This is a genomic window from Halomonas sp. A3H3 (genome assembly GCF_000982975.1).
GTDB lineage: Bacteria > Pseudomonadota > Gammaproteobacteria > Pseudomonadales > Halomonadaceae > Vreelandella > Vreelandella titanicae.
Window position 1 is genome coordinate 4,668,760 of record NZ_HG423343.1, and the last position, 56,558, is coordinate 4,725,317.

The 56,558-nt window shown below is 54.6% G+C and carries 57 protein-coding genes and 1 pseudogene (2 of these 58 only partly in view); 33 read left to right on the forward strand and 25 right to left on the reverse strand.

All coding sequences use genetic code 11. The annotated features are described in order from the left end of the window. Positions 1–1,398, reverse strand: the 5' portion of a protein-coding gene (locus tag HALA3H3_RS21210) for a nitrate reductase subunit alpha (RefSeq protein ID WP_022523532.1). It extends 2,385 nt beyond the left edge of the window; only the first 1,398 of its 3,783 coding nucleotides appear in the window; it begins with the start codon at positions 1,396–1,398; its stop codon lies beyond the left edge, outside the window. A 174-nt stretch (positions 1,399–1,572) separates the two neighbouring features. Further along, the gene (gene hemN, locus HALA3H3_RS21215; RefSeq protein WP_022523533.1) at positions 1,573–2,958 is read right to left on the reverse strand and encodes an oxygen-independent coproporphyrinogen III oxidase; all 1,386 of its coding nucleotides are present in this window, start codon (positions 2,956–2,958) and stop codon (positions 1,573–1,575) included. Positions 2,959–3,199: 241 nt separating this feature from the next. Here hemN and ubiU point away from each other — a divergent pair, with 241 nt between their 5' ends. From ubiU to HALA3H3_RS21250, 7 genes are all read left to right on the forward strand, one after another. Next, a complete protein-coding gene (gene ubiU, locus HALA3H3_RS21220; RefSeq protein ID WP_022523534.1) occupies positions 3,200–4,195 on the forward strand; it encodes a ubiquinone anaerobic biosynthesis protein UbiU in 996 nt (331 codons plus the stop codon). 9 nt (positions 4,196–4,204) lie between these two features. Beyond that, the gene (locus tag HALA3H3_RS21225; RefSeq protein WP_022523535.1) at positions 4,205–5,152 is read left to right on the forward strand and encodes a U32 family peptidase; all 948 of its coding nucleotides are present in this window, start codon (positions 4,205–4,207) and stop codon (positions 5,150–5,152) included. A 137-nt stretch (positions 5,153–5,289) separates the two neighbouring features. Next, a complete protein-coding gene (locus HALA3H3_RS21230; protein ID WP_053857057.1) occupies positions 5,290–7,041 on the forward strand; it encodes a ribonucleoside triphosphate reductase in 1,752 nt (583 codons plus the stop codon). A gap of 44 nt (positions 7,042–7,085) precedes the next feature. Continuing rightward, the gene (gene nrdD / locus HALA3H3_RS27710; RefSeq protein ID WP_027959384.1) at positions 7,086–7,250 is read left to right on the forward strand and encodes an anaerobic ribonucleoside-triphosphate reductase; all 165 of its coding nucleotides are present in this window, start codon (positions 7,086–7,088) and stop codon (positions 7,248–7,250) included. Between the two features lie 70 nt (positions 7,251–7,320). After that, positions 7,321–8,070 carry an anaerobic ribonucleoside-triphosphate reductase activating protein gene (locus tag HALA3H3_RS21240; protein ID WP_022523537.1) on the forward strand — a complete coding sequence of 250 codons (750 nt, stop codon included), beginning with the start codon at positions 7,321–7,323 and terminating at the stop codon, positions 8,068–8,070. 119 nt (positions 8,071–8,189) lie between these two features. After that, entirely contained in the window at positions 8,190–8,636 is a 447-nt protein-coding gene (locus HALA3H3_RS21245) for an Rrf2 family transcriptional regulator (protein ID WP_022523538.1), read from the forward strand. A 127-nt stretch (positions 8,637–8,763) separates the two neighbouring features. Further along, positions 8,764–9,240 carry a DUF4870 family protein gene (locus HALA3H3_RS21250; RefSeq protein WP_022523539.1) on the forward strand — a complete coding sequence of 159 codons (477 nt, stop codon included), beginning with the start codon at positions 8,764–8,766 and terminating at the stop codon, positions 9,238–9,240. A 72-nt stretch (positions 9,241–9,312) separates the two neighbouring features. Here HALA3H3_RS21250 and HALA3H3_RS21255 read toward each other — a convergent pair whose 3' ends face one another. Next, positions 9,313–10,524, reverse strand: coding sequence for an NnrS family protein (locus tag HALA3H3_RS21255; RefSeq protein WP_053857246.1), 1,212 nt, complete (start codon positions 10,522–10,524; stop codon positions 9,313–9,315). 264 nt (positions 10,525–10,788) lie between these two features. Here HALA3H3_RS21255 and hmpA point away from each other — a divergent pair, with 264 nt between their 5' ends. Further along, positions 10,789–11,961 carry an NO-inducible flavohemoprotein gene (gene hmpA, locus HALA3H3_RS21260; RefSeq protein WP_009286645.1) on the forward strand — a complete coding sequence of 391 codons (1,173 nt, stop codon included), beginning with the start codon at positions 10,789–10,791 and terminating at the stop codon, positions 11,959–11,961. Positions 11,962–12,017: 56 nt separating this feature from the next. Here the strand turns inward: hmpA and ubiT are convergent, their stop codons facing one another. Beyond that, positions 12,018–12,515, reverse strand: coding sequence for a ubiquinone anaerobic biosynthesis accessory factor UbiT (ubiT, locus tag HALA3H3_RS21265; RefSeq protein WP_022523541.1), 498 nt, complete (start codon positions 12,513–12,515; stop codon positions 12,018–12,020). Between the two features lie 156 nt (positions 12,516–12,671). On the opposite strand from ubiT, the gene HALA3H3_RS21270 reads away from it, so the two are divergent. Then, positions 12,672–13,283, forward strand: a complete 612-nt coding sequence (locus HALA3H3_RS21270) for a cytochrome c oxidase subunit 3 family protein (RefSeq protein WP_238326099.1) — start codon at positions 12,672–12,674, stop codon at positions 13,281–13,283. Between the two features lie 15 nt (positions 13,284–13,298). Further along, positions 13,299–13,601, forward strand: a complete 303-nt coding sequence (locus HALA3H3_RS21275) for a cytochrome C oxidase subunit IV family protein (RefSeq protein ID WP_022523543.1) — start codon at positions 13,299–13,301, stop codon at positions 13,599–13,601. 40 nt (positions 13,602–13,641) lie between these two features. Here HALA3H3_RS21275 and HALA3H3_RS21280 read toward each other — a convergent pair whose 3' ends face one another. The 5 genes from HALA3H3_RS21280 to HALA3H3_RS21300 form a co-directional block, all read right to left on the reverse strand. After that, on the reverse strand, positions 13,642–13,839 hold the full coding sequence (locus tag HALA3H3_RS21280) for a hypothetical protein (protein ID WP_022523544.1): 198 nt from the start codon (positions 13,837–13,839) through the stop codon (positions 13,642–13,644). An 11-nt stretch (positions 13,840–13,850) separates the two neighbouring features. After that, positions 13,851–15,794 carry a nitric oxide reductase activation protein NorD gene (locus HALA3H3_RS21285; RefSeq protein WP_053857058.1) on the reverse strand — a complete coding sequence of 648 codons (1,944 nt, stop codon included), beginning with the start codon at positions 15,792–15,794 and terminating at the stop codon, positions 13,851–13,853. 8 nt (positions 15,795–15,802) lie between these two features. Beyond that, on the reverse strand, positions 15,803–16,615 hold the full coding sequence (locus HALA3H3_RS21290) for a CbbQ/NirQ/NorQ/GpvN family protein (RefSeq protein ID WP_022523546.1): 813 nt from the start codon (positions 16,613–16,615) through the stop codon (positions 15,803–15,805). 64 nt (positions 16,616–16,679) lie between these two features. Then, a complete protein-coding gene (locus tag HALA3H3_RS21295) occupies positions 16,680–18,035 on the reverse strand; it encodes a cbb3-type cytochrome c oxidase subunit I (RefSeq protein ID WP_022523547.1) in 1,356 nt (451 codons plus the stop codon). A gap of 38 nt (positions 18,036–18,073) precedes the next feature. Continuing rightward, on the reverse strand, positions 18,074–18,526 hold the full coding sequence (locus HALA3H3_RS21300; protein WP_022523548.1) for a c-type cytochrome: 453 nt from the start codon (positions 18,524–18,526) through the stop codon (positions 18,074–18,076). 455 nt (positions 18,527–18,981) lie between these two features. On the opposite strand from HALA3H3_RS21300, the gene HALA3H3_RS21305 reads away from it, so the two are divergent. From HALA3H3_RS21305 to HALA3H3_RS21345, 9 genes are all read left to right on the forward strand, one after another. Then, entirely contained in the window at positions 18,982–19,548 is a 567-nt protein-coding gene (locus HALA3H3_RS21305; RefSeq protein WP_022523549.1) for a YIP1 family protein, read from the forward strand. A 69-nt stretch (positions 19,549–19,617) separates the two neighbouring features. Beyond that, the gene (locus HALA3H3_RS21310) at positions 19,618–19,968 is read left to right on the forward strand and encodes a DUF488 domain-containing protein (RefSeq protein WP_022523550.1); all 351 of its coding nucleotides are present in this window, start codon (positions 19,618–19,620) and stop codon (positions 19,966–19,968) included. A 325-nt stretch (positions 19,969–20,293) separates the two neighbouring features. After that, the gene (locus HALA3H3_RS21315) at positions 20,294–20,596 is read left to right on the forward strand and encodes a c-type cytochrome (RefSeq protein WP_022523551.1); all 303 of its coding nucleotides are present in this window, start codon (positions 20,294–20,296) and stop codon (positions 20,594–20,596) included. Between the two features lie 26 nt (positions 20,597–20,622). Beyond that, positions 20,623–22,770, forward strand: coding sequence for a transcriptional regulator NosR (nosR, locus tag HALA3H3_RS21320; protein ID WP_022523552.1), 2,148 nt, complete (start codon positions 20,623–20,625; stop codon positions 22,768–22,770). Between the two features lie 17 nt (positions 22,771–22,787). Beyond that, on the forward strand, positions 22,788–24,665 hold the full coding sequence (gene nosZ / locus HALA3H3_RS21325) for a TAT-dependent nitrous-oxide reductase (protein ID WP_022523553.1): 1,878 nt from the start codon (positions 22,788–22,790) through the stop codon (positions 24,663–24,665). A 46-nt stretch (positions 24,666–24,711) separates the two neighbouring features. Further along, entirely contained in the window at positions 24,712–26,010 is a 1,299-nt protein-coding gene (locus HALA3H3_RS21330) for a nitrous oxide reductase family maturation protein NosD (protein ID WP_022523554.1), read from the forward strand. Then, positions 26,007–26,939 (forward strand): ABC transporter ATP-binding protein, encoded by a 933-nt coding sequence (locus HALA3H3_RS21335; protein WP_022523555.1) that lies wholly within the window; start codon positions 26,007–26,009, stop codon positions 26,937–26,939. Before HALA3H3_RS21330 ends, HALA3H3_RS21335 begins: the two co-directional genes overlap by 4 nt. Then, positions 26,936–27,760, forward strand: a complete 825-nt coding sequence (locus HALA3H3_RS21340) for an ABC transporter permease (protein ID WP_022523556.1) — start codon at positions 26,936–26,938, stop codon at positions 27,758–27,760. Before HALA3H3_RS21335 ends, HALA3H3_RS21340 begins: the two co-directional genes overlap by 4 nt. A gap of 39 nt (positions 27,761–27,799) precedes the next feature. After that, the gene (locus tag HALA3H3_RS21345; RefSeq protein WP_022523557.1) at positions 27,800–28,336 is read left to right on the forward strand and encodes a nitrous oxide reductase accessory protein NosL; all 537 of its coding nucleotides are present in this window, start codon (positions 27,800–27,802) and stop codon (positions 28,334–28,336) included. A gap of 67 nt (positions 28,337–28,403) precedes the next feature. Here the strand turns inward: HALA3H3_RS21345 and HALA3H3_RS21350 are convergent, their stop codons facing one another. From HALA3H3_RS21350 to HALA3H3_RS21360, 3 genes are all read right to left on the reverse strand, one after another. Next, positions 28,404–28,790 carry a SirB2 family protein gene (locus HALA3H3_RS21350; protein WP_022523558.1) on the reverse strand — a complete coding sequence of 129 codons (387 nt, stop codon included), beginning with the start codon at positions 28,788–28,790 and terminating at the stop codon, positions 28,404–28,406. 11 nt (positions 28,791–28,801) lie between these two features. Further along, a complete protein-coding gene (locus tag HALA3H3_RS21355; protein WP_022523559.1) occupies positions 28,802–29,209 on the reverse strand; it encodes a hypothetical protein in 408 nt (135 codons plus the stop codon). An 82-nt stretch (positions 29,210–29,291) separates the two neighbouring features. Then, on the reverse strand, positions 29,292–29,861 hold the full coding sequence (locus HALA3H3_RS21360; RefSeq protein WP_223827952.1) for a hypothetical protein: 570 nt from the start codon (positions 29,859–29,861) through the stop codon (positions 29,292–29,294). A 176-nt stretch (positions 29,862–30,037) separates the two neighbouring features. Here HALA3H3_RS21360 and HALA3H3_RS21365 point away from each other — a divergent pair, with 176 nt between their 5' ends. From HALA3H3_RS21365 to HALA3H3_RS21385, 5 genes are all read left to right on the forward strand, one after another. Beyond that, entirely contained in the window at positions 30,038–31,936 is a 1,899-nt protein-coding gene (locus HALA3H3_RS21365) for a type IV pili methyl-accepting chemotaxis transducer N-terminal domain-containing protein (protein ID WP_022523561.1), read from the forward strand. Then, on the forward strand, positions 31,936–32,604 hold the full coding sequence (gene narL, locus HALA3H3_RS21370) for a two-component system response regulator NarL (protein WP_022523562.1): 669 nt from the start codon (positions 31,936–31,938) through the stop codon (positions 32,602–32,604). Before HALA3H3_RS21365 ends, narL begins: the two co-directional genes overlap by 1 nt. A 238-nt stretch (positions 32,605–32,842) precedes the next feature. Further along, complete coding sequence (locus HALA3H3_RS21375; protein WP_022523563.1) at positions 32,843–34,435, forward strand: MFS transporter; 1,593 nt, start codon at positions 32,843–32,845, stop codon at positions 34,433–34,435. A gap of 72 nt (positions 34,436–34,507) precedes the next feature. Then, on the forward strand, positions 34,508–34,966 hold the full coding sequence (locus tag HALA3H3_RS21380) for a universal stress protein (protein WP_022523564.1): 459 nt from the start codon (positions 34,508–34,510) through the stop codon (positions 34,964–34,966). A 57-nt stretch (positions 34,967–35,023) separates the two neighbouring features. After that, a complete protein-coding gene (locus HALA3H3_RS21385; RefSeq protein WP_022523565.1) occupies positions 35,024–36,517 on the forward strand; it encodes an MFS transporter in 1,494 nt (497 codons plus the stop codon). A gap of 138 nt (positions 36,518–36,655) precedes the next feature. On the opposite strand, the gene HALA3H3_RS21390 is transcribed toward HALA3H3_RS21385, so the two are convergent. Further along, positions 36,656–37,072 carry a MarR family winged helix-turn-helix transcriptional regulator gene (locus tag HALA3H3_RS21390; RefSeq protein WP_022523566.1) on the reverse strand — a complete coding sequence of 139 codons (417 nt, stop codon included), beginning with the start codon at positions 37,070–37,072 and terminating at the stop codon, positions 36,656–36,658. A gap of 126 nt (positions 37,073–37,198) precedes the next feature. Here HALA3H3_RS21390 and HALA3H3_RS21395 point away from each other — a divergent pair, with 126 nt between their 5' ends. Continuing rightward, positions 37,199–37,765 carry a Yip1 family protein gene (locus HALA3H3_RS21395; RefSeq protein WP_022523567.1) on the forward strand — a complete coding sequence of 189 codons (567 nt, stop codon included), beginning with the start codon at positions 37,199–37,201 and terminating at the stop codon, positions 37,763–37,765. Positions 37,766–37,847: 82 nt separating this feature from the next. Here the strand turns inward: HALA3H3_RS21395 and HALA3H3_RS26365 are convergent, their stop codons facing one another. After that, the gene (locus HALA3H3_RS26365) at positions 37,848–38,309 is read right to left on the reverse strand and encodes a DUF488 domain-containing protein (RefSeq protein WP_022523568.1); all 462 of its coding nucleotides are present in this window, start codon (positions 38,307–38,309) and stop codon (positions 37,848–37,850) included. Positions 38,310–38,822: 513 nt separating this feature from the next. Here HALA3H3_RS26365 and HALA3H3_RS21400 point away from each other — a divergent pair. Then, positions 38,823–39,065, forward strand: coding sequence for an Atu4866 domain-containing protein (locus tag HALA3H3_RS21400; protein ID WP_022523569.1), 243 nt, complete (start codon positions 38,823–38,825; stop codon positions 39,063–39,065). 48 nt (positions 39,066–39,113) lie between these two features. On the opposite strand, the gene HALA3H3_RS21405 is transcribed toward HALA3H3_RS21400, so the two are convergent. From HALA3H3_RS21405 to HALA3H3_RS21445, 9 genes are all read right to left on the reverse strand, one after another. Further along, the gene (locus HALA3H3_RS21405) at positions 39,114–39,401 is read right to left on the reverse strand and encodes an AraC family transcriptional regulator (protein ID WP_337589066.1); all 288 of its coding nucleotides are present in this window, start codon (positions 39,399–39,401) and stop codon (positions 39,114–39,116) included. Between the two features lie 66 nt (positions 39,402–39,467). Further along, positions 39,468–40,778, reverse strand: coding sequence for a TRAP transporter large permease (locus tag HALA3H3_RS21410; RefSeq protein WP_022523570.1), 1,311 nt, complete (start codon positions 40,776–40,778; stop codon positions 39,468–39,470). After that, a complete protein-coding gene (locus HALA3H3_RS21415; RefSeq protein WP_022523571.1) occupies positions 40,771–41,319 on the reverse strand; it encodes a TRAP transporter small permease subunit in 549 nt (182 codons plus the stop codon). Before HALA3H3_RS21415 ends, HALA3H3_RS21410 begins: the two co-directional genes overlap by 8 nt. 89 nt (positions 41,320–41,408) lie before the next feature. After that, positions 41,409–42,506 carry a C4-dicarboxylate TRAP transporter substrate-binding protein gene (locus tag HALA3H3_RS21420; RefSeq protein WP_022523572.1) on the reverse strand — a complete coding sequence of 366 codons (1,098 nt, stop codon included), beginning with the start codon at positions 42,504–42,506 and terminating at the stop codon, positions 41,409–41,411. Between the two features lie 224 nt (positions 42,507–42,730). Next, positions 42,731–43,297: a LuxR C-terminal-related transcriptional regulator gene (locus tag HALA3H3_RS21425; protein WP_022523573.1), complete on the reverse strand. Its 567-nt coding sequence runs from the start codon at positions 43,295–43,297 to the stop codon at positions 42,731–42,733. A gap of 51 nt (positions 43,298–43,348) precedes the next feature. Then, positions 43,349–44,188, reverse strand: a complete 840-nt coding sequence (locus HALA3H3_RS21430) for a 3-hydroxybutyrate dehydrogenase (RefSeq protein ID WP_022523574.1) — start codon at positions 44,186–44,188, stop codon at positions 43,349–43,351. Between the two features lie 15 nt (positions 44,189–44,203). Next, positions 44,204–45,370 carry an acetyl-CoA acetyltransferase gene (locus HALA3H3_RS21435; RefSeq protein ID WP_022523575.1) on the reverse strand — a complete coding sequence of 389 codons (1,167 nt, stop codon included), beginning with the start codon at positions 45,368–45,370 and terminating at the stop codon, positions 44,204–44,206. 12 nt (positions 45,371–45,382) lie between these two features. Then, entirely contained in the window at positions 45,383–46,900 is a 1,518-nt protein-coding gene (locus HALA3H3_RS21440) for a class I adenylate-forming enzyme family protein (RefSeq protein WP_223828143.1), read from the reverse strand. Between the two features lie 653 nt (positions 46,901–47,553). Continuing rightward, positions 47,554–48,012 carry a hypothetical protein gene (locus HALA3H3_RS21445; RefSeq protein WP_051430439.1) on the reverse strand — a complete coding sequence of 153 codons (459 nt, stop codon included), beginning with the start codon at positions 48,010–48,012 and terminating at the stop codon, positions 47,554–47,556. A gap of 32 nt (positions 48,013–48,044) precedes the next feature. Here HALA3H3_RS21445 and HALA3H3_RS28010 point away from each other — a divergent pair. Beyond that, positions 48,045–48,149, forward strand: a pseudogene (locus tag HALA3H3_RS28010) (IS30 family transposase); the annotation flags it as partial. 73 nt (positions 48,150–48,222) lie between these two features. Here HALA3H3_RS28010 and HALA3H3_RS21450 read toward each other — a convergent pair. Then, a complete protein-coding gene (locus tag HALA3H3_RS21450; RefSeq protein WP_022523580.1) occupies positions 48,223–48,924 on the reverse strand; it encodes a GntR family transcriptional regulator in 702 nt (233 codons plus the stop codon). A 59-nt stretch (positions 48,925–48,983) separates the two neighbouring features. Beyond that, positions 48,984–50,771, reverse strand: a complete 1,788-nt coding sequence (locus HALA3H3_RS21455; protein WP_022523581.1) for an IlvD/Edd family dehydratase — start codon at positions 50,769–50,771, stop codon at positions 48,984–48,986. Between the two features lie 208 nt (positions 50,772–50,979). Between HALA3H3_RS21455 and HALA3H3_RS21460 the strand changes: the two genes are divergently transcribed. The 6 genes from HALA3H3_RS21460 to HALA3H3_RS21485 form a co-directional block, all read left to right on the forward strand. Continuing rightward, complete coding sequence (locus HALA3H3_RS21460; protein WP_022523582.1) at positions 50,980–51,951, forward strand: tripartite tricarboxylate transporter substrate binding protein; 972 nt, start codon at positions 50,980–50,982, stop codon at positions 51,949–51,951. A 48-nt stretch (positions 51,952–51,999) separates the two neighbouring features. Next, positions 52,000–52,494 carry a tripartite tricarboxylate transporter TctB family protein gene (locus HALA3H3_RS21465; RefSeq protein ID WP_022523583.1) on the forward strand — a complete coding sequence of 165 codons (495 nt, stop codon included), beginning with the start codon at positions 52,000–52,002 and terminating at the stop codon, positions 52,492–52,494. A gap of 101 nt (positions 52,495–52,595) precedes the next feature. Next, positions 52,596–54,101, forward strand: a complete 1,506-nt coding sequence (locus tag HALA3H3_RS21470) for a tripartite tricarboxylate transporter permease (protein WP_022523584.1) — start codon at positions 52,596–52,598, stop codon at positions 54,099–54,101. Positions 54,102–54,127: 26 nt separating this feature from the next. Beyond that, positions 54,128–55,249 (forward strand): mandelate racemase/muconate lactonizing enzyme family protein, encoded by a 1,122-nt coding sequence (locus HALA3H3_RS21475; RefSeq protein WP_022523585.1) that lies wholly within the window; start codon positions 54,128–54,130, stop codon positions 55,247–55,249. A gap of 27 nt (positions 55,250–55,276) precedes the next feature. Continuing rightward, on the forward strand, positions 55,277–56,206 hold the full coding sequence (locus tag HALA3H3_RS21480; RefSeq protein ID WP_022523586.1) for a dihydrodipicolinate synthase family protein: 930 nt from the start codon (positions 55,277–55,279) through the stop codon (positions 56,204–56,206). Further along, on the forward strand, positions 56,199–56,558 hold the start of the coding sequence (locus HALA3H3_RS21485; protein WP_022523587.1) for a 2-hydroxyacid dehydrogenase. It continues 654 nt past the right edge of the window; 360 of the gene's 1,014 nt are visible here — the first part of the coding sequence; it begins with the start codon at positions 56,199–56,201; its stop codon lies off the right edge, out of view. Before HALA3H3_RS21480 ends, HALA3H3_RS21485 begins: the two co-directional genes overlap by 8 nt.

Here is a 56,558-nt window from a genome sequence, read left to right on the forward strand (position 1 = left end):
ATTATGAAACAGCAGGTCATCGGCGGCGCCAACACCGGCCCCTTTTACGTGCTCAAAGTGTTCATGTTCAATGCCACCGAAGTAGGGAAACGCTACCCGCGCGACGCTGTCGTGATGGTCAGCCAGGCTTAGTAGCGGTTTGATTTCGGTGCCTGCGGCATCCAGCGATTCCAGGTTCCATTTGCCCACTTCATCGCCGGTCTCACCCCAGCGGAAGCCGATGGAGCCGCGCGGTACCACCAGCTGGTCGCGGGTTTCGTCCCAGGCGACGGTTTTCCACTCGGGATTGTTTTCCTGGCCCAGGGCAGCATCAAAATCACTGGCACGCAGTTGGCGACCCGGTGCGAAGCTGCCATCTTCACGCACTTCCAGTTCCACCAGGAACGGCATGTCGGTATAGCGGCGCACATAATCAGTGAAGTAAGCACTGGGGTTCTCAAGGTGGAATTCCTTGAGGATGACATGGCCCATGGCCATCGCCAGGGCGGCATCGGTACCCTGCTTGGCGGACAGCCATTCGTCGGTGAGTTTGGAAACCTCGGCATAATCCGGGGTGATCGAAACCGTCTTGGTGCCTTTGTAACGTACTTCGGTAAAGAAGTGGGCATCCGGGGTACGCGTCTGGGGCACGTTGGAGCCCCAGGCAATAATGTAGCCGGAGTTGTACCAGTCAGCGGACTCAGGTACGTCGGTCTGCTCGCCCCAGGTCATCGGTGACGCCGGCGGCAAATCGCAGTACCAGTCGTAGAAGCTCATGCAGACGCCACCAATCAGCGAGAGGTAGCGACTACCTGCGGCGTAACTGACCATGGACATGGCAGGAATCGGCGAGAAGCCGAGAATACGGTCGGGGCCGTACTGCTTGGCGGTGTAAACGTTAGAAGCAGCGACCAGCTCGTTGAGCTCGTCCCAGTTACCGCGAACGAAGCCGCCCATGCCGCGAGCACGCTTGTACTGTTTGGTCTTGGCGGGGTCTTCGACAATAGACGCCCAGGCGTCGACCGGATCTGGGTTAGCCTTGAGCGCTTCGCGCCATAGCGCCAGCAACGGCTTGCGGATCAACGGGTACTTGAGGCGGTTAGCGCTGTACAGATACCAGGAGTAGCTGGCGCCGCGGGGGCAGCCACGCGGCTCATGGTTAGGCAGGTCGGGACGGGTACGGGGGTAGTCAGTCTGCTGGGTTTCCCAGGTAACTAAACCGTTCTTAACGTAGATCTTCCAGCTACAGGAGCCGGTGCAGTTCACCCCGTGGGTGCTGCGTACTACTTTGTCGTGCTGCCAGCGGGCACGATAACTATCTTCCCACTGGCGGGATTCGCTGCGTAGCTCACCGTGTTCGTTGGCAAAAGGCTCGCGGGACTTGCGGAAGAAATTCAGCCGATCTATGAAGTGACTCATGGTCGATCTCCAGGCTCCTCGGAAATTTGCATACCCGACAGTGCGGGTTCCATGGAGTGGATTCTGCGTGATCGACAAGCGAATTACTGCGTGATTACCTCCATATACACCCTGTCTACCCCCAAGGTGATAGAGCGGCCAACGTAAAGGAATAGACGGTTGGCACTGTTGAAATTACACCGTGCGCGAATAACGGTTTTCCGTTGGTTTCAGGTAGGCGTCGAACGCCATGGCCAGGTTGCGGATCATCAACCTCCCTGAAGGCAGCACCTCGATTTCATGGTCGCGCAAAGCAATTAACCCGTCGTCCGCCATCTCTTCGAGGCTCGCCAAGGCACTCGCGAAGTAGCTGCGAAAATCGACATTGTGCCGGGCTTCAATAGCGGAAAATTCAAGTCGGCCGTGACACATCAGGGTATTAATGACATCGCGGCGCAGGCGGTCGTCATCGCTAAGGCGATAGCCACGGAAGACCGGTAAACGCCCTTCATCCAAACGATGCTGATACTGGGCAGTTTCCTTGACGTTTTGGCTGTAGGTATCGCCCACCTTGCCAATCGAAGTAATGCCCAGCCCAATCATGTCGCAGTCGGCGTGGGTAGAGTAGCCCTGAAAATTGCGCTGCAGAGTGCCATTTTCACGGGCCAGGCTCAGCTCGTCATTCGGAAGGGCGAAGTGATCCATGCCGATGTAGACATATCCTGCAGACGTCAGACGGTTAATCGTAAGTTCCAGCAGCTCCAGCTTGCGCTCGGGTGGCGGCATGTCTTCGGGGCGAATTAGCCGCTGAGCTTTAAACAGTTCGGGCAAATGGGCGTAGCTATAAGCGGCAATGCGATCCGGTTGCAGGTCAATAATCTTGGTTAGCGTCGTATCGAAACTCGCCACCGTCTGCAGCGGTAAACCGTAGATCAGGTCAACGCTGACCGATTCAAACCCCGCCTCGCGGGCAGCCTTGACCAGGGATACCACCTGCTCTTCGCTCTGGACGCGATTGACAGCTTGCTGCACGTCGTGATCGAAATCCTGCACACCGAAGCTCAACCGATTGAAGCCCAGCGCGTAGAGCTCGTACACCTGTTCGGGTGTCACGGTGCGAGGGTCTACCTCCAGCGAGAATTCACGCTCTTCAGGTGCGGCGAAGTGAAAGGCTTCGTCCAGCGCCGCCATCAGTTCGCGTAGCTGGGCATTGCTTAAGTAGGTTGGGGTGCCGCCGCCCAGATGCAGTTGGGTCATTTGGCGGGTGGTATCGAACAGCGCTCCCTGAACACGTATCTCCTGTTTTAACCACTGGAGGTATTCGGCAGCTCGCTCGGTATTATGAGTAATGATTTTGTTGCAGGCGCAGTAGTAGCACAGGCTTTTGCAGAACGGGATATGCACATAGACCGAAAGCGGCTTGGGTACTGCGACCCGATTACTGCGCTCGGCGGCGCTACGGTAATCATCCTCGGCAAACGCGGCATGAAACTGGGGCGCAGTGGGATAAGAAGTGTACCGCGGGCCTGGGCGGTCATATTTCTCTACCAGGGGGCGATTGAAGAGCAGTTCATCTTGCATGATCGAAGTAGGTCTCTGAAAAGGGGCTCTAAAAGAGGTCTCTGAAATGGAACTCTGGAAGTGGGTGCAGCAAGCATTGGTTAATATTCATACAATATACGTTTTAAAAACTGCCTGCATCCAGCTTGCCTACTCTGCAGCGTTATCCTCTTTTGAAAGCCACCCCGATATGACCTGTGTCAAAAGCCGACAAAAAATAGGCGACTAAAATGCTCGGACTTTTCCCGCAAGGAGTCTCGCTATGGAGCTTGTATGTCCCGCTGGCAACCTGCCCGCTCTAAAGCGCGCTGTAGATGAAGGTGCCGACGCTGTCTATTTCGGTTTCCAGAACATCACCAACGCACGGCAATTCGCCGGGCTAAACTTTACCGACAAACGTGCCCGCGAGGGGGTCGATTACGCCCACCGACATGGCAAACGCGTTTTTTGCGCCATTAATACCTATCCCCAGCCCGATGGCTGGGAACACTGGACTCGGGCCGTGGATCAGGCCGCCGAACTGGGCGTGGATGCGCTGATTCTCGCCGATATGGGACTGCTCGACTACGCTACTCGCCATCACCCCGAAATCTCGCGGCACCTCTCAGTGCAGGGTTCGGCGACCAGCCATGAAGCGCTACGCTTTTACCACCAGCATTTCGGCATTAAGCGCGCCGTACTGCCAAGGGTGCTGTCAATCACTCAAGTACGCGACCTGGCCAAGCAAACACCGGTAGAACTGGAGGTGTTCGCTTTCGGCAGCCTGTGCATCATGGCCGAAGGACGCTGCTATCTCTCCTCCTACCTGACCGGCGAATCGCCCAATACCCGGGGCGTCTGCTCGCCAGCGGCTCATGTCCGCTGGGAAGAAACGCCAGAGGGCTTAGAGTCTCGCCTTAACAATGTTCTTATCGACCGCTACGCCGAAGGCGAGCGCGCGGGCTACCCCACCCTATGCAAGGGTCGCTTCGAGGTGGCGGGCGAGACCTATCACGCCATTGAGGAACCCACCAGCCTCAATACCCTGGAGCTATTGCCGGAGCTACGCGACCTGGGTATTAGCGCCGTCAAAATTGAAGGTCGTCAGCGCAGCCCCGCCTATGTCTCTAAAGTGGCCGGGATCTGGCGCCAGGCGCTCAACCGCCTAGAGGCTCAGCCTGAGCGCTTTGATCCAGAACCCGCCTGGATGGCAGGCCTTGCCGAGCTTTCCGAAGGTGCCATCACTACCCTAGGCGCCTACGAACGCCGCTGGAAATAGGAGCCTACTATGCCGAACACTACACCTCCCCTATCACCGACCTTATCAACCGGCCCTCTGCAACTCTCCCTCGGGCCGGTGCTTTTTTACTGGACTCGGCAACGCTACGCCGACTTCTACCGCGAGGCGGCCGACTGGCCGGTAGAGATTATAACCCTGGGCGAAACCGTCTGCTCGCGGCGCCGCGATATGAAACTGGACGACTGGCTAGGCATTGGGCGCGAGCTCAGCCAGGCGGGCAAGCAGGTAGTACTCGCCAGCCAGACCTTGGTCGAGTCCGAAGCCGACCTGCGTGACTTGCGCAAGCTGTGTGACAACGGTGATTTTATCGTCGAGGCCAATGACCAAAGCGCCCTGCAACGACTCTCCAGTGCCGGACTGCCGTTCATCGCCGGTGCTGCGCTCAACCTCTACAACCCGGCGACACTGGGCGTTATGGCCCGTGCCGGCATGCGGCGTTGGCAAGCGCCGGTGGAAATGTCACAGCAAGACTTAGCCAAACTTATTAACGATTGCCACCAGGCAGGCGTTCCCCACCCATGCGAAGTATTCGCCTACGGGCATCTCCCCTTGGCCTGGTCGTCACGCTGTTTTACCGCCCGGCGTCACCAAACACCCAAAGACCGCTGCAAGTTCGTCTGCCAAAAGTACCCCGAAGGCTTGGTGCTACGTTCACAAGAGTCCCGGGATGTTTTTACCCTGAACGGTATTCAAACCCTTTCCAGCGCCTGCCAGGATCTGCGCCATGAACTTATGGTCATGGCGGATATGGGGGTATCAGTGGCACGTCTCAGCCCACGGGCGGAAGGCATGGCCGAGGTGGTCAAGGCTTTCGATCAGTCCCGCCACGGCAGGTTAGCTACGCCCGATCCTTTGACACTGGTGGATGCTGAAATCTGCGACGGTTACTGGTATGGCCGACCGGGTATGGATAACACCCGCACGATGACCGGCTAAAACAATAGCCTAGGCGCCACCACGCCTTACTATTTTTCCCCACCATTTTTGACCTGGGTCATTTATTGCAAAATCCTGAACGCTTACCCTTTAACACCATATATAGTATTTATTTTTATTAAATATAGCATATATAGGTGAATTGGGTGAAAAGCTCCACAAGCGTTCAGGTAGCAAAGCATCATATTGACGTCGCCTCGACGGTCAATGAGTACCTCCAACGCGCCGACTGGCGTGTTCACGCCAATGCCAACCAGGGCTATTCATTGGGCGGTTTAATCCTCAACGTCTCGGGCAAGTTGATAGCCAACTACTGGCTCGATGAGATTTACCCCCACACCGTGGGGGAAGCTCATAGGGAAGGTGATTTGCATATTCACGACCTGGATATGCTGTGCGGCTATTGCGCCGGCTGGTCGCTGCGTACTTTGCTGCTAGAGGGATTTAATGGGGTACCGGGACGAGCCGAAAGCCACCCGCCCCGCCACCTTTCAAGTGCCCTGGGGCAAATGGTTAATTTTCTTGGCACCTTGCAGAACGAGTGGGCCGGGGCACAAGCCTTCAGCTCTTTCGATACCTATCTGGCACCCTACGTGCGCAAGGACGGCCTGACCTACGCGCAGGTTAAGCAGGCGCTTCAGGAATTCATCTACAACCTAAATGTACCTTCGCGCTGGGGTAGCCAGACGCCCTTCACCAACCTAACCTTCGACTGGGTCTGCCCCGACGACTTGCGCCATCAGGTACCGGTTATCGGCGAAGAGGAGCAGCCGTTCAGTTACGGCGAACTGCAGGTTGAAATGGACTTGATCAACCGGGCCTATTTGGAAGTCATGGAGGCCGGGGATCGCCACGGGCGTGTGTTCACCTTCCCGATACCCACTTATAACATCACCCATGATTTCGACTGGGAAAGCGACAACGCCGAGCGGCTCTTCGCACTGACCGCCAAGTATGGACTGCCCTACTTTCAAAACTTTCTCAATTCGGATCTGGAACCCCACATGGTGCGTTCCATGTGCTGCCGCCTGCAGCTTGATTTGAGTGAACTGCTCAAACGCGGCAACGGTCTGTTCGGCAGTGCGGAGCAAACCGGATCGTTGGGAGTAGTGACGATCAACTGTGCCCGGTTGGGTTACCGCTTTGCCGGCGACCGGGCCGGGCTGTTCAGCGAGCTGGATCGCCTTCTGTCGCTCGGGCGCGATAGCCTCGAACTCAAGCGCGAGCGCATTCAGCAACTAATGGATCAGGGGCTCTACCCCTTTACCCAGCGCTACCTGGGCACGTTACGCAATCATTTCTCTACTCTGGGTGTGAATGGGCTCAACGAAATGGTGCGCAACTTTACTGGGGATCGCTGCGATATCGCCGACGCCCAAGGGCTACAGCTGGCACTGGATCTTCTTGACCACGTTCGGGAGCGGATGCGCGAATTTCAAGAACAGACCGGCCACATGTATAACCTTGAAGCCACCCCGGCAGAGGGCACCACTCACCGCTTTGCCCGGGAGGATCTGACGCGCTTTCCTGACATTCTTCAAGCCGGTACACCCGAGGCGCCCTACTACACCAATTCTAGTCAATTGCCGGTGGGTCATACCGATGATCCCTTTGAGGCACTGAGCCATCAAGACCCCTTACAGACTCGCTACACCGGTGGCACGGTATTGCATCTCTATATGCGCGAACGGATTACCTCGGCCTCCGCCTGTCGCAAGCTGGTTAAAACGGCGCTCTCTCACTTTCGCTTACCCTACCTCACAGTCACACCCACCTTTTCGATCTGCCCGGTGCATGGCTACCTGTCGGGTGAACATGAGTTCTGCCCCAAGTGCGACGAAGCACTTTGGGCAAAAACGGCGAGCGCAATCGACGCCGCCACGGCTTGAGGCATTTGCCTCACTTTTTCTCAACTCGTTTAAGGAACACGCTAATGCAAACCTCTCAATATGCTAGCTTGCCCACTGAGCAGCGCCAGCGCTGCGAAGTCTGGACCCGCGTCATGGGCTACCACCGCCCGGTAAGTCAGTTCAATATCGGCAAACGTGCCGAACACCAGGAGCGACGCCATTTTACTGAAGCCGCCGCCTCTCGGTAGCTAGCCCTCACTTTTCTCTAACGACAGCTGGGGGGTCTGGCTACAGGCGCCCCAGCAGGGGGATATCACTATGGCTATGCAGACGACACTTGACGACATCACAACTAAATTATCTTCGGTTCGGCTGCCGATTGCCGGCCTTGTGCCCATGACCACACTGGATTATCCCGATCATCTGGCGTGTGTTGTCTTTCTCCAAGGCTGCCCGCTACGCTGCGGCTACTGCCACAATCCCAACATGATCCCGTCGCGCCGAGGTGAACCCCAGGAGTGGCAAGCGATACGGGAATTCCTGAGCACCAGGCAAGGCCTGCTGGAAGCGGTGGTTTTCAGCGGTGGTGAGCCCACCCTGAATGCCGGTTTGTCCGATGCAGTAAAGGAAGTGAAAGCATTGGGCTTTAAGGTGGGACTACATACCGCCGGCCCTTATCCTGACCGCCTCACCCAGCTATTACCGCACCTTGACTGGGTGGGGCTGGATGTAAAAGGACGCGGAAAAGAGTTTGACCGCATCTGCGGCCGTCCCGGCATCTGGCAGTTGCATGCCCGCAGCTTGGAGGCTTTGCTCGACAGCGGACTCAATTTCGAGTGCCGTACCACCATTCACTGGAAAGATTTTCAGCTTACCGATGTGGAACGCCTGGCACTGAGTCTTGCCGACTGTGGGGTACGCCACTATGCGCTGCAGGTGGCCCGCAGCGAGCAATGCTTCGATCCCACCTATTCTCAGCCAGTTGCCAATACTCCATCTACAGCTCAGATGAATGCGCTGGTAAGCCGTTTGAAACCGTACTTTGACCAGCTTGAGCTAAGGCAATAACGCTTTCCTTCTTGACTCAGGTCAGCATTAGTACCCCCATGTTCTGATTGCAACTTACTGAACGTTCATACAACATGTTTCTTTTACAGTTGGATTACTCTCGGAGCAAAGCACACTCCATGCATCTCACTCGATTCACCGATTATTCAATACGCGTGCTGATCTTCCTCGCCGTGAAAGGCGAAGAGCGTTCTACTATCAATGAGATCGCAGAGACCTTTGATATTTCTCGCAATCACCTGATGAAAGTCGTTCAGGAGCTTAGCCAGAAGAACTACGTTACCGCTATTCGGGGCAAGAACGGTGGCCTATTGCTCACGCGAGACCCCGCTACTATCGTGCTGGGTAAACTCGTGCGCGAAATGGAACATGGCATGGAGCTAGTCGAGTGCTTTCATAGCGATAACAACTGCATCATTACTCCCTCGTGTCGGCTCCAGCCCATTCTAAACGAAGCCTTGTCAGCGTTTCTGGAGGTGCTTGACCGCTATACTTTGGCAGATGTGTTGTCCAATCGTTACCCGCAGTTGGCAGGCCTAATGCGTATCCCCACCGTCAATGTCTGACGATCACTAGAAACAACCCTATTAATTTCAGCTAAGGAAATTCTGCATAGTTGCTCTACAATAAATGCATTAAAAATGCATTTTAACGCGCTATTAATGATTCCCACTTTGCCGAATGAGGTTTTCTATGGCTATCTCCCCATCATCCATGCCCTCCGCATCTCACTCCGCGGCCACTTCAACGTCGACTTCCTCTAATACGTTTAAGAAAAGCCGCGGGCGTGGCGCGGCTATCGTTGTCTATATGCTCTTTCTGGGTAGCGTATTAGCGGTGGTCACCGCCCCCATAGGGGTACTCATTGCCCACATGAAAAGAAACGATGCCGAGGAGTGGGTCGCTTCCCATTTGCAGTTTCAGATTAGAACGTTTTGGTTAGGGCTATTAGGCGGGGTGTTGTTCACTGCCATTTGGCATCTACTGGGCTGGATCGGGCTACCGGCAGTAGCCCCCTGGGCTCTGGGCTACCTCTATTTTACAGCCTGCCTGATCTGGATGGTGGGCCGTTGCGGGGTAGGTATTACCCGCCTCACCAACAACCGTCCAGTGGCTAACCCACGCAGTCTTGCCTTTGGCGGTGCCCGGGTCACCCTGGCTGATCGCTAATGAGCGTTTGAATACCTCAATGGTTTTAATACGCCTGCATCCGGACGGATGCAGGCGCCATCTATTATTCGTTCAGCCATCCTGACCGTCGACTCGCGCCTGCATCAACGGCCAAGTGTAGTGCACGACGAATATTGCGTAGGCAACGCACCAGAAGATGATGCTCAGCGTATAGGTCCAGTGGGTGATCTGGGGAAATAGCGCCAAGACGGGTGAGCGCACCAAGGCGGCTATTAGCATTAAGCCCAGCGCCACACCAATACCGGGCAAAGTGCGTATGGGGCGGCCCGTATGACCTAGCGAAACTCTGGCCATCATGGCCAGCATCATGGTGCCCATGCCACCAATGGTCAGGGCGTGCACGGCAAGTTCAACGCGCATCAGCCCCATGAGTGCCAAGACCCACATGACAAGCCCTAGCGGAATGCAGGCGTAGCTGCCGTGCAGCCCCCAAAGTAAAGGTTCACGCCAGCTATGCAACCCACCCCAACGCGCCATGCGAACAGTGTTGGCCAACGCCGCTAAGAGCATCACTCCCCCCATTAATAAAGCAGGAATGGCAACCCCCAACATGATGACCAGTTGCAGCACGACTACGCCAGCCGTACTCAACAGCGTCACTCCTTCGAGCAAAGCAATAGGTTCAGGTTTGGTGCGGCCCAAACGATTGGCAGTGAACATGGCAATCACACGTCCGCCCACTACGGTCATCATCAGTGTGATTAACAGTACGGCCAAGTAGGCGGCTTGGCGGATCAGCTCGGCGTCACCCTGCATCACCCCTAAGTGCATCGCCAGGTTAGCCGTGGCAAACAGCAACAGCACAGGTATAAAGATCAAGTTGCGCCAACGCTTTGCGGTAATAACCAGACGCGCCATAGTAATGGCGACCACTGGAAGAAATGCAAGGTCAACCGCCAGCAGCAGCCATCCTGGCAAATCCATGGGAAAAGCCATCAGCACCCTACCTAATAGCCATAACGCCACCAGACCCAGTAGCGGCCCGCCGTTTAAACTTGGCAATCCGGTCCAGTTTTGTACAGCGGTAAGCAAAAACCCCCCAACCACCGCCGCTGCAAAGCCAAACAGCATTTCATGCTGATGCCAGAACACCAGGCCGCCATAAGGGCGCAGCAAAATATTGCCATGCCAAAAGCCAAGCCATACCAGTAGAGATAAAATACTGAACAGCGCGGCCAACAGGAAAAAGGGCCGAAAAGCCAGCCGTAACAACGGCAGTTGCTTGAGTTTGGAGGCAGGTTGGGAGGAGGTGATAGTCGACATAGCATAATACCCCACTGAATTACTTGGATTTGCATTGTGCGCCAGGCCAATAGCAAAAACCATGACAAGTATCAAAAATGCATCTTATAGACACAGATAAGCTTCATCGTCACTCCATACCAAGCGCTTTTGCATTGTGTTCAGGCCTTGTTGTTCAAATGGCTGGCAGCCCCTCTCCTCAACAGAGCCCCTGCATGGTTGGTATTTATCGCTTTTGGCGTTAAGATGCATTTGTAATGAATCTTAACGCTTGAGGTATTATCCGTGCTAACACATGAGCAAGAAAAGCTGATCAACGCGACCGCTCCCGTCGTGGCCGAACACCTGAATGCGATTACGCAGCGCTTCTATCCGCTGATGTTTACCCGTTACCCAGAGGTTAAGCCGCTCTTTAATGAGGTTCATCAGCAAAGCGGTGGTCAGCCCCGTGCCCTGGCCAACGCCGTGTTGGCCTATGTGCAACTACGCAGTAATCCAGCTCAGGCGCGTGCTACTCTGGATGTTGTGGTCAGTAAACACGTCTCGCTAGGCATTCTTCCCGAGCAGTACCCTATTGTCGGTGAATGCCTGCTGGCAGCGATTGACGAAGTGCTGGGTGAAGCTGTCACCCCGGAAATCGCCGACGCATGGGGCGCTCTATATAACGAGCTTGCCGCCCTGTTAATTGACCTCGAAGACCAGCGCTATCGTGAGTTTGAGCAACGCCCGGGGGGATGGCGCGGCACACGCCGTTTCAAGATTGCCAGTACCCAGCAGGAAAGTGCTTTAATTCGCTCTTTTATCCTTGAGCCCGAGGATGGAGGTCGTGTGGCTGAGCATGAGCCAGGTCAGTATATCGGTGTACGTCTAACCATTAATGGCGAGCTGGTTTATCGGCATTACAGCCTCTCAGACACGCCAAATGGTCAAAGCTATCGAATCTCGATCAAACGCGAAGAACAGGGCCAAGTCAGCCGCCACTTCCACGATGTCTTACAACCTGGCGACACCTTGGAACTGTTACCGCCAGCAGGTGACCTCACGCTGATTGAAGGTGACGAGCCTCTGCTGCTTGCCAGCGGCGGCGTAGGGCAAACGCCCCTGCTTCCCATGGCAAGACATGCCTTGTCCCTTGGGCGGCAAGTCACCTATCTACACGCTGCCCTGGATGCCGACCACCAGGCTTTTAAAGGCGAATTAGAAGCGCTTAAGAGCGAGTACCCTCAACGTCTTAAGGCTGTCCGTATTCATGAGCGCGGCAACGAAGCCGAACATATTGGTCGTATCGACCACAGCTTATTAGCTCACTACCTGCCTGATCTTAAGGCGCGCTGCTATTTCGTCGGCCCCCAAGGATTCATGACAGCGATTAACAGCGCTTTGTCCGAACTGGGTGTCGACGAGGATCGCCGACACTTTGAGCACTTTGGCCCCTCGCGCCCCCTCGACGCAGCTTAATAATGGGCGGCCTCGGGATATCCCAAGGCCGCTTGTGAACATTTCAGAAGCCTGGGTCACTCTTTACGTACCAAACGCTCCAGCCCCAACAACAGTTCCCCCACACGCCCTTGTGCAAGGCCTTCCTCGCAACCGTCAAGTAGATTCTTGAGCGTCAACCCCAGCTCTGTATCCCCTTCAATGATTAAGCGACGCTGGAAAAACAGGCTGTCGGGATCCTCGCGGCGCGTGGCAAGGCACAAGAATTCCCGCCAACCTCCCCGAATGGTTGCCTCGCCTTTCTCGCGACATAATATCAAGCGCTGGGATTCAAGCGTCAGACTTAGCGTCACACCTAAATCGGCGATGGTGAGACTAATGCGCCGACCTTCCAAAGCATCGAATTCCCCCTCAGCAAGCGGCATAGCAAAAGTACGGTTGAGTAAAGGCTCGACTATACGTTGCTTAATTGTAAACGGTACCCGTGGATCAAGGAGACGTATCAAATGGCTAGGCGTTATAGGAGGGGAAATTGAAAAAGAGGGCATGGAAAAAGGTAAAGACAGCAATGACATAACAGTCACTCCGAAGTAAAGGCATCATCGGCAAACACTAGGCCACTGATGCTAAGCGTTGCCGTGGCGCTGGGTAGTGACGCGTGTCAAATAAAAGAAATATTGCACCAAAATTAACATGTATTTAAAATGCACTTAATATATTGACGAAAACTAATGAGCCCTGATACCTCGGCACAACGCTTACCGAGTGGAGTATTAATGAGGCACGACCTGCCCAATCCCGGCTGGGGGCCGCTTTCAGCGCTACCTGGCAATCCACTGATGTGGGTATTGATACTGAGCGAAATGCTGGTTTTCACCGCCTTCTTTGCGCTCTATGCCGGTCAACGCGCCCTTGACCCTGCACTATTCAATGAATCCCAACATCAGCTTGACCCGGTGCTGGGCGGCCTCAATACCCTGGTGCTCTTGACCAGTGGGCTTTTTGTAGCCTTTGCCGTTGAGGCCATAAGCGCTCAGCGCATACAGCGCAGCCGACAGTGGTTAGGCGCCGCTATACTGTTGGGCCTACTGTTCTGCCTCATTAAGGTTTTTGAGTATACAAGTAAGTTTGCCGCTGGAATAACGCCAGAAACGAACGCTTTTTTTGGTTTTTACTATGGTTTAACCGCCTTCCATTTTGCTCACGTTGTGTTCGGCTTAGCGCTACTAGGCTTAGTGAGCTGGCGCACCTCCACCGAGAACGTAGAAACGGCGGCAGCCTTCTGGCATATGGTGGACTTGATTTGGATCCTGCTTTATCCACTGATTTATCTGCTGAGATAATTTTGTGAGGAAACAATGAGGGCACTGCCCGGTACGCGACGTTTACTGATTACTTGGGGCGTATTAATGGCGCTGACCCTGGTTTCCATGGTTTCCGCTCGGCTAGATCAGACCACCGACTGGCAGGCGCTTCCCCTATGGTCAGCCGCCATGATAATGATGGCGACCGGTTTCAAAGCCCACTGTGTGCTCATGGTCTATTTAAACTTGCGCGCCGCGACCCCAGCCTGGAAGGGAGTTTTCATTGCCCTGACACTATTAACGTTAACGCTGATTGCCGCGGGCTACCTGGCCGGTCGCTTTCATTTAGTGGGGTAGCCTCACAGGATTGGATTTAGCGCAGTGCGGAATCAGTACCTCAAGGCCGCTGCGCGGCGTTTGCCCAGGCTTCCAGCGACCGACCCAACCGCATCAAACCATAAACGATAAAGGGAACCAGCAACATCAGCGCCACGCCCCAATCTCGGTTATTGATAAGCCATACCAGCGGCACGACTATCCCTAAAGCGACCAAAGACCACAGACTAATCGCCGCTACAAAGCGCAAGCGCACCATAGATAACCTCCTTAGGAAGCAACAATCTGGCGGTAGATACTCGGCAGCGCCAAGGCGAGATGCTCCGGACGCTGGACAATGGCATAACCCCCTCGCCCAAACAGATGAGGAATATAGCGCCCCGCCTCCCGGTCAATCGTTACCCCGAACACGCGCACTTCTTCCCGTCGCGCTTCAAGTACCGCTTTGTGCGTATCCTCTATACCATAGCGCCCTTCATAATAGTCGGTATCGTTAGGCTTACCGTCGGTCAGAAGTAGCAGCAACCGGTGCCGATTGGGCCGTTTGGCAAGCGCTTGGGAAAGGTGCCGAATAGCGGGCCCCATACGCGTGTAGTGGCCTGGTTTGAGCGCTGCGATCCGCCGTGACACCCGCTCGCCCATTGGCTCATCGAAACTTTTCAGCGTATTGACCCAAACACGGTGACGACGGTGGGAGGTAAAGCTGTGAATGGCATAGTCATCGCCGCACCCCGCAAGGCCGTGCCCCAATACCAGCAGCGCCTCTTTAGCCACATCCAGCACCCGCCGGTCTTCCAGCCAGGCCTCAGTGGAAAGGGATACATCGACCAGGATCGAAACCGCCAAATCCCTCGCCTGGGTACGGCTAGCTTGATAGAGACGGTCGCTGGCTTCACCGGTCGCCGCCAGATCACAGCGGGAGCGGATGACGGCGTCCATATCCAGCTCGCTGCCATCCAACTGGCCACGTAGCGTCTCACGACGCGGCCTAAGTGCTTCAAACTCGCGTCGGACTCGGCGAATGCGCCGTTTTGTCGTTTCATCCGGCTGCCAGTTCTCCCCCTCCTCGCTCTGCACATCGCTGAGTACCACACAGTGGTCAGGCATATAGATTTGCTTACGATGATTCCATTCCGGATAGGTATGGCGCCCACGCAGACTTCCCCCACTCACCTCACCGGGCGCCAGATCAAGATCAAGCTTTAACTTGGAAGCCGCCTTCTTACGGTTAGCACTGAGCACAATTTCATCAATCTGGTCGGCCGCCTGTTTGGCCTCATCATCGTCTTCATCCTCTACATGACGATTGAGATTGACCATTTCGGCCCAGGAAAGCATCTTTTCGGATGCATTGAGCATTAAAGAGTCATCGCGGTCGGCCTGATCCTGCTCGCGCCGGTCAGCCTTACGTTTACCATGATCATCTTGTGGCGAATTCTTCCCTGCGACCGGAGCCTCATCATCTTCCTGCTCGGTTCGTGCCTGCTTATGGGTACCCAGGGCAACGGCTTGCCCCCATAGCGGCACCGGAAGTGGCGGCCGGTATCCACGCGGCGCATGGAAGTTGTCCAAAGGCAGGGACTCATCGAGGATGGCGATATTCATCACGTCGGCCCAGCCGCCCTCGGGCGGCGTTTCTCCAAGCTGAATGCAGAGAACGGATTCAAGCGCTGCTTCCATCGGCGGCAAGCGCTTGCGCTGGGGGCGAATGGCCAGCAATGCCTGACATAACCTGGCGTGACGCTGAGCGAGCCCAGGGAAGTGGGCCAACACAGCCCGAGTCGCCCGGTTTACTTCACGCAGCTGGAGAAGGTCTTGCTGTAGCGGATCGTCGACGACGTGCACATACCGGGTCTCCGCCAGGTACGCTACCAGCCAAAGGTAGAGATCCCGGTTCAAGGAAGCCTCGGCGAACAAGGCAATGCGTGGCGGTAACAACAGGCTTTCTTCGTCACGGCGTGCTTGATCGAGCACCTCCTCATCAAGCCCAAGCCTTTGACGTAAGGATAAGCGATGCGACGAACTACGCCCCGCAATAGCAGCAACATCAATACCCGCCTCGCCGCCTCCGGCGCGGAAAAAGACGCCAAGCATGGGCCGCAGCGTATCAAGGCGCACTGCGGCTTCGGGATGGTCTGGGTAGCTTGCCGCACTGGAAGCCCAACGGTGCCAATGGCGGCCTACAAACTCTTCGACTTCAAGAAAATCAAGCATCCGTGCCCTCACCCAAAGGTTGCTTGAATGGCTTCCATCAGCCCTTCCTGAACATCTGCGTCATCACTTAGCGGCTCCACTAAGGTAGCCCGGGCAGCTTCCAAAATGGGCACCCCGGCGGCAATCAGGGTAGCGCAGTAAACCAACAGGCGAGTAGAAACACCCTCTTCTAAATCCTGCCCCTTCATGGCCCGCAGGCTGGCGGCAAGATTGACCAGCGCGGCGCACTGCTCACCGGGCAAACCACTCTCCCGCGCGACAATATCGCGCTCGACTTTGGGTGGTGGAAAATCAAATGACATGGCCAGGAAGCGCTGGCGGGTACTCGGTTTAAGCGATTTGAGAATATGCTGATAGCCAGGGTTATAAGACACTACCAGCATGAAGTCATCCGGCGCTTCGAGCAGTTCCCCGGTACGTTCCAACGGCAGTAGTCGGCGGTCATCGGTGAGCGGGTGAAGCACCACGGTGACATCTTTACGCGCCTCCACCACCTCATCGAGATAGCAGATCCCCCCTTCGCGCACTGCTCGAGTAAGCGGGCCATCGACCCAGCGGGTCTCACCGCCCTGCAACAGATAGCGGCCTGTAAGGTCGGCTGAAGTCAGGTCGTCGTGACATGAAACAGTAAACAGCGGACGGCCCAGCTTAGCGGCCATATGGCTAACAAAACGTGTTTTACCACACCCGGTAGGACCTTTAAGTAACAGCGGCAGACGTTGACGAAAGGCGTGCTCAAACATAGCGCATTCGTTGCCGACGTTCTCGTAGAAAGGTATTTCACGCTTATCGATAGGATTAGCGACAGAAGATAGAGGCATGGCAAGACTCCATTGCCGGAAAATAAATAAAAGAAGCAAAAACGGCCCCGCAGGGCCGTTTAGTTCAGACCGAGCCTGCCCCAGCGGTAATTTGTGTGCCACCAGCAGGCACTTGCTCACGCGCGGGCCCGAAGAAGGAGTAGATCAACATGATCGCCCCCACAGCCACGGCCACGCCAGCGCCCAGACGCATGATGTAGAACAGGCCTAATTGATCCTGTACTTCCATGTAATTCATACCCAAGACGCGCTGCAAGTGAGTCTGCACGACCCCGGCGAAGGTCAGGGTAAACGTCATGAAGCACATAGCACTGGTGACGATCCAGAAGCCCCACATGTTCAGCACTTGGTTATAAGGCTGTACACGGCGGATCTGCGGCATGGCGTAGGTAATCACGCCAAGAATCAGCATCACATAGGCACCATAGAAAGCTAGATGGCCATGAGCGGCGGTTACCTGAGTACCATGACTGTAGTAATTCACGAACGAGAGGGTATGCATAAAGCCCCACACACCAGCGCCGAAAAAAGCAATAGTTGGGCAGCCTAAGGCCCATAGCATGGCCGCTTTATTAGGATGGTTACGACTGCCCTTCCAGAACATGGTAAAGGCGAACACCACCATGGCGAAGAAAGGCGCCACTTCAAGCGTCGAGAAGATACTGCCGATGGGCTGCCAGTAGCCAGGTGCGCCAATCCAGTAGTAGTGGTGCCCGGTGCCCAGCAGGCCGGAGAATAGTGCCAACCCAACAATGATATAGAGCCATTTTTCGATCACTTCGCGATCCACACCAGTCATTTTGATCAGCAGGTAACCCAGCAAGGAAGCCATGATCAACTCCCATACGCCTTCCACCCAGAGGTGAACCACCCACCACCAGTAGAGTTTATCTACCGCTAGATTGGTCGGGTTGTAGAAAGCGAATAACCAAAATACTGCCGCTAGCCAAAGCCCCAGCATTAACACCAGATTGATAGCGGTCTTGCGGCCCTTGAGCAGCGTCATGCTGGTATTGAAAAGAAACATTAGAAAAGAAATGGTGATGAGTATTTTCACCCAGAACGGTTGCTCAAGAAACTCGCGCCCTTCATGGATACCGAACTGGTAGCCGACCAGCGCAGCGGCGCCAGCAAAAGCAAAGATCGCCAGCTGGATATACGCCAGATTGGGACTGTGAATTTCCTGTTCGGCTTCCTCTGGCATCAAATAGTAGGTACAGCCCATAAAACCGATCAGTAGCCACACAATCAGCAGATTGGTATGGCTGACACGCATGATGTGAAAGGGCATCACTTCAGCCATGAAGTTGGGCCAAGCATAGACAGTGGCGGCCAGCAGACCGAAGACTATTTGTAGCGTAAATAGCGCCATAGCCACCGCAAAAAAGGGTAAAGCGACCTTTTGGGTTTCATATTTCATTGTACGGTTCTCCTTGATTCATCCTTCGGCTGCTTTTTTCAGCCAGCAGGATGTGGGGGCCAGTCCTGGTCGTTAATGCTATTGGTCCATTCGAGGAAGTCGATTAACGAATTCATATCTTTTTCGCTAAAATCAAACGCGGGCATTTGGCGACGCCCTTCGATCCCCAATGGCTGTGCACGAATCCAGGCATTGATACCAGCTCTCGCAGCCTCTGGATTCTCGAGACCCCCATAGCGCTCCCAGACATTACTTAGCTCAGGCGCAAAATAAGCCCCTTCTCCCATAATGGTATGGCAGTTGATACACATGTTTTTTTCCCACACTTCTTTACCATGTTTCACGGAATCGGTGAGGCCTTCGCTGTCCGTGGAAACGTTGACCATGTACCAGTGGCTATGAGCCGTAAGCGCGGCAAATAGCAGGAAGAAGAACAGCGAGCCGCCATAGAAAATATTGCGGGCCGCTGATTTAGTTAGACCATCAGCCATAAGCCATACTCCCTTGCTAGTCAGATCCGACCTTCGGCTGGGAAGCCAAAAGGCATACGTTTATTAAGATGCATATTATTTACATTTTTAAGATTAGCAGAAGAATCCCTCTAGCAACATTGCCACAGGTCAATTTTTGGCAAGAGCGATACCCTTGGTAAATTTAAGATTACGAATTAATTCGAGCCAGAACGCGGCTGGGTTTCTTAATAGTACCTAACCACTCTGTGCGATTTTCACCAGGACATAGCCGTTCTAGAGGTAGGCTGATGCTATGACTTCTCAGATTTCACACGGGCATGTACCACTGCTGCTGATATGGGTTGCACACTCTTAAAACAGAGGGAATCAAGCTTCATACTTGACAAAATACAAACTAGCCTTAATTCTGAATATAATATCACGACATGATATTTTAAGCTCACAACGATCACAACTGACTGCGAGGCTAGACAATGAACCCTCTAACCATTATTCAACTGCCCTTTACCCATTTAGCGGGATGGAAAGACCTCCAGCAACGCCATCCTTCAATCGCCACTCTGGCTTGGTGCATCGTGCTGCCCATGTCATTGTTGCCACCCGTGATGCTCTATTATGCCGGTACACACTACGGAGATATCTTCGCTCCAGGCTTCGCCGATCGGCAGTGGCGCTTCATCACGACCATTCTATTCCTGGCCGAGCTGCTCACCTTCTTTGTAATGGGCTGGCTAATTCACGCGGTGGTCAATAGCGATCGTGATCTCTCAATTAGCTACCACGACGCTTATCTGTTGGCAGCCCTGGCACCTTTGCCACTTTGGTCCGCAGCGATCGCTTTGCTGATCCCCAGCCTGTTGTTCAATGCGCTGGTAGTACTGGTGGCACTGGGCATCTCTTGCAGTTTGGTCTACCACGGGCTGCAGGCTCTGTGTAAACGCTCAGCGAATGACGTAACAACGATGTCTGCTACTTACACCGTTATGGCCGCCGGGGTGCTGACATGGGGTTTACTGATGGCTATTGTCTGGGCTTACTAGGATTCAAGTAGAGTGGAACCGACTCACTAGCTAGGCTTAAAAGGAAACTCATTTACTTGCGAGATAGCGATGGATATTGAATTAAAGCGAGCCTATGACTCACCTCAAAGCAAAGATGGTTATCGTGTCCTCGTCGACGGTATCTGGCCGCGCGGGGTGTCCAAGGAGGAAGCCAAAATCGATGAATGGCGCAAGGAGGTCGCCCCAAGCAGCGAACTTCGCAAAGCGTTTCATAATGGCTCACTCGACTGGAGCGGCTTCCGCCGTCGCTATCTCAAAGAGTTAACCTCTTATCGCGAGTCTCTTCGTGATCTTGCACAACGTGCCAGGAAAGAGCGAGTTACTCTGGTATTTGCCTCTAAGGAAGAGCGCCGTAACAATGCCGAAGTGCTGCGCCAGTACTTGAACATGTTGAAATAATCCGCGCTGTAAAAAACATTTCTACATCGCCACGCCCCTAGCGCCGTGGTGCATAGCCAAGCGTCTGAATTTCGAGTTGAAATCACAATAACGACTGACGTCATCGCCTACCCACTAAGGGGTAATAAGCTAATGCTCTGTAGGGGTACGCGAGACTAAAAATGATCCAGATCAACATTAGTCCCCCTTATTTCTTTAAAGTGAACTTCATACCTTTTCTCGTACTGAGAAATCAGTACCCAGCAACTCGTATACCTCTATAAACCACCTTGCCACGTTGCCGAATTGGTACTTTCAACTCAAAAGATGCATAAGGAATACTTCAATGAAAACCCTCGCGTCCATATTGCTGCTAGGCGTTGTTGCTTCTATTTCGGTTACCGCTCATGCAGATGGCGAAGCCACCTATAACCAAGCCTGCATGGCTTGCCACATGACGGGCGCCGCAGGTGCTCCCATTCGCGGCAATGCCGAACACTGGGAGCCACGCTTAGAAAAAGACATGGACACCCTGTACGACCACGCGATTAACGGTTTTCAGGCAATGCCGCCGAAAGGAGGCCAATTGGGCTTGAGCGATGACGAAGTGAAAGCTGCCGTCGACCACTTGCTAGAACCGGTTCTATAACGCTCTTGACCCAAAAGGAAACCACGATGTCCCCTGTGGCTTGCCCGCGCCGTCTAACCGGCATCTGGATTAGCTTACTGTTACTCCTAGCGATAACACTGCCCGCCCAAGCTATCGAACTGGAGCAGGTACGCGAGGGGTTTCCCACGGCAGAGCGTCTTGAAGCCGCGGATTCACAGTGGCCGGTAAGCCGTGTACTCGCCAGCGACGATAAGTTGCTCGGCTACGCTTTTGAGAGTGTGGATGTCGCTCCGATCCCCGCCTACTCAGGCAAACCGGTCAATGTACTGGTGGGCATCGGTCTGGATGGGCAAATTGTACAGGCCGACATCCTCAGTCATTCCGAACCGATCATGCTGGTGGGCATTCCCGAGTCGAAGCTAAATAGCTTCGCCGACGAGCATGAATCGGCCCACGTCAATGACAGGCTCAGGGTCGGCGACAATCTTGACGCGATCTCTGGTGCGACGGTGACCGTCATTGTCGTCAGCGACACCATCATGCGCAGCGCCAGGCAAGTGGCCGCTGAACAGCAGCTTATTGCCGCCCCCTCCCAGACACCACCGGCACGCGTTCGAGAAGACGTTTTCGCCCCTGCCAACTGGGATGAACTTACCGGCGACGGCACCATTCGCCGTTTGCAACTGACCCATGGCGAGGTCGATGAGAGCTTTGTAGGTACGCCCGCCGAAGATTACCTGCGCTCGCCACAGCCCGCCGATAAAACCTTTATCGAGCTGTTTTACACCTACCTCAACCCACCAACCGCTGGCCGCAACCTGCTCGGCGATACTGGCTATGACCAACTAATGGTCGAGCTGAAGGATGGCGAGCACGCTATTGCCGTCATGGGGCTTGGTGACTACTCATTCAAGGGCTCAGGGTATGTGCGCGGCGGCATCTTCGATCGCATAGAGCTTTCACAGGGCAGCACCCGGGTCAGCTTTCATGATCGCGATCACATCCGCCTGGGTGATCTGGCCCTCGAAGGCGCGCCCTCACTGGCCGAGCGAGACATCTTCATCGTCCGCGAAGAGGCGGGCTTCGATCCCGGACAACCGTGGCAGCTGGAATTACTGGTTCGCCGCGCTTCTGGCCCCTTGGATACCGAGTTCAGCCGCTTTAGCGCCGACTACAGTGTTCCCGAGACCTATATAGAGCGGCCTGAGGCACTGGTGGAAGAGCCTATCTGGGTACAGGTTTGGCGCGACAAGGCTTTCCAGATCGCTGTGCTATCCGCCGGATTATTGGTGCTCACTGGCATCATGCTGTTCCAGGATGTGCTGGCGCGCCACCCGCGTGTACTGAACCCACTGCGTCTGGGTTTCAAGATATACACCTTAGTATTTATCGGCTGGTACTCGCTGGCCCAGCTATCAGTCGTCAATATCCTTACCTTCACCAACTCGCTGATAAGCGGTTTTAGCTGGTCCTCATTCTTGATCGACCCAATGCTATTTATTCTCTGGTCGTTCGTGGCGGTGAGCCTGCTGCTGTGGGGCCGCGGAGTTTTCTGCGGCTGGCTGTGCCCCTTCGGCGCTTTACAAGACCTGGTCAACCAGGTCGCTCGCAAACTAAACGTTAAGCAGATCGAGGTGCCCTTCGGGCTCCACGAGCGCCTATGGGCGATTAAATACATCATTCTGCTGGCCTTGTTCGCAGTCTCGCTACATTCGCTTGGCACCGCGGAACGCTACGCCGAAGTGGAGCCGTTCAAGACCGCAATCACCCTGCGTTTCCAACGTGACTGGGCCTTCGTTATTTATGCTCTTGGACTGGTGGCGATTTCTGCCTTCAACCACAAGTTCTACTGCCGCTATCTGTGCCCTTTAGGTGCCGGGTTGGCTATTCCTTCGCGTTTACGCCTGTTCGACTGGCTCAAGCGCCACCGCGGTAGCTGCGGTACCCCGTGCCAAATCTGTGCCAATGAATGCGAAGTGGCCGCTATACACCCGGACGGCCGCATCAATGCCAATGAGTGCCACTACTGTCTCGACTGCCAAGTGACCTACCACGACGACCAGCGTTGCCCGCCCATGGTCAAGCGCCGCAAGCGCTATGAAAAGGCGGCCAATATGTCATCGCGCGGTAATAGCGTTGAGACCCAACGGGATACCGACGCCAGCGGCAAACAGGCCGCATGGCAACGCATCCCTCTTCACCAGCAAGACTGATCTCAGGGGAATCAAGCATGAGCGATAAAAAAGACCATATTCAGGATATCGGCCGTCGCCATTTCTTGCGCAATACCGCCGTCACCGGCGTTGCCGGGGCGGGCCTGGCCAGTGGTTTTGGCGCAGGTGCGTTACTCAATAGCCGTCAAGTTCAGGCCGCCGGCGCCAACGGTATCGACGTTGCGCCCGGCGAGCTCGACGATTACTACGGCTTCTGGAGCGGTGGCCACTCGGGCGAGGTTCGGGTGCTCGGTGTACCTTCAATGCGCGAACTGATGCGGATTCCAGTGTTCAACGTGGATAGCGCCTCTGGCTGGGGGATCAGCAACGAGTCGAAGCGGATACTCGGCGAGTCAAGCCGCTTCCTTAACGGCGACTGCCACCATCCCCATATTTCCATGACCGACGGCAGCTACGACGGCAAGTACTTATTTATCAACGACAAGGCCAACACCCGCGTTGCGCGTATCCGCCTTGACGTCATGAAGACGGACAAGATCACCACCATCCCCAATGTCCAGGCGATTCACGGTTTGCGTTTGCAGAAGGTGCCTTATACCAAGTATGTCTTCGCCAATGCCGAACTGCCGATCCCTCAGATTAACGACGGCCGCGACCTTGAGAACCCCGATAACTACTTCACTATGTTCAACGCTATCGATGCCGAAAGCATGGACGTGGCCTGGCAGGTGATCGTCGATGGCAACCTCGATAACACCGATGCCGACTACACCGGTCGTTTCGTCGCCTCTACCTGCTACAACTCAGAAAAAGGCATGACCCTGACCGAGACCATGCGAAACGAACGCGACTGGGTCGTGGTATTCGACGTTGAAGCGATTGAAGCCGCCGTGGCGGCCGGGAACTACAAGACACTGGGTGAATCAAGCGTGCCGGTACTGGATGGGCGCAAGGGCTCGCAACTGACACGTTACATCCCGATCCCCAAGAACCCCCACGGTGTGAATACCTCACCGGATGGCAAATATTTCATCGCCAACGGCAAGCTATCCCCCACTTGCTCAATCATCGCCATCGACAAGTTGCCTGAGCTGTTCGACGACAGTATCGAACCGCGCGATACCATCGTGGGTGAACCTGAACTGGGCCTGGGCCCGCTTCACACCACCTACGATGGCCGGGGCAATGCCTATACCACGCTGTTCATCGATAGCCAGGTAGCCAAGTGGAATATTGAGGATGCCATTCGCCACTACAATGGCGAAGACGTCAACTACCTGCGTCAGAAGCTCGATGTCCACTACCAGCCTGGGCATAACCACGCCAGTCTCACCGAATCCCGCGATGCCGACGGCAAGTGGCTGGTAGTGCTGTCGAAGTTTTCCAAAGACCGTTTCCTGCCGGTAGGCCCTCTGCATCCCGAAAACGATCAGTTGATCGACATCTCCGGGGAAGAAATGAAACTGGTGCATGACGGCCCCACTTATGCCGAGCCCCACGACTGTATTCTGGTACGCGCCGACCAGATCAACCCAAGCCGAGTATGGACACGAGACGACCCCTTCTTCGCCGAGACCGTGGCCATGGCCGAGGCAGACGGCGTCAACCTGGAGGGCGAAAGCAAGGTAATCCGCGAGGGCAATAAAGTACGCGTGTACATGACCTCCATCGCACCGCAATTTGGCCTGACCGAATTCAAGGTCAAACAGGGTGATGAGGTGACCGTGGTCATCACCAACCTTGACCAGGTCGAGGATCTGACCCACGGCTTCTGCATGGTCAACCACGGCGTGCAGATGGAGATCAGCCCCCAGCAGACCGCTAGTGTCACCTTCACCGCCGACAAAGCCGGGGTGCACTGGTACTACTGCAACTGGTTCTGCCACGCGATGCATATGGAAATGACTGGTCGCATGCTAGTCGAACCCGCCTGACGACAACACGCGGGCCGATTCCTTCGGCCCGCTGCGGGAGAACACCATGAAACGACACCCTGGCTATTTAGGTTGCCTACTGGCGCTGCTATGGCTTTTTTGGCTGCCTAGCGGGGTTTATGCCGCCGACTGGCTCGCCACGCCTGGTGAGCCGTTACAGCCGTTGATCGAACAGGCGACCGACGGCGATCAATTGCTGCTGCCTGCAGGACGCTACCCCGGGCGTGTGGTTATTGACCGCACGCTGCATATTAGGGGCGAGTTGCAAGCCATCCTCGATGCAGGAGGCCACGGCCATGCGGTGGTGCTGGCAGCTCCCGACATTATATTTGAAGGTGTCCGCATTGAAGACTGGGGAGATAACCTGACAGCACTGGAGGCCGCTATTTTTGTCGAGCCCGCCGCTCACGGCAGCAGCATCCGCAATAACCAGCTAAGCGGGCCTGGCTTCGGCATCTGGCTCGATGCTGTCAATAACGTCAGTGTGATAGGCAATACCATTCGTGGCGATACCCGACTGCGCTCTCAGGATCGCGGCAACGGCATTCACCTCTATAACGTTAGTGACTCAATTATTGAATCCAACGATGTTGCGCAGACTCGCGACGGCATCTATCTCGACAGCAGCCGCCACAACGTGCTGCGCGACAACACCCTGCATGACCTGCGCTATGGCGTGCACTACATGTACTCCTTCGACAATCGTCTTGAAGGCAACCTGACCCAACGAACCCGAACCGGCTACGCCCTGATGCAATCCAAACGCCTGGAAGTCGTTGATAACCGTTCGGAAGCAGACGACAACTACGGCATTTTGATGAACAACATCACCGACTCCCTATTGAGCGGCAACCGTGTCGAAGGCGTCACCCAGCCCCTGGGGGCAGATGGCGAGGGGCGTCTAGCGGGCGGCGACGGCAAGGCACTGTTCGTTTACAACTCGCAGTTCAATCGTATCGAGAATAATCGTTTCGCAGCCAGCGACATTGGCATCCATCTCACCGCCGGTTCAGAGGATAACCAAATGGCGGGCAACGCCTTCATCGCTAATAAGCAGCAAGTCATGTATGTCGCCACCCGTGAGCAGGATTGGTCGGGCAATTACTGGAGCGACTACCTGGGTTGGGATCTTGACGATAACGGTGTCGGCGACACCGCTCATGAGCCCAATGACGCCATGGATCATCTTCTCTGGCGCCACCCCTCCGCGCGCCTGTTGATGCAAAGCCCTGCGGTGTTGGCACTGCGCTGGGTGCAACGTCAGTTCCCGGTGTTTCGTCCCCCGGGGGTCAGAGACAGCGCGCCCTTGATGAGCGAGCCCGGCCGAGAAGGAAATGCTCCATGAACCCAGTAATAGAACTACAGCGAGTTACCAAGCGTCACGGGGCGCTGGTGCGACTAGCTGAAATGGATCTCACCATCAAAGAAGGCGAGATGCTCGCCCTGCTGGGACATAATGGCGCGGGCAAGACGACCATCATGAAACTCATACTGGGCTTAATTGCGCCCAGCTCGGGCCACGTTGACGTCCTCGGTGGCGCTCCTGACGGGCCACATGCCGAACGCCTACGGCGTCAGTTGGGCTATCTACCTGAAAACGTCACCTTCTACGAACAGCTCACCGGGCGTGAAGTGCTCACCTATTTCGCTCGTTTAAAGCGCGCTGACCGCCATCAGGTAACGGTTCTGCTTGAGCGTGTGGGCCTGGTCGAAGCCGCCGACCGTCGCGTTAAAACTTACTCCAAGGGCATGCGCCAGCGCCTTGGCCTGGCCCAGGCTTTACTAGGGTCTCCCCGGCTATTGTTGCTGGATGAACCCACCACCGGCCTTGACCCCGCGGCCACCCGCGATTTTTATCAGGCCGTAAAAGCCCTACGCGACAACGGCTGTACCGTGCTGCTCTCTTCCCATGTACTGCCGGGCATCGAACCCTATATCGACCGCGCCTTGATCCTGGGCAAAGGGCGACGCCTGGCCCTGGGCAGCCTTGAACAACTGCGCGAAGAAGCACAGCTACCGCTGACGTTTCGTATCCACGGCACATTGCTGGCCATGCAGTCTCAGCTCTGGAAAGCCATGTCCCTTGAGCCTATCCCAATCAATGAGCGCTGTGTGGAGGTCAACGTGCCCGCGGAAAATAAAATGCAGGTACTACGTCAATTAACCACCATGCCGAATATCGACGACATCGAGTTATCACCACCCACCCTTGAGCATCTCTACACGCATTTTTCTACTCGCCCCGCCTCACTGACGCTAGGAGCCAGCGCATGAAGGCCATGTTCATCGTCGCCGCCAAAGAGTTCCAGGATGGCCTGCGTAATCGCTGGGTACTGGCGATCACCGTGATCCTTGCCGTTCTGGCAATGGGTATTGCCTACTTTGGTGCCGCTGCGAGCGGCGGTCTTGGTTTTACTTCACTGGCCACCACCCTGGTCAGTTTATCAACTCTGGCCGTTTTTCTGATCCCCTTAATCGCGCTGATGCTAGCCTACGACGCCGTTGTCGGTGAGCAGGAGGCCGGCACGCTACTACTGCTACTCACCTACCCTATAAGTCGTTCGGCGTTGCTGTTTGGTAAGTTCTTCGGCCATGGGATGATTCTGGCTGTCGCCACGCTACTCGGTTTTGGTATCGCGGGTATGGTTATTGCGTTGGGCGCTGAAGGCGTACCGCTTATCCAACTAACCGTCGGCCTAGCACGATTGATCGCCAGCAGTGTGCTTTTGGGCTGGGTGTTTTTGGCCTTTGCCTACCTGATCAGCGTAACGGTCACCGAAAAGGCACGGGCCGCCGGGTTGGCACTGGGAGTGTGGTTTCTGTTCGTGCTGGTATTCGATCTAGTACTGCTGGCCCTACTGGTTGGCGTCAAGCAGGGGGGCGACTGGCTCCCCTACCTGATGCTGCTCAATCCCACCGACAGTTTTCGCTTGATCAACCTATCGGGGTTCGACAGCACACAGCTAGAAAGCGGTATCGCGGCTATCGCGCAGCAAGGCGCGTTCCATTCTGCCTGGCCGCCCTTGGCAATGCTGGTTTGGGTCGTGGTGCCCCTGCTATTGGCCGCCCGTCGCTTCCACCGTCATACCGCTTAACATCATCTCTTAACATCATTTTATTAACGAGGATTGACCATGCCCGCCCTGCTGCCCATTCTGGCCCTTATTATTTTGCTCATGGCCGGTTGCAACAATGCCACTGACAGCGCCGAAAGGATGCCGCCTCAGCCTATTAGCGGCGATGACATCTGCCATGTATGCGGTATGTTTATCACCGAATTCGAAGGCCCCAAAGGTCAGGCATTTATGCAAAGCCACAGTGACGCGCGTAAGTTCTGCTCCACGCTGGAGATGTTCGTTTTCCTCCAGCAGCCCGAAAATCAGACCCAGCTGCGCCACGCCTATGTACATGATGTCGGCGTGACACCCTGGGAAGCACCTAAAGACGATGCCTTTATCCCTGCAGCAGACGCTTGGTATGTGGTCGGCCATAATCGGCGCGGCAGCATGGGCCACACCCTTGCGCCGTTCTCCAGCCATGAGCGTGCCGAGCAGTTCGCAGCGGTTCATGGTGGCGAGATAATCACCTATGACGATATCGACCTGGAATTGCTCGCCCGGCTCGGGCGCCACGAAGGGAGCGGCCATGCCGCCCACTCAATGGCGCAATAAAAGTGAGGAGTGAGGAGTGAGGAGTGAGGAGTGAGGAGTGAGGAGTGAGGCAGAAAGTAGCTGCAATTCAGGCTAGCCAGGAAAGCGGGCTGTGATGAACAGCGGCCCCCACCATATAGGCGAAGATAGCCACCGCCACTACCGCGGCTAGGGCTCGCACCGTTGGCGTGGCCCCGCGCTTAATCGCAATGGTGCCAATACCGATATAGGCCAGCAGCGCCAGTAACTTGGCGCCAAGCCAAGGAAGCTGCCAGGGCCATACGGAAAGCAATACCATCAAAGTCACCCCCAGCCCCAACAGAGCCGTATCAATAAGATGAGGCAATACCTTGACCCAACGGGCGTTGAGTCGCGGGCTTTCCTGCACCGACCACCAGGCGCGCACTACGAAGAGCGTGATGCTCAGCGCAGCGGCCGTCATGTGCAGGTGCTTGATGAGGAAATAGTGCTCCATGGTAACCGTCCCTAGCCGACGTTAACCGCATTGCCGTGATGGTCGAAGGCAAGATAGGCGGTGATATTACCCATTTGCAGCGACTCCATCATACGCTGGAGCTGCCGTTCAACCTCAGCGTCATCTTTTGGGTCGTCCATGGCAGCTGTGAAAACTAGATCCCATTCGATCTCGGTACGGCGTGACTCCTCGACCAACGCCGCCATGCTGGTCAATTCCTCCGTCGACTTATCTACGCATACCACAGGCACCAACACTCCCCCTTCACCCTGTTCGAAGCGACGACGCTGGTCAGCATCAGGGAAATCGGGCAGCTCTGCGCGAACGAACACAAACAGCAGGCGCTGGGGCTTAGGTTGTTTACGCGCTTCCAGCAGTAAATCGGCAAACGTGGCTATGGTCATAAAAACTGTGGTCATAAAATGGGCCTTATCGCTAGTGGTTTAGAATCAGAAGGAGAGAGAGTAGGTAAGAATGAACAGGTGAGACTCATAGGCGGCGTTACTCGGGTGACTCTACGAAAAGCCACAGCAGCAGCATTACCATAAACAGAGGGATCAACAGGCTAAGTGGCGCCGCACGCCAACCATAGGCTTGGACTACCAGAGGCGCCATCCGCAAGGAAAACCCTACCCCCGCCGCTAAAGCCAGAAAAAGGGCGACACAAAGACTCACCCAACGACCAGGCATCCAGCCTTTGGCGTGGGCGATGCCCGTCGTAATCACCGCACCTCCCAGTCCAAGCCCAGCCCCCACTAACAAAAACTCCCACGGTCGGCTAGCCATCCCAAACCCGCCCAGCGCCAACGCTAGCCCCAGTAATAGCCATTGCATCAAGCGGCAGGTGTCTCCCCGCCTGGCGATATACCAAGCCGGCCAAGCCAACAGCACACCACTACTCAACGGTACCAGCACATAGAGGGGTTGTTTTGCGAGCAGGGCATAAAGTGTCCAGCCAGCCACCGCTAAAGCGCTTGCCAGCGGCATCAGCAGCATGGCTACCAGCAACTGATAACCATTTACTGGCTGTTTTGATGTCTCCAACGTGGGAGGCGGCACAGATGATGGCATGGCGTTTCCCAGCGAGGGTATAAAGACATCGGAAGACATGTAAGAATTGTCTGTAAATACTGGGCGTAGGTCAAAAGGCATCGGAGGTAGACCGGCTAACCCCAAAGGAATAGCCCTCGTATCGAAATGCAGACAGTGCCACACTCCCTTACCTCTTCCGCGCTATCGGAAATGCCATGAAATTACTTCAGCGCTCCCTGGTTGCTCGCATCATTGCGTCCTTACTTGCCATTAGCGGGATGGCACTCATCAGCATCACCCTGACCATGGCAATGTCTAACAGCAGCCGTGGCGATGCTGCCGCGATTAATGTCGCTGGCTCACTACGCATGAATGCCTATCAAATCATGGGGGCACTGCAACGCCTGGAGTATGCTCCAGAGGAGACTAGCGCAGAACAGCTCGAAGGACTGATTTCGAGCTTCGATCAACGTTTGTATGGCACAACGCTTCAACAAACGATCCCCATCGATGATCGTCACGAGCGCCGCCGTCAACTGGAAAAACTTCAGATCTACTGGCAGCACACGCTTCGTCCGGCACTAGAGGCACCGTCCCCAGCCACTGCGCTTGACCTCGATACGCTAGAAATGATGATCGTGGCGATGGTCAATGACATTGAAGTGCTGGTGACCTATTTGGAAGAGAGCACCGAGGCCAAGGTGCGGCTGCTGGGGATGATGCAAGTGCTCTTTCTTGTACTGATCGCTATAGTGGTCTCGATTGCCCTCTACGATGTTCGCTTCAATCTGGTAGTACCTTTGCGTCAACTGATGGTTCTGGCCCGCGAGGCGGCACAGCGTAACTTCAAGCCACGCTCCCAGCTCCGCGGCAGCGACGAGTTGGCTTTGTTGGGCCATACCTTTAACAAGATGTCTGCCGAACTGGCAACAAGCTACGCCGCATTGGAAGACAAGGTGTCGCGCAAGCAGCAGGAGCTTGAGCGCAGCAATCAGGCGCTGCAGGTAATGCACGATGCCAGCCGCTCGCTGTATGGAGGCGGTAACGACCTCTGTTCTAGCGCAGCGCCCATGTTACGCGAACTGGAAAAGCTGCTGGATATCGGGCCAATACGGCTTTCCCTAAACGATCCTTTCGACCAACGGGAAATGCCGGTTTTAGAAACCCACTCGCGTACCCGACCAGAGTATTGCCGTGACCAGGATTGCCACGCCTGCCTGATCGATCCTCGCCCCTTGGAGATGGTGGCCAATAACCAGTCACAGTGCTTGCTACTGCCTATTAGCGTAGGCGATACGCTGCTAGGCACCCTGGAGGTGTGGTATCCCCAGGAGCGGCTCAACGATAGCACCCGTCGGCTGCTCACCATGTTAGCCGACCAGCTCGCCACGGCGGTGTATCTGCAGCGGCGTATCGAGGAGCAGCAACACGTTACGCTGATCAACGAGCGAACCATCATTGCGCGGGAACTTCACGACTCTCTAGCCCAATCGCTCTCTTATCTCAAGATGCAGGTCGCCCGACTCGAACGCATGCAGCAGAAAGAAGCTACCCGAGAAGTACAGTCTGCGGTATTCGACGAGCTGCGTACCGGCTTAAACAGCGCCTATCGTCAACTGCGTGAGCTACTCACCACCTTCCGACTCAAACTAGAGGGGCCAGGGCTGCAATTTGCCTTACGCCAGACCGTCGATGAGTTTAGCCAGCGCATGGGGGTAACGGTCGAGCTTGACTACGATGTGCCGCCTTACCTACTTAACCCCAATGAAGAAATTCACGTGCTGCAGATCATTCGCGAGGCATTGGCCAATACCCACAAGCATGCCCAAGCCCACTGGGCTGGGGTCACTGTGCGTTTCGCCGATGCTCGCCTGCTAGTGCGTATTGAGGATGACGGCATAGGCCTGGAAGACGATAGCTCGCCACCTATGCACTACGGTTTGGTGATCATTCGCGACCGTGCCACTACCCTGAACGGGGAGCTAAGCATCGCCAATCGCCCCGCAGGAGGTACTGGTATTGAGATACTCTTCACTCCGTTGACCGCTCGCTTAATTCAGCAGCAACCTGTTACGGCTACCCCCGACTCTCATTTAGGTACAGGGACTTCTTAATGACGCTGACCACTGCCAACGATACACCCGCCAGCCTGATGATTATTGACGACCACCCGCTACTACGGCGTGGCGTGATACAGCTGCTTGAATTAGAAGACGACCTTGAATTGGTTGGCGAGACGGGCAACCCGGAAGAAGGTATTGCACTGGCCCTCAAACTTGAGCCTGACCTGGTTTTACTTGATTTAAACATGCCGGGCGTCAATGGCTTAGAAGCCTTGCGCCGCCTACGGGAAGCCAACTATAGCGGCCGTGTGGTGATGTTCACTGTTTCCGACCATGAGGATGATGTTGTCGCCGCACTGCGCAACGGTGCTGACGGTTACCTGTTAAAGGATATGGAGCCTGAAGACATGGTTCGCCAACTGCGTCAGGCTGCTTTGGGGCGCATGGTCATCAGCGAAAGCCTGACCGCCCTACTCGCTGAAGCCCTGCGTAATCAGCGCAATGCCCCCACCACCCCGGATATTCATAGCCTAACGCAGCGTGAACGCGAAATTCTGCAACAGCTTGCTGGCGGACTCTCCAACAAGCTTATCGCACGCAAGCTGGATATTACCGAAGGCACGGTCAAGGTTCACGTCAAGCATCTGCTCAAAAAGCTCAACTTACGCTCACGTGTCGAAGCTGCCGTCTGGGCAGTCCAGGAAGGTATCGATCACTAATCGATTCTGTGTGGTTACCTCTAAAGACTCCCAGAATACTTTTGCTCTGATCCGCCTTTACCTCCTCTCGATTTTTTCTGTTAAAAATCAATGAATCCAGGCTTTTCAGCGACTACCTCTCAAGAGGTATGTCGCTGTTTTTCATGCTATTTCCACCTATTCCCCAATTTCTTCCTCCAGCGTATCTTGCTTTCTAACTGCTAGATGCAGATAGGTTTGATGCCAAGGGGAAATCGCCATGAGCAAGAGAAATGCCGACATTGAGAAATGGAATGTCGAAGACGCCCAATTCTGGGAACAGGAAGGCAAGCACATTGCCAACCGCAATCTATGGATATCCATTCCCAGTCTGCTGATGGGATTCGCTGTCTGGATGATGTGGGGAATGATTACCACCCAGATGCAGAACCTGGGTTTTTCGTTCACGGTTAACCAGCTATTTTCACTGACGGCGCTTGCCGGTCTAGCAGGTGCCACCCTGCGCATCCCAGCATCGTTCATGATCCGCATCGCTGGCGGGAGGAACACCATCTTCCTGACCACCGCGCTATTGATGATCCCCGCAGCCGGCACTGGTATCGCCTTGATGAACCCAGGCACGCCGTTCTGGGTATTCCAGGCTTTGGCGCTACTTTCCGGTATCGGAGGGGGTAACTTCGCTTGTTCAATGAGCAACATTTCCACTTTTTATCCCAGCAAGCAGCAAGGTTACGCCCTGGGAATGAATGCAGGCCTTGGTAATTTCGGCGTCACGACCATGCAAATTGTCATCCCGCTGGTAATGACCGTCGGCATTTTCGGCGCTATAGCCGGTTCGCCGATGGAATTGCAAAGCGCTAGCGGTACGTTGATCGGCAGGATCGAAGCAGGTACCGATACCTGGATCCAGAATGCTGGCTTTATCTGGCTTGTATTCCTGGTTCCATTAGCGTTCGCCGGTTGGTTCGGTATGAACAATCTTCGCACTATTACGCCCAACCCTGGTTCGCCGCTGGCGGCTTTCAGCAAAATATTGGGCCTCTACGGCGTCGGCATGGTAACTGCCATCGTCGGCATGCTGGCTCTCAGCTGGCTTAATATGTGGGTTGCCCTACCGCTAACCATTGTTCTGACTCTGTTGTTGTTGCGCCTGATTCCTGGCGACATCAAGCCCAATATCCAGAAGCAGTTCGCAATATTTTCCAATAAGCACACTTGGTCAATGACCATCCTCTACATTCTGACCTTCGGTTCTTTTATCGGCTTCTCTGCAGCCCTGCCGCTCTCCATCAACGTCATCTTCGGCAACATGATGGAAGCCACTGCCGATGGCACGCTGATTCGCGTGGCCAACCCAGAGGCGCCCAGCGCTCTAACCTGGGCCTGGATAGGCCCCTTCGTGGGCGCCCTGATCCGTCCGCTGGGCGGATGGATCTCCGACAAAGTGGGTGGCTCCATCGTCACCCAAATAATCTCTGCAATCATGGTGGTCGCCTCTATCGCCACCGGCTACGTGATGATGCAGGCCTATAACGCCACCGACCCTAATCAATTCTTCTGGCTATTCCTGCTGCTATTCATTGTGTTATTCGCCGCCAGTGGTATCGGCAACGGCTCTACCTTCCGCAGCATCGGGGTTATTTTCGACCAGCAGCAGAAAGGCCCGGTACTTGGCTGGACCTCAGCCGTCGCTGCCTATGGCGCCTTCATCGCCCCGCGGGTAATGGGCGAGCAAATCCAGGCCGGCACACCGGAACTTGCCATGTACGGCTTTGCGGTCTTCTACGCCATCTGCCTGGTCATCAACTGGTGGTTCTACCTACGCAAAGGTGCCTACGTTAAGAACCCCTAAACAGGGCTTGCTTGTTTACGCCCGGAGCCAAGCTCCGGGTCTTCACCCCCTACCCCAATGCGGGAGGACACCATGAAAATCATGATCGCCTATGACGGTTCGCGAAACGCCAAGTTGGCTCTCGCTCAGGTCGTCAACATGTTCCGCTGCAACCAACCTCTGCTGGTACTGGTCGGCGTGGTGGAGAATCCACTCGACGCTACCGATAACAACGAGGCGCTTTTTCAGCAGGAGCACGATGAGGTTAAACGGCACCTTCAAGAGGGTGTGGCATTCGCCATCGGCGAGGGCTTCCAAGCCGAGCAGCTTCTAGCCGAAGGGGATGCGCGCAAGATGTTGCTGCAGGCCACTCGCAAACTCTCGCCAGACCTACTGGTCATTGCCCGCCATAGCCATCAGCCGGACGGCGGCATCATCGCCAAATCGTTGACTTATTTTGTTGATGAACTCGACTACATGACTTTCGGCAGCGTCAGCTCGTTCCTGGCCCGGCGCGCCGAGTGTCCCTTGTTGATCCTACCCAGCCCTTGAGCAGCCTCTACACCTCCTTTGGTACAGCCCACCTTTGGGACACAGGACGATACGACCATGAAAGTTTCCGCTGTATTCAAGTTTCGCAGCCCCGAAATTCGGGCCTTGCACCTGACCTGGATTGCCTTCTTTATTACCTTTTACGTGTGGTTCAACATGGCGCCGCTCGCGTCGAGCATGCTCAAGAGCGTCGACTGGCTGACCACGGATGATCTCAAGCTGTTCGCCATCTGCAACGTCGCCTTGACCATTCCCGCCCGCATCATCGTCGGCATGGCGCTGGATCGATTCGGCCCGCGACGGGTGTTCTCGGTGCTCATGGTCACTATGGCGCTACCGGCGTTGGCGTTTGCTTTCGGTAACAGCATGACGCAGCTGCTGGTAGCGCGCCTGGTGCTGAGTTCGATTGGTGCCAGCTTCGTGGTGGGTATCCACATGACAGCGCTGTGGTTCAAGCCGAAAGACATCGGCTTCGCTGAAGGCTTCTACGCCGGCTGGGGTAACTTCGGCTCCGCCGTAGCGGCCATGTCGCTGCCTACCATCGCCTTGAGCATGTACGGCGGCCCCGATGGCTGGCGCTGGGCTATCGCCCAGAGCGCTATTGTTATGGCCGCTTACGGTGTTTACTACTGGTTCGCGATTACCGATGGCCCGGATGCCCAGGCTCACCGTAAGCCACGCAAATCCGCTGCCATGGAAGTGAGCTCCTGGGGCGATATGATCAAGCTGATCATCTGGACCATCCCACTGGTCGGCGTACTCGCCATTCTGGTCTGGCGTATCCAGTATATGGGCTATTTATCAGTTACTGGTGCGACCATCGCTTATCTAGCCATTATCACGATCGTCATCTATCAAATTGTCCAGATCCTGCGAGTCAATCTACCGATCCTGCGTAAGGGTGTACCGGAGGATGATAAGTACTCGTTCAACAGCGTGGCGGCGCTTAACAGCACCTATTTTGCCAACTTCGGCGCTGAACTAGCAGTGGTATCGATGCTGCCCATGTTCTTTGAGGAGACCTGGGGCCTGAATGCCGCTACGGCCGGCCTGATCGCTGCATCATTCGCGTTCGTCAATCTGGTGGCCCGCCCCATGGGCGGCATGGTTTCCGACCGCATGGGTAACCGGCGCTTTGTGATGCTGTGCTACATGTTTGGCATTAGCGTTGGGTTCTTGCTGATGGCCATGCTCAATTCGAGTTGGCCACTGATCCTGGCCATTGCGGTGACCATCGGCACCTCGATTTTCGTACAAGGGGCCGAGGGGGCAACCTTCGGTATCATTCCCTCCATCAAGCGCCGCATCACTGGGCAAATCTCGGGCATGGCCGGCGCCTACGGTAATGTTGGCGCGGTGGTTTACCTAACCATCTTTACGTTTGTCACACCGTCGCAGTTCTTCTACATCATCGCGACCGGCGCCTTCATCAGTTGGGTTATCTGCCTAGTGTGGCTCAAAGAGCCAGAAGGCGCTTTTGATGACGAGTACTACGTCTCTTCAGTCGATAGAGACATCGAAGAACAGGCACTGCAGAGTGCTAAGCGCTAATCGTTAGAGTTCTCGGAAGTTCTAGGCACTGTCCAAGATCCAGACAGTGCCTTTAAAAGCCAAAATAGTGACCTTCAGAGCGCACTTAATTAGGAGTCGTGATGTATATTGGTTATATCCAACTTCTTAAGCTCAGCATTAAGTGGGCTTATTCCAACCAGGAAATGGCGTCTCTTCCTGCAAATGACGCAACTCAGGTTGATGAGCTTCAGCGATTTGCGTTACCCGATTCACGCCCTCTTCCAATAAATGCACTTCTATTTGACGGCGATCCTCACGCCCTTGCCGCCGCTCAACCAACGATAGCTGCTCACAGCGGTCAACTAGCGCCACCACCCCATGATGTTTTGATTGAAGCCGTTCCGCTAGCTCCCCCACCGTCGCCCAGTCTCTTCCATGGAAACCACGAAGATGTAGCAATAGTTGATACTGCAAGGGCGTTAGCCCATAGCGGCGACAGATATCTTCACTATGGCGAAGAAAGCAACGCAACCGGTAACGAAATTGCGACAGCCGCTCAAAGTCGCTTTTATCAAGTGTCTGAGGGTTATTCATTTTTCCGTTTCTCTTAGCTACATACTTAACTATCACTTATTGGCCAATTTATAGCGCCTTTAAAAATACAATATCATACCATGATACAAGCAGCCATTGAGATTATTCCCCCAGGAGGGATCTGCAATGAGAGCACTCACTTTTCTCAAATTACCATTCAACCATCGTGAAGGCTGGAAAGAGCTACAGGCTTCCTCCCCCTCCATTCCTTTACTAGCGTGGCTGGTGGTGTTACCCATGTCCCTCTTGCCGCCAGTAATGCTCTATTATGCGGGCACCCATTACGGCGATGCATTTATGGCGGGCTTTGCTGACCGAGAGTGGCGTTTTATCACGACAATTATTTTCCTAGCAGAGATATTGAGTTTTTTCGTTATTGGCTGGGTAATCTACGCTGTAGTCAATGGAACTGAAGAGCTATCTATCAGCTATCAAGATGCCTATTTACTTGCCACACTTGCACCAATACCGTTATTCGTCGCTTCATTGGCACTATTGGTACCCAGCTTACTTTTCAACGTAGTGGTTATACTTAGCGGGCTGGGCGTCTCTTGCAGCTTGATTTACCACGGCTTACAAGCACTCTGTACCCATCAAGAATTTGATGTTGCTACGATCTCAGCCACTTACACAATCATGGCTGCCAGTGCTCTGGGTTGGGGTATTTTGTTTGCTGTTATCTGGGCTTATTAAGCCATGAATATTAGGCGCACTGGCCTACCGGGGCACCAATCCAGTCATCGTCAGCCAAATGATGACGCGTTAAGCAAACGGTCTAACGTTGAGAAGTGGGTAATGTGTGCGCCAGGCAGGGAGATGAGCAAAATTCACGATCACTGGCGTCTTCCCCTTCTAGCGCTGATAGCGCCAGCTCTTTGATTACTGGAAGGTGGGAATCTTCAATTTCACGAGCGGCGGTTAGTAGGGTAACTCGCCCCGCTCGTGCGAATCTCATTAAAGGCAGTAGCTTATCAGGACATGCCTTCAGCTCACGCCTGTATCGCTCAAGAAAGAGTGATTGACTGATTTTTTGCTGTCGATACTGACGGCATAATTGAGACGCAGGCGCTATCTCCGGGTACCACTCATTCAGTGCCAGGAAACTGGGAGACAGCCCGCTAGGACATAATCGATCAACCAACACCCGAGTGCCGTCGTGATCCTCTATCGGCGCATATATACGCTTTAGCATGACTTCATACGACATCGTTTTATGTACCTCCGCCAGCGCGCGCATGGCTTCAGCGAGTAAAGCTATATAGGTATTAACATAGTAGCAAACTTAGACAGGTTAATAGCCATAGGGATTTGCACCATTCATAACCGGGCGTTGGTCATCACCACGGTGGAACGCCCTCGCTCACCCTTATTTTAATAATAGGATTAGGCAAGGATGCAGTAGAATTGTCTCTATGAGCGATTGCTCCCGCTAGTTAAACTTCTCCAGGTATTTTTCATTGTGCGGATTAACACATGACAATTTCAACTAACCTCGTATCAAAAGTTGTTTTATTAACCGGACGACGTTGATACCAGCGACATAGTGGTACGACCTACGGCGAGCCTGTAACTCCGTATGAATATGTGTCCGAGCTATTCAAGCAAATGTGGCATTTAAAGCGAGTGACCTTACATGCAAGACACCAAGCTTCCTATCTACTGGCAACGTGCGATAGTCGTTGCTGGCATTATCACTATTTTCCCCGCCACCACTACGGCTCAAACAGCCCCGAACATAGGAGATAACGCTATGGCAGAACACCCGTATGTTGGCATGTGGGTAACTAAAGATGGCCAAATACGCCACGAACTTTTACCCAACAATCGTTACGATGAAGCCCGTGGTGAGCGTGAAAGCGCCTATCAGGGCCGCTATCAGGTGACAGGTAACTATATCGAATACTGGGACGACACCGGTTTTACCGCTGATGGCGAGTTTATTGATGGCGTGCTCTATCACGGTGGTATGGTGCTATACCGTAACAAAGAGTAGCGCTAAAAAACGAATCACCCGAGCCGGACTTCGCCGCTCAGATGCAGCTCACCTTCGACAACCTGCAGAGTATTCTGGAAGCAGTGGGCGCATATGAGCGGCGAGCTCAAGCAAAATCACCATATCCAGTTTGACCGCGATCGTTAGATAGGGCTCGCTGGATCTCGCCTGCACAATCCGGCCAACCACTGGCATATCAACACTCACGATCGCCGACTGCCCGACGGACAAAACCTTCTGCTGATTTCCCACGATAATGTATTTAGCGCCCTGCAGAACCAGACACACCAGTGACTTATAGACCGAATGCAACTCGCCTGCTGGCGCCTTCAACACGCATCATGCGTAGACCCGGCACGGACGCCAAGCCATCGCTATTGGTGTGGCGTCTAGCATAAAGCCCTACATTGTATTGGGCAGATAAGTGGCAATAAACGGGAAACAGAAAATAAATACAATGGTCACGACTTCCATCAGGATGAACCAGGAAGCGCCGGAAAAGACATCCGTGAGCGAGGTATCCTTATCCAGTCCGGCAATGACGTACACGTTCAACCCTATCGGCGGAGTGATCAACCCGATTTCACACATCTTGATCGCCAATATACCGAACCAGATGGGATCGAAGCCCAGGCTCGTCACGACAGGAAAGAGAATCGGCAAGGTGATGACCAACATGGAAAAGGCATCCAGGAACATGCCCATGGGGACATATAGCAGCAGAATCAGCGCGATAATCACGATAGCGGGAAGTGGTAAGTCGATCACCCAGCCCGAGATCAACTGCGGAATCTGGATCAAACTCAAGAAGAAACTGTAGACCCCTGCGCCCAGCATGGTCATCATGATCATGACCGTCGTGTTGACCGCATCACGCGAAGAGGTACCAATCGACTGTAACTTGGCCGATCTATCCTGCCGAGAAGCCAGCAGAAACAGGATGGAAGCGACCGCCCCAAGCGAGGCTGCCTCGGTAGGCGTCGCCCAACCCGTATAGATGCTACCCAGCACCACAATGATTAATACCAGTAACTGCCAAGAGCGGCGCAACGAGGTAAAGCGCTTTTTCCAACCAACCCGTTCTCCCTTCGGGCACATATCGGGTTTCAGAACAGAGATGATGAAAACCCCGGCCACGAACACGGCGACTGACAGTATGCCTGGCAGAATACCGGCCACCAGCATCTTGCCAGCAGACACTTCCGTCAATGCCGCGTAGAAGACCAACAATACACTCGGGGGGATCAACACGCCCAGCACACCACCGGCCGCGACACAGCCCGCCGAAAGGCGCTTATCGTAGCCGGCCGCCTTCATTTCGGGTAACGAAATGGAGCCTACCGTTGCAGCAGTGGCCACGCTGGAGCCGGATGTCGCGGAGAAACCAGCGCACGTTAGAATCGTAGAAATCGCCAAACCACCGGGTAAATGCCCGCACCACCGCTTCGCCACGTGAAAGAGCGACTTTCCAACCCCCGCATGAAGGGCAAAGTTACCCATGATGATAAATAACGGGATGACGGTTAACAGGTACGCAGCCGTTTCATCAAAGGCAAAATTCTGCAGGACATTATAGACATAGCTCAGATCCTGAACCATGACGATACCGACAATACCCGCCAGACCCAAGGCTGCGAACACAGGGACACCCAACCCCATGAGCACAAAAATAAGCCCCACGGAAATCAAGCCAAGCAAGCCAGGATTATTCATCAGCAGCCCCAAAGGAAGAATAGATAGCAAGAATGAAATGTAACGTCATTTGTATGAAGGCCAGCAGAAGACCACAAGCAACGATAATTTTTACCCACCAGATAGGCATCTGAACGATTCCCCAGCGGAACTCCTTATCTAGAAACGAGCTATAAGCCCCCTCTATGGTGGGCACGGTAATAGCTAACAGGAAAATAGCCGCAAACAACCAACCAATCCCTTCCCACACCTGCTTGACCGGAAAAGATCTGTTTTCACTTATCAACGACACACGGATATGTTTTTTGTCGTGCTGAGCCCATAACAGGCCCAGGTAAACAATGATTGCCATTGAAACTTCGGAAAACTCGTAAACACCCGGTAGTGGAAAATTGAACAAGCTGCGAGACGTTGCATCGAGTGCAGTAGACAACATCATGAACAGCAGCGCTGCCGCAGCAATGACGCCTGTTACACTCGCCAAGCGCGACTCTATCTTCCGTAATGCAGCTAATTTTTTCACTTCAGCCTGTTTTGGGTCTGTTTTTTCTAATACACCCATCGTGCGTTACTCCAACGGCATGACAAAGCAGTGGGCTGCTATTCAGCAGCCCTGGTGGAATGCAGCTATTTGTGAAGTAGCGCCAGGAATCAGGATATATCCTGATAAATCTCGTAGGGTGTCTTCAGCTCCCCGGTACCATCATGGCGTTCAATGGCTTCATTGATGATTCCCTGCATTTCCTCGCCATCGATACCGGCACCACTTGCCACGTTATTCACCCAGTTATTGACCTGCTCGGGTTGTACCAGGTGACGCGCCCTATCGATTTGCTCATCGTCCCACTTCGAGAATTGAGCGCCCTCAGCCATTGCCTTGCGTACACGGTCTTCCGCGATGCCCGAATAGATTTCCCGGTACTTGCCCTGGTAAATTTCATCGGCCAATTCCTGCATGACTTGCTTTACGTCATCAGGCAATTGATTCCAGACATCGATACCGATCACCGTGGCCGAAGGGCCGTGAGGACCGGCGCCGATTTCGGTGATATACGGCGCGGCTTCATGCAGGGCGTAACTGATTGCGGTAATGAAATCAAAGCCGTAGGCGCCATCCAGCACGCCGCGCTCCAGGGCTGAATAGACCTCCGGTGCCGCCATGGGAATGGCACGCCCTCCCAGGCTTTCCACCACATCCGTGCCCACCCCATAACCTCGAATCCGCTTACCCTTCAGGTCTTCGATCGAGTGGATGGGATCGCGTGTTATCAGCGGGCAGTAATACCAGTTCGTCCAATACAGCACCTTGGATTTATGGCGTGTTTCCCACTCCTCCCGCAACGGCTCATAGCGCTGGTACACATCGCGGCACACCTTCAGTAGGGCATCCGCACGATCCATCTTGTAGTACCACTCGAGGCCACGGGTAACCGGCAAGTCGCTCTGGTAATAACCGGGGGAGATCAACGAAATTTCCGAAATACCATGCTTGATGGCATCAAGGTGGGCACCCGCCTTGTTGAGCGATTGCGCCCAGTAATAATCGATTTCAACGGCACCGTTGGTTCGCTTTTCCAGCTCCTCCAGGAACCACCGATCCAACACCGAAGGAGAAGCGTGTTCGGTCACATAAGAATCATACTTAAGCCGCGTGCTTGTTTGAGCAAACAACGTACTAGGCATCGTTGTCAGCGTCAGCGTGCCACCAATGGAAACAGCACTGATCTTCAAGAAGTCTCTTCTTTTCATGATTAACTCCTGACATCTTTTTGCTTTATTAGCATTATTATAAAACCCGAGTTTTTCTCGGCAGGAATAGATACTTAGTGTTATTGATTCATTATTGGCAAAGCATCATATAACTCATCCTAGCCGCTCCAGGTACGCTACGGTATACGTAGTACTACGTATCCAAGTAGGGAGTTTTACAGCCCCCTCTGAACTGGGTTGAAACACGCCAGGCCACCCCATGCTCAATCTTCCAACTGTATGATTTTTGATACTAATTCTGCGGTATTGCGACACCCCAGCTTCTTCATTATCTTGGCTCGGTGCGCTTCTACCGTCCGATGCGATATATGCAGCATCCTACCGATTTCCTTGCAAGTATGACCATTCGCTATATAGCTGGACACTTCGAGTTCGCGCATGGTCAAGTCATTAGATTTATCCCGGCCCACATTGATTTTCATGAATGACCAAACAGCTAGTTCAAAGGGAGCGTCGGGGGTTAACGTATTACCTATCGTTTTAGTCCAGAAAACTTCTCCGCGGCTATTACGCATGAAACGTTCATCAATACACTTCTTGTTCTGCAAAAGATCCTTATAACGAAGATCACCGATTGACTTGAAATCCGCATAAGAAGGATAAAGTTTCAACATCAACTGGCCGATCAACTTCTGTTTTTCATAACCAAAGAGATCACAAAAAGCATGGTTGCACTCCAGCACACGACGGTTCCTGGTGACGACAATGGCACAAGGCGCATGTTCAAACGCCACCTGAAGAAGATCTCTGCCTAGCACCGTTGCATTCATCGCTGATCACCGCCGCTGTTATCTGGGCATGCCATTATTGGCATACCACGCTCATTGACAGGTCCACCCCCCATCGATAGGCAGCGTGGTGCCGGTCATATGCGCCGCCTGGTCACCCGCCAGGTAATAGACTAACGCCGCCACATGCTCGGGAGGAACCAACTGGCCTGTAGGCTGTTTCTCCGTCACCAGATTGTGTACTGCCTCATCCCGTGAGCTTCCCAACAGGGCCATTCGCTGCTGGATCTGGGGCCACAGAATAGGCGTATCCGTCCAGCCGGGAGAAATGGCATTGACCGTAATATTCTGGGTCGCCGTCTCCAGTGCCAGTACCTTGGTAAGCCCCACCACACCATGTTTGGCAGCCACATAAGCAGCTTTATTGGCGGAACCCACCAACCCATGTACCGAAGAAAGGTTGATGATACGCCCCCATCCTGAATGGCGCATGTCCTCAACCGCGTGCTGAATGCACCGGTAAACCGCCGTTAGATTGATCGCTAGAATGTCCAACCAAGTGGCCGCATCAAACTCCTGTATGGGAGCCGTTTTCTGAATACCGGCGTTATTGACCAGAATATCGACCCGCAGCCCTTCTTCACGGAGATCCGCAAATAGCGCGTCAATGGCCGAAATTTGCTTCAAGTCCGCTTGAAAGTAATGGACAACAGGCGCACCGGCTTGGCGCAGTTCCTCGACGAACCGGGTAACAACCGTATCGCTTTCAGCGCGGATGTCATGAACGATCACCGAGTCCCCCTGGCCTGCGAATTGGTGGCATATCGCACGCCCGATACCGCCCAATGCCCCGGTGACCAGCAGGGTTCTAGACGCGTGAGGCGTTGTTACCGTTGAGCTTGTTGCTGTATTTGTCATCGCCGACATTGTCATTGTCCGCTCCCGGCCTTAATCGACACGTTGCAAGAGGCTGGCGTAATTGGCCACCGCCAGACCGCCCATATTGAAGACAGCCCCCGTATGCGCATCCGCAATCTGGCACCCGCCCGCTTCACCCAGCAATTGGCGTGCCGCCATGACATGCATGGAAACCCCGGTGGCACCGACCGGATGCCCTTTGGCCTTCAAGCCACCGGAAGGGTTGACCGGCAATCGGCCATCTTTCATCACCCACCCTTCCTTGATGGCGCGTGCGCCTTCGCCATAAGGCGTCAAGCCCATGCTTTCATAAATCATCAGCTCCGCGATGGTGAAGCAATCATGCACCTCCGCAAACGAGAGCGAATCGAGCGTCATGTCGGCCTCGCGCAGCACGTTCTGCCACGCTCTGGTCACACCATCGAAGACTAACGGATTACGCTGCTGCATGGGCATGAAATCCGTGACCTGGGTGCGCGCAAGGAAACGCACCTTTTGTGCGGCGGCATCCGCCACATCCTTGGACGAGACCACCACCGCCGCCGCCCCATCGGAAACGGGAGAACAATCGGTACGCTTCAGCGGTGCCGCCACCACCGGGTTCTTTTCCGATACAGCCTCACAGAACGCCACGCCCACGTCTTTCTGTAGCTGCGCATAAGGGTTATGCACCCCGTTGGCATGGTTTTTCGCGGCAATACGTGCCAGTGCTTCCGTCTGGTCGCCGTAGGCCTCGAAATAGCGGGCCGCCACATCGGCAAACACCCCCGCAAACCCCGAACGTTGATGCCGGGTTTCCGGCTGGTAACTCGCCCCCAATAGCCCTTTACCGATCCGGGAAGCATCGGCATCGGTCATTTTTTCGGCACCGATCACCAGCACATTGCGGGCCAGGCCCCCCTCGATCAGATTGATCGCCTGATGCAACGCCGCCGAGCCACTGGCGCAAGCATTCTCTACCCGGGTAGTCGGCTTGAAACGCATGTCCGGCAGCGCGTTCAGCACCAGCGATGCCGGAAACTCCTGATCACACATGCCGCTATTAAAATTCCCGATGTAGACAGCATCGATATCCTTTGCCTCCATCTGTGCCGATGCCAATGCCTCGACCGCGGCCTCGCCTATCAGCTGTTCGAGCGACTGCTCGAGTTTACCGAAGCGTGTGTGCCCACCGGTGCCAATGATATAAGTACGCATGGAACGAACTCCCTAGCTGGTGACGCCATCGAGCCGCTTGCGCAGCTCGGTTTTAAGGATCTTGCCGTAGGCATTCTTGGGCAAGTCAGTGAGGAAATGGTACGACTTGGGGCGTTTGAAACGCGCCATCCTGTTAAGGCAGAACTGATCGAGCGCCGTGGTATCGAGCGAGACCGAGCAGGCGATGAACGCCATCACCACCTCGCCCCACTCGGCATCACGCTGCCCCACCACGGACACTTCTTTGACCCCGGGAAATTGCAACAACACCTCTTCCACTTCACGTGGATAGATGTTCGTGCCACCGCTGATAATCACGTCCTTCAGGCGATCCGTCAGGTAGAGAAAACCCTGCGGGTCGAGATGGCCTATATCCCCTGTCCGCAGCCACCCATCACGCAGCGTTTCTTGTGTCGCGGCAGGGTTATTCCAGTAGCCCGCCATCACCATATCGCCACGCACACAGACTTCCCCCTCTTGGCCGCAGGGCAGGCAGCTACCCTCCTGATCCTGGATAGTGACTTCGAGCTGAGGATGCGACTGGCCCACTGGCAACAAGGGCGAGCCCTCGGCATCCCCGCTCAAGCACTGCGGCGTCAGTTGATGGTGCTGCCCCTTGCCCAGGAAGGTAATGGTCATGGGGCTTTCCCCCTGTCCATAGATCTGCACCAGCCGGTGCCCGAATACCCTTAACGCCTCCTCGAGATCCTTGGCGTACATGGGGCCGCCGCCATAGGTGATGGTAGCGATATGTGCGGCACTATACTCAGGCTGGTGCGCCGCCAGGTAGTCCAGCACGCGACGGATCATCGTGGGGGCCAGGAACATGGAAACGTGGTCATGGCCCGCCAGGGTAGACACGAAACTCTCACCCGAGAACTTCAAGGAACCGGGAATGACATTGGCGCCGCCTGCCATCAGGTAAGGCACGATATACAGCCCTGAACCGTGGGACATGGGGGCAAAATGCACCAGCCTGCTTTGCGCCGTCACCGGTTCGATGTTGGCCGCATAGCACGCCGACATGGCCGCCAGATTGAGATGGGTCAGCGTCGCGCCCTTCGGCTTGCCCGTGGTACCGCTGGTATAGAATATCCATGCCGGTGCGTCAGGGGCACGGAAAACCGGTCGATCGAAGCTCTCTTCATGAACAAGACCTTCCGGCAGCATGGGGGGCAAAACGAGTGTGTCGGTGAGGGCCTGGGCTACATCATCACGTTCGCAGAACACGATGCAGCTGCCGCTATCATCCGCAATGTAACCGACTTCCGCCACGCTCAGCTTGGCATTGACCGGCACCACCACCAGGCCCGCGTACCAGGCGCCGCATAGCAGTTCGATATAGACAGGGCTGTTGGGCAGAAAGAGGGCGACTCGCTCCCCCGGCGCTAAGCCTTGCCGGGCAAAAAACGTTGCCCAGCGCCGGGCTTGGCAAGCCAGCTCAGCGTAACTGAGCGCCGGCACATCCCCCTGGTAAGTCGCGATACGATGAGGAAACCTAACGGCATTGACGGCTAGGTAATTGGCCACATTCAAGGAGCATTCTCCTGCTTTAGTTATTATTGCTCCTTTAGGCTAGGGGTTGTGGCTACCTAGTGATATACGTAGTAATACGAAGCCCGCTAGACTAATAGTCTAGTGTCGGTGCTGGCATCACCCCTGATCTCATGATGGGAAGGCCGACCCACTCACTACAATCTCAAGCGCTGAAGCGCCGTCCACCTTAAACCAAACCCGGAAGTCAAATGTTTAGCCGTCCTGAGCGGTAATCACCAACACATCGCCTTTTAGCATCATGGGGGCAATAACAGCGCCACCTTTACTATCAGGGCTCATGCCAACACGGACCGCCTGGCGCGTCAGGGTGTCGATAAAGCAGACGCGGGCTTTGGGGGCGTATTTTTTGATGTTGGCGGTGTTTTCAGGCCGCTTGTGTGGCTTTGAGATGTTCTGGTTTATCTATATACAGCTGTTCTAGGCTTAGGAAAAAGCCGCTGGACTGACTCTGGCCGCACTCTAGCCGTGACTGAGTCAGTAACCGTGAGCTTTCAATGGAAACCGGTGCTGCCAGCAGGATAAAAACGAATAAGATGTGGCAGTCATTCTTGTGCGCGTAGCCCACCCTGCCCCGAGTGCCTGGGCGACTTGGCGAAGCATCGCGCGCTGATCCTCAAACAGGATCATTATTGGCTCCTTGCACCAGTCATCAGATGTTGCGAGAGCTGTTCAGCGGCCACTTTGCTTTCACGGGGATGGCCCAAACGTATGGCATCTACCAACGCTAACATCGCATAAAGTTCTTTATCACGCCGTACAGCGTAAGTTGCCGTTTTGAACAACGGCTCTACCGCCGGACCTTTACTATTGCCTCGCGGGTCAGGCCAAACCAATAGCAACTCACCCGCACTGTAAATTTGGCCTTTTAACACCGGTGCTGCAAAAGTGGTGGCAATTCCACGCGTAATTTCACCAGGCCTAGCTGGGAATACGTAGCGCAGACCATGCACAATAAAATCAAATAGGGCTCTGACATTCGCACGCGGCACGCCGGTTTTGCGATCTTTTCGCACGAGGCCAACCTCGATGCAGCGTTTCAGCGATAGGCTGATTTGGCTTTTGCTTATCCCTGTTTCAGCTGCCAAGGCCCTTACGCTGTAACACTCTTTAAGTCGCAAACGATGAGCCAAGAAAGCGGCTGGGATACCGAGCCCCAGCCCAGGTGTTCTTAGGTGAATACTCAGGAGCACTAGAAACCACAGGTGCTGCACTTATTAGCTGAATTCAGAACCGAACCCACTCACAACCTATTCAAGTGACACAAAAGCTTCTACGGTTTGGAAAATCTGTGAAACTTAATCTTTAATGCCAGCATAAAGCGCCAAGTAGCGGTTTTTGGAAGGTAGTAGATGCTGGCGACACAGGTCAGACAAGCGTTCGCGGTCTTCGTCGCGAATGGCGTCAATCATCAATTGGTGTTCATTTCTGGCTTGAGCCAGAGCATCGCGATCCGTAATCGCGATAAAGCGGATGCCATGAGCCTTCTGGGCGAACTCATTAATAGTAGCGTACAAATATTCATTCCCGCAGGCTCTGAATAAGGTGCGGTGAAAAGCGATGTTCATATGGAATACTTGCCTTAGGTCGTGAGCATTCACGGCTGAGCTGTGCTGCTGATGAACATCTTCAAGCTCTGAAAGCCATTCCTGCGGAGCTGGCAGGGGCAGTCTACTCACTGCAGCTAATTCGAGAATCTCGCGCATAGCGTAGATGTCCTCGACCTCTTCCGGCGGATAACTCCGGACGAAAGCACCTCTGTTTTTGATGCGCTCAGTTAAACCGATGTTATCGAGTTGGAAGAGAGCCTGGCGAACAACGTGTCGCTTGCAGTCGAAGCGCTCCATCATGGCCTCTTCGACCAGCCGCTCACGCGGGTGCAGTCGGCCGAGCACAATGTCCTCTTCTACAGCGGCCACGATGTCATCGACACCGTTTGCAGGTGTAGAGGGTTGAGTCTCGGCGCCACTTACAGTGGGCGGCTGGGCAGTTCGGTTCATGATCGCTTTCTCAGCATTCTTTGCGGTGCATAAGGAAAATAAGTGTATCAAACTCGCTTTCAGGCTTCATTCTGTCTTGGTATCCGGCACGTAGGTTCAGGCCGACAGGCACGGAAATCGCACCCTTGTTCGGCTTGAAGGATTTGCTCCATAAACAGACGCCGATAGCCCAGCAGTGGCGCTCCGCCCTCCTCCCCCTTGAGGGATTGGCGTCTAGCATCGAGCACCTTGTTATCCACTTCTAGGTTCAACTGATTGTTAGCAACATCAAGCGATATGAAATCGCCATCGCGTACCAACCCAAGCGGGCCACCCTCAGCGGATTCTGGAGAGACGTGGAGCACAATAGTACCTGCTGCGGTGCCACTCATGCGCCCGTCAGATATGCGAACCATATCTTTAACGCCTTGAGCGGCGAGTTTCTTGGGAATCGGAATGTAACCCGCTTCTGGCATACCCGGTGCCCCTTTGGGCCCTATGTTCTGTAGTACTAGCACGTCGTCAGCTTGCACATCCAGACCCAGGTCATCAATACGGTTAGCCAAGTCTTCTAGACCTGTGAACACGACAGCACGACCGCGGTGAGTCATAAGATCGGCCGAGGCAGCTGACTGCTTAATAATGGCGCCAGACGGTGCCAAGTTACCACGCAAGACTGCTATACCACCCTGGGCGTAGACCGGGCTTTGCATTGACCGCACGACCTTTTGATCGATGAGATGGACGGCGGCATCGATGTTCTCGCCCAAGGTATGGCCATTGATGGTCATGGCGCTCAAGTGTAACAACGGTTTTAACTCACGTAGCAAGGTGGGCAGGCCGCCTGCCCGATGCAAATCTTCCATGTACCCTTCTCCTGATGGTTTGAGATCCATCAGTACAGGGGTTTCCTGGCTCATTCGGTCAAATGCCTCAAGATCGATATCGATGCCCAAGCGCCCTGCGATAGCGGTCAGATGAATCAAGGCATTAGTGGAGCCGCCTAAGGAGAGCAGTACGCGCAAAGCATTTTCGAAAGCTTCAGGAGTAAGAATTTGATCTGGCGTAACGCCTGCGTGTGCAAGTGCAACGGCCTGCGCACCTGACTGTTCGGCAATGCGTTGCCGATCAGCGTAGACAGCCGGCGCAGTGGCGCTATTGGGTAGCATTATTCCCAGTGTCTCGGCTAGGCAGGCCATGGTGCTTGCGGTGCCCATTACCGAGCAAGTACCCACGGTAGGGACCAGCTTGTCGTTGACTTCGTTAATTTCTGCTTCGTCGATGTCATTACCACGGTAGGAGGCCCAGTAACGGCGACAGTCGGTGCAGGCTCCGACGCGAGTACCACGGTGTGAGCCTGCAAGCATGGGTCCGGTGACGACTTGGACTGTTGGAACACCAGCGCTAGCGGCGGCCATCAACTGTGCGGGTACGGTCTTATCGCAACCGCCGATCAGCACCACGGCATCCATCGGCTGGGCACGAATCATCTCCTCCGTATCCAATGCCATAAGGTTACGCAGGTACATGCTGGTGGGGTTAGCGAAAGATTCATGAAGAGTAATGGTGGGAAAGTCTACTGGTAAGCCGCCAGCGAGCATGACGCCACGTTTAACGCTCTCGACCAATCCAGGCACATTGCCATGACAGGCATTGTAGCCACTGTAGGTATTGGCAATCCCAATGACCGGACGCGAGAGCGCATCATCCGTATAACCCATGCCCTTAATGAAGGCCTTGCGCAGAAAGAGCGAAAAGTCTGCATCGCCATAGTTGGTTAGTCGGTTGGACATGCCCAAGGTGGGGGCTTCAGATGTCGATTCATGACGCTCATTGCCGTTGCTATTGTTTTTAAAGTTCTGGCTCATTGCGGTTTCCTCTACTTTATTCGCGGCTTCTCGGAGGTGTCTGTAAATACGGCTCTCGATCCTCAGGCTAGGCGGTATAAATCTAGCTGGCAAGATTATTAATAATATTATTGACAATATTATTGATGTGCAACTACGTTGGATAGTGCAAGCACGCCTTGCTCAACCATGTGCATCACAACGACAAACAGCACTTGAGGTAATAACAATGAAAATCCGTAGCATTTACACAGCGTCCCTACTATCCGCCCTGATACTTTCAGGCGCCGCTCAGGCGGAGTATTCAGCAGCCGATGAGATTAAGGTGCTTCAAGGATTTAAGGCAGGTGGAGGCAGCGATACCTTGGCCCAGTTGACCCAACCATTTTTGCGAGAATCCCTGGGCGTGGAATTTATTAATGAATACATTCCCGGCGCCACAGGCGCGATTGCATGGACGCGGCTAACCCAACAGTCGGCAAATGATGGCAGCGTCATCAGCATCACCAATACCCCGATGCTGATGACGAACTACATCATGAATGACGCTATTAATTACTCAATCGACGAGCTAACGCCCATCGCCAACGTGGTAACCGACCCAGGCGTTATCGTGGTGCCGGAAGACAGCCCCTATCAAACAGTGGAAGATTTTCTCGCTGCTGCCGAGGAACGCCCCGGTCAGATTACAGTGGCAAATTCAGGCGTCGGCGGTGATGACTTCTTTTCAACCATCATGATTGAGAAGGCAACGGGGCTTTCCTTCCAAAAAGTCCCTTTCCAGGGCGATGGCCCCTCTGCGACAGCAGCCCTGGGAAGCAAGGTCGACGCCAGTTTCAATAACCTTGGTAATGTCTATGGCCACATCCAGTCGGGCAGCCTTCGCCCCCTCGCCGTCTTCACTAAAGAGCGTCTGGACATTCTGCCTGATGTGCCCACCATGATTGAGAAAGATATAGATGTCGTGGCCGGCTCTTCACGCGGTTACAGCGCACCAGCAGGCATTCCAGATGAAGCACGCGATGAGCTTATTGCTGCCTTTGAAGCCCTAAAAGATAACGAGGAATTCCAGCAGACGGCTCAGGAACGTGCCATGAATCTCGACATCCAGACCGGTGACGACTACGGCCAGATGATGCAAGACATGGAAGGCCAATTCGAGGAAATCTGGGCAGATGTCAAAGATGAGGTCAACCAGTAAGTCGCTTAACCGGCAGAGGGAAATGGCGAATCGACAAAGGGGTATGAAATGAACATAAGTCGTCTAGTCTTAGGATTTTTTGCCATTGGCATAGCAGCGACCTTTTATATCACTGCGATGGGCTATCCGGCTAAGGCGGCGAACATGCCCCTTATCTATTCGGTTGCCGTCGCATTGTTGGGAGCGGCGATGGTGGGCCAGGAAGTATTCAGTATCCTGCGTCAGCTCTCGGCCGAGGGAGCAGCAACCTCCAATACTGCCGCACCAGAGGAGGAGAGCGTCAGCGGCCAAGCTAGGCACCGCAAGCCATGGAAGGCAATGCTGATTTTCTTATTGGCCGCCTTCTACCTCTACACCATTTCGATAACAGGATACCTGATTGCCACTGTTGGTTTCATGGTAGTGGCGTTAGCGATGATCGGGCATGTTTCATGGCGCTTCGCCGCCATAGGCATTGTGGTGTTGGTCGCGGTGGTGTGTGCGGTTTTCATCGGCTTTCTAGGCCTGCCTGTCCCGCTACTGCCGCCTCTGTTTTCCTCATAACGACAATTAGAGCACCCCTTATTCCCGGCTCGCATGGCTTAGAAAGACATTGCAGCGCGCTGGGAGGGGGTGCCTGACGCAGGCTTCTGGAGTCTAGTCATATGGATAATCTTGTTTTGGTGGGCCTGACCAACGTCATCACGTTCACCAATATCTCCCTAATACTTGGCGGCACCCTGCTGGGGCTGTTTGTAGGCGCCATGCCGGGACTCTCGGCGACCATGGCGTTGGCGCTGCTGTTACCTCTAACCTTTGGCATGAATCCGGCCTCGGGTCTCAGCATGCTGGCTTCGCTCTATGTGGGGGCCTCCTACGGTGGCTCTATCGCCGCCATTCTATTGAAGACGCCAGGCACCCCTTCGGCCGCGGCGACAGTACTTGATGGATTTCCGCTATCGCAACAAGGCCAGGCCGGAAGGGCATTAGGAGTGTCGCTCTTCGCTTCTTTTATCGGGGGGCTGCTGAGCGGCATCGCCCTACTCACTGCAGCGCCGTTGCTTGGCGTACTGGTACTCAAGTTCGGCCCTATCGAGCTGTTCGCGATTGCTGTATTGGGTATCACCATCATTGGCTCTTTATCACAAGGCTCAGTCGTCAGTGGCCTGCTTTCTGGCACCCTGGGATTACTGTTGAGCACAGTAGGTATGGATCTCATCACCGGCACGCCACGAATGACCTACGGGGTCATTAACCTGTTTTCGGGTATCGAATTCACCGTCGCACTGATCGGTCTGTTCTCGATCCCGCAAGCGCTGATATTGATCGAGAATGCCCATGGTGCTCAGAAGGTGGCAAGCAAAATCACCGATAGGTTGATTCCGCCTCTCGCTGAGATTCGCCGCTTGTTACCCAATATCTTCCGTTCCAGTGGCATCGGCATCATCACTGGCCTAATTCCCGGTACCGGCGGCGATACTGCCAGTTGGTTCGCTTACAACGAAGCCAAGCGCTTTGCCAAAGATAAGAGTCGCTTTGGCAAGGGAGACATTGCGGGTGTCGCTGCACCTGAAGCGGCCAACAATGCGGTGGTGGGTGGTGCCTTGATACCCACCATTGCTCTGGGTATTCCTGGCAGTTCCTCTACTGCCATTCTGCTAGGTGCGCTAATGGTTCAGGGCATCCTGCCCGGCCCTAACCTGCTGACTGACTATGGCGATGTCACTTACACCCTCATCTGGGCGGTGATTTTCGCCAACATAGGCCTACTGCTGGTGGGGCTACTGTTCACTCGGCTCTGTGTAAGCGTAACGCGGGTACCTGACAGCTTCGTGGCCTGCTCCATCATCACGCTGTGTGTGATTGGTGCCTTTGCTATCAACAATAGCTTGTTTGAAGTTGGGCTGATGCTGGGCTTTGGGCTGTTTGGTTACTGGATGAACAAAGCCGGTGTCTCACCAGCGCCAATGGTGATCGGGCTGATTCTGGGGCCGGTCATGGAGACCAGTTACCAACAGTCAATGCTGATCGGGCAAGGCAACCTGAGCATCTTTTTGACCAGCCCCATTGCCGTGGTGCTGTTATGCATCGCCGCTTTCTCGATCCTGCAACCGACCCCCCTCTTTCGCTGGCTGCGGGTTGCACTGCGCCAGCGTACTCAGCCTGAGTGACCTTACTCTCAATTCGAGGATTCATCATGACAACGATAACCGAAGTACGTACTCGAACGGTCAATGTACCGCTAGACAACCCCACCAGCTTTTCTAATCGACAGGTACTTAAGCGAGATTATGTACTAGTGGAAGTGGTGGGTGATGATGGCCATATAGGCATTGGGTTTTGCTATGGCGGCAATAATGCTGGCTCACTAGTGGCAAATGCGGTACGGGAACTGCTGAAGCCGGTGCTGTTGGGAGCGGACGCTCATTCGACCGAAGCACTGTGGCAAGCGATGTATCAGGAATCGCTTCTTCATGGCCGCAGCGGTTCGGTGATGCGTGCCATCAGTATTTTGGATACCGCGCTGTGGGACCGTAACGCTCGGGCAGCGAAACTCCCGCTCTATAAATTTCTGGGCGCCAGCGACACCCTCAGCGTGCCGGCTTATGCCAGCGGAGGCTACTACCTAGACGGCAAAACGCCCGCGATGCTTGGCGAAGAGATGGCAGGCTACGTGTCAAAAGGTTTCACCGCGGTAAAGATGAAAGTGGGACGAGAAGACCTAGCGGGAGAGGAAGCTCGCTTGGCGGCGGTTCGCGAGGCGGTGGGCCCAGATGTACAAGTAATGATGGATGCCAACAATGCCTGGCGGGATCTGCCGTCGGCGTTAGCCTTCATGCGCATGGCAGAACCTTATAATCCGTTCTGGATCGAGGAGCCCTTTAGTCCCGATGACATTGACAATCATCGCCGCTTAGCGGAGCGCACGCCAGTTCCGGTAGCCACCGGTGAAATCGAAGCGGGACGCTGGCGCTTCAAGGAGCTGCTGGACAAAGAAGCAGCCATGATTTTGCAGACTGATGCGGCGGTTTGTGGAGGCATCACCGAGTTTCGGCGTATCGCCGCCACGGCTGCCAGCTATGGGGTGGATATTTATCCGCACTGGTTCCACGACTTGCATATCCATCTGGTGGCATCGGCGCCAAACGTGAAGATGGTTGAGTTCTTTGCCGACGATCAGGTGCTTAACTTCAGGCGCCTTGTGGATACCCAGTTGGAGTTTGCCGACGGACAATTGCTACTGCCCACCGCACCCGGACTTGGTTTTGGCTTTGATCAGGCTGCGCTTGAGCGCTATGCCATCGAGCCCTGGCAATAACGACCTTACAACAACAAGGAGAATATCATGTCCCAAGCGAGTGGAGACGTCTGGTCACCGGTGATTACCCCCTTCGGCGCCGACTTGGCGCCGGATACGCAACGTTTTGTGGCGCACTGCCAATGGCTGGCCTCAAATGGTGTCGGCTTGGCCGTGTTCGGCACAAATTCTGAAGCCAACTCAATGACGGTGGGCGAGAAACAGGAGCTTTTAAAAGCGCTAGTGCATGGCGGTGTCGATCCCTCCAGGATTATGCCCGGCACCGGGAGCTGTACAATTGATGATTGCGTGGCGCTGACACGCGAGGCAGTGGACAGTGGCTGTGCCGGTGTGCTGATGCTACCGCCCTTCTACTATAAGGGTGTTAGCGATGAAGGCTTGTTCCGCTATTACAGTGAGGTGATCAATCGCATCGCAAATTCGCGCCTACGGATCTACCTCTACCATATCCCGCCGGTCACTCATGTCCCGCTCTCGTTTGAACTGATCGAGCGTTTACGTGACGCCTTCCCGGGCATTATTGCTGGCATCAAGGACAGCGGCGGAGACTGGGAGCACACCAAAGGGTTAACCGAGCGCTTTGCTGGGCAAGACTTTGCTGTGTATGCCGGCAGCGAGCGGTTCTTGCTGGATACCCTACGAGCAGGCGGTGCTGGCTGCATTAGCGCCACTGCCAACGTCAATCCGGCCGCCATCGTTGAGTTGGCCCGGCATTGGCAGGCGGACGATGCCGACGTTCATCAGCAGAACCTCAATGTTATACGCGACCTATTTGAAAAGTACCCACTGATCCCTGCCATGAAGGCGGCAACAGCTTACTTCTCAGGAAAAGACGCTTGGCGGCGTGTGCGCCCGCCTTTAGTAGAGCTGGAGGAGCAGCGTGTATCTGAACTCGTGTCTTCGCTTAAAGCGATAGGATTCCAGATGGAAGGCATAGGTGAGGCGAGCCATGGATGAGCAAACGAAATCGTGGCGTATTGTCGCTGTACGACGGCTCAGTGAAGCCCAGCTTGAGGCACTTTCCGAAGTTGCCGAGGTCGACTATTTCGAGGACGTGGACGAATCAAACCGTGCTGATTTCATGGCAGCGCTTTCCAGAGCTCATGGCCTAATCGGCGGTAAGCTAGAACTCAATGAGGCAATGCTAGCCGAGGCGCCTGCGCTTCAAGTGGTATCCACCATTTCAGTGGGCTATGACCACCTGCCCCTTAAGGCACTGAATCAACGCCGCATTCTACTCTGCAATACGCCAGATGTGCTTACCGAAACCACTGCCGACACAGCATTTATGCTAATCATGGCGACCCAG

Coding starts and splice junctions, on each gene's coding strand:
- hemN (WP_022523533.1), bottom strand. CDS start 2,958: ATGCAAGATGAACTGCTCTTCAATCGCCCCCTGGTAGAGAAATATGAC.
- ubiU (WP_022523534.1), top strand. CDS start 3,200: ATGGAGCTTGTATGTCCCGCTGGCAACCTGCCCGCTCTAAAGCGCGCT.
- HALA3H3_RS21225 (WP_022523535.1), top strand. CDS start 4,205: ATGCCGAACACTACACCTCCCCTATCACCGACCTTATCAACCGGCCCT.
- nrdD (WP_027959384.1), top strand. CDS start 7,086: ATGCAAACCTCTCAATATGCTAGCTTGCCCACTGAGCAGCGCCAGCGC.
- HALA3H3_RS21240 (WP_022523537.1), top strand. CDS start 7,321: ATGGCTATGCAGACGACACTTGACGACATCACAACTAAATTATCTTCG.
- HALA3H3_RS21245 (WP_022523538.1), top strand. CDS start 8,190: ATGCATCTCACTCGATTCACCGATTATTCAATACGCGTGCTGATCTTC.
- HALA3H3_RS21250 (WP_022523539.1), top strand. CDS start 8,764: ATGGCTATCTCCCCATCATCCATGCCCTCCGCATCTCACTCCGCGGCC.
- HALA3H3_RS21255 (WP_053857246.1), bottom strand. CDS start 10,524: ATGTCGACTATCACCTCCTCCCAACCTGCCTCCAAACTCAAGCAACTG.
- ubiT (WP_022523541.1), bottom strand. CDS start 12,515: ATGTCATTGCTGTCTTTACCTTTTTCCATGCCCTCTTTTTCAATTTCC.
- HALA3H3_RS21270 (WP_238326099.1), top strand. CDS start 12,672: ATGAGCCCTGATACCTCGGCACAACGCTTACCGAGTGGAGTATTAATG.
- HALA3H3_RS21275 (WP_022523543.1), top strand. CDS start 13,299: ATGAGGGCACTGCCCGGTACGCGACGTTTACTGATTACTTGGGGCGTA.
- HALA3H3_RS21280 (WP_022523544.1), bottom strand. CDS start 13,839: ATGGTGCGCTTGCGCTTTGTAGCGGCGATTAGTCTGTGGTCTTTGGTC.
- HALA3H3_RS21285 (WP_053857058.1), bottom strand. CDS start 15,794: ATGCTTGATTTTCTTGAAGTCGAAGAGTTTGTAGGCCGCCATTGGCAC.
- HALA3H3_RS21290 (WP_022523546.1), bottom strand. CDS start 16,615: ATGCCTCTATCTTCTGTCGCTAATCCTATCGATAAGCGTGAAATACCT.
- HALA3H3_RS21295 (WP_022523547.1), bottom strand. CDS start 18,035: ATGAAATATGAAACCCAAAAGGTCGCTTTACCCTTTTTTGCGGTGGCT.
- HALA3H3_RS21300 (WP_022523548.1), bottom strand. CDS start 18,526: ATGGCTGATGGTCTAACTAAATCAGCGGCCCGCAATATTTTCTATGGC.
- HALA3H3_RS21305 (WP_022523549.1), top strand. CDS start 18,982: ATGAACCCTCTAACCATTATTCAACTGCCCTTTACCCATTTAGCGGGA.
- HALA3H3_RS21310 (WP_022523550.1), top strand. CDS start 19,618: ATGGATATTGAATTAAAGCGAGCCTATGACTCACCTCAAAGCAAAGAT.
- HALA3H3_RS21315 (WP_022523551.1), top strand. CDS start 20,294: ATGAAAACCCTCGCGTCCATATTGCTGCTAGGCGTTGTTGCTTCTATT.
- nosR (WP_022523552.1), top strand. CDS start 20,623: ATGTCCCCTGTGGCTTGCCCGCGCCGTCTAACCGGCATCTGGATTAGC.
- nosZ (WP_022523553.1), top strand. CDS start 22,788: ATGAGCGATAAAAAAGACCATATTCAGGATATCGGCCGTCGCCATTTC.
- HALA3H3_RS21330 (WP_022523554.1), top strand. CDS start 24,712: ATGAAACGACACCCTGGCTATTTAGGTTGCCTACTGGCGCTGCTATGG.
- HALA3H3_RS21335 (WP_022523555.1), top strand. CDS start 26,007: ATGAACCCAGTAATAGAACTACAGCGAGTTACCAAGCGTCACGGGGCG.
- HALA3H3_RS21340 (WP_022523556.1), top strand. CDS start 26,936: ATGAAGGCCATGTTCATCGTCGCCGCCAAAGAGTTCCAGGATGGCCTG.
- HALA3H3_RS21345 (WP_022523557.1), top strand. CDS start 27,800: ATGCCCGCCCTGCTGCCCATTCTGGCCCTTATTATTTTGCTCATGGCC.
- HALA3H3_RS21350 (WP_022523558.1), bottom strand. CDS start 28,790: ATGGAGCACTATTTCCTCATCAAGCACCTGCACATGACGGCCGCTGCG.
- HALA3H3_RS21355 (WP_022523559.1), bottom strand. CDS start 29,209: ATGACCACAGTTTTTATGACCATAGCCACGTTTGCCGATTTACTGCTG.
- HALA3H3_RS21360 (WP_223827952.1), bottom strand. CDS start 29,861: ATGCCATCATCTGTGCCGCCTCCCACGTTGGAGACATCAAAACAGCCA.
- HALA3H3_RS21365 (WP_022523561.1), top strand. CDS start 30,038: ATGAAATTACTTCAGCGCTCCCTGGTTGCTCGCATCATTGCGTCCTTA.
- narL (WP_022523562.1), top strand. CDS start 31,936: ATGACGCTGACCACTGCCAACGATACACCCGCCAGCCTGATGATTATT.
- HALA3H3_RS21375 (WP_022523563.1), top strand. CDS start 32,843: ATGAGCAAGAGAAATGCCGACATTGAGAAATGGAATGTCGAAGACGCC.
- HALA3H3_RS21380 (WP_022523564.1), top strand. CDS start 34,508: ATGAAAATCATGATCGCCTATGACGGTTCGCGAAACGCCAAGTTGGCT.
- HALA3H3_RS21385 (WP_022523565.1), top strand. CDS start 35,024: ATGAAAGTTTCCGCTGTATTCAAGTTTCGCAGCCCCGAAATTCGGGCC.
- HALA3H3_RS21390 (WP_022523566.1), bottom strand. CDS start 37,072: ATGAATAACCCTCAGACACTTGATAAAAGCGACTTTGAGCGGCTGTCG.
- HALA3H3_RS21395 (WP_022523567.1), top strand. CDS start 37,199: ATGAGAGCACTCACTTTTCTCAAATTACCATTCAACCATCGTGAAGGC.
- HALA3H3_RS26365 (WP_022523568.1), bottom strand. CDS start 38,309: ATGCGCGCGCTGGCGGAGGTACATAAAACGATGTCGTATGAAGTCATG.
- HALA3H3_RS21400 (WP_022523569.1), top strand. CDS start 38,823: ATGGCAGAACACCCGTATGTTGGCATGTGGGTAACTAAAGATGGCCAA.
- HALA3H3_RS21410 (WP_022523570.1), bottom strand. CDS start 40,778: ATGAATAATCCTGGCTTGCTTGGCTTGATTTCCGTGGGGCTTATTTTT.
- HALA3H3_RS21415 (WP_022523571.1), bottom strand. CDS start 41,319: ATGGGTGTATTAGAAAAAACAGACCCAAAACAGGCTGAAGTGAAAAAA.
- HALA3H3_RS21420 (WP_022523572.1), bottom strand. CDS start 42,506: ATGAAAAGAAGAGACTTCTTGAAGATCAGTGCTGTTTCCATTGGTGGC.
- HALA3H3_RS21425 (WP_022523573.1), bottom strand. CDS start 43,297: ATGAATGCAACGGTGCTAGGCAGAGATCTTCTTCAGGTGGCGTTTGAA.
- HALA3H3_RS21430 (WP_022523574.1), bottom strand. CDS start 44,188: ATGACAATGTCGGCGATGACAAATACAGCAACAAGCTCAACGGTAACA.
- HALA3H3_RS21435 (WP_022523575.1), bottom strand. CDS start 45,370: ATGCGTACTTATATCATTGGCACCGGTGGGCACACACGCTTCGGTAAA.
- HALA3H3_RS21450 (WP_022523580.1), bottom strand. CDS start 48,924: ATGAACCGAACTGCCCAGCCGCCCACTGTAAGTGGCGCCGAGACTCAA.
- HALA3H3_RS21455 (WP_022523581.1), bottom strand. CDS start 50,771: ATGAGCCAGAACTTTAAAAACAATAGCAACGGCAATGAGCGTCATGAA.
- HALA3H3_RS21460 (WP_022523582.1), top strand. CDS start 50,980: ATGAAAATCCGTAGCATTTACACAGCGTCCCTACTATCCGCCCTGATA.
- HALA3H3_RS21465 (WP_022523583.1), top strand. CDS start 52,000: ATGAACATAAGTCGTCTAGTCTTAGGATTTTTTGCCATTGGCATAGCA.
- HALA3H3_RS21470 (WP_022523584.1), top strand. CDS start 52,596: ATGGATAATCTTGTTTTGGTGGGCCTGACCAACGTCATCACGTTCACC.
- HALA3H3_RS21475 (WP_022523585.1), top strand. CDS start 54,128: ATGACAACGATAACCGAAGTACGTACTCGAACGGTCAATGTACCGCTA.
- HALA3H3_RS21480 (WP_022523586.1), top strand. CDS start 55,277: ATGTCCCAAGCGAGTGGAGACGTCTGGTCACCGGTGATTACCCCCTTC.